Consider the following 43,786-nt stretch of genomic DNA (forward strand, 5'->3'; position numbering starts at 1 on the left):
TCACGGAGGAGAATACTGTATCAACACCACCTAAAGCATCGTTATAGTATTCCGTAACTACATCACCTGCATTATCTACATAGTATGTGTCACTGCCATCACCACCATATAGAGTATCAGCACCTAAGCCACCCGTAAGAATGTTATTGGCACTGTTACCATTGATCACATTATTATTGCCATTACCTGTACCATTAATATTACCAAAACCAGTTAATGTCAGGTTTTCTAGTCCAAATCCCAAGGTGAAGTTCACGGAGGAGAATACTGTATCAACACCACCTAAAGCATCGTTATAGTATTCCGTAACTACATCATCTGCATTATCTACATAGTATGTGTCACTGCCATCACCACCATATAGAGTATCAGCACCTAAGCCACCCGTAAGAATGTTATTGGCACTGTTACCATTGATCACATTATTATTGCTATTCCCTGTACCATTAATATTACCAAAACCAGTTAATGTCAGGTTTTCTAGTCCAAATCCCAAGGTGAAGTTCACGGAGGAGAATACTGTATCAACACCACCTAAAGCATCGTTATAGTATTCCGTAACTACATCACCTGCATTATCTACATAGTATGTGTCACTGCCATCACCACCATATAGAGTATCAGCACCTAAACCACCATCAAGAATGTCATTGCCATCACCACCATCAAGAATGTCATTGCCATCACCACCATCAAGAATGTCATTGCCATTACCACCAATGAGGGTATCGTTGCCATTGTAGCCGTAGATGAGGTTATTTGCAGGTGTTCCCACTAAATAGTCATTTCCATTTGTGCCATGTATGGTAGTCATATATTTGACCTTGATTCTGTTGAAAAGGTATTTATACAACTCATCAATTGCACAACTTAAGGTGATATGTCAACCGTGGGACTGACCAATTCTTTTTCCATCATCCCCCAAAAGCCTCTCCTCTTGACAAAATTCTTTCAGGCTTAACTTGTCACCAATGTACTCACCCTGAAATTTCAGACTTTTGAAAAAACTCAAATTATGACCTTGTAAAGTATAGTCAAGAAAAATGAACAATTATTAGAGATAATAACTGTACATAAAACAGCGGATAGATGCACCATGTCACAATTAGAAAAATTCTTGAAAATGGCAGAAGATGAACTAACCGAGTACAGCACTGATGCCAGGAAGATAGAAAAACTACGCAGGAAGATAAGTTTATCCTTATCACTAGTACAACAACGGCAAATGAAATCGGAATTATTAGCTACAATGCAATCTAGTAAAATTGCAGAAATAGTAGAGGAACAAAGACAAGCCGCAGCCTTACCATTTTGGGGTATTGCTGGCTTGGGTTTATTATTAGGAATTTCTCTGAATCAACCTATCGGTTTATTAGCAGCCATAGTGGGGACTGTAGCAGCTTTTAGAATCCAAAAATGGGGTTGGCAGTTACAGGCAAAACGTCTATTGTTACGCACCTTGGAAGATATAGAGGAACGTATTACTCAACCGAGTAAATAAGGTTACATAGGTTTGTGTATGAATGAAACTCAAAAATCAGAGTCAGAAACCTGATCTATACGGAAAAAACAGTAATCAGGAAAAGTGGCGACTGGTTTTTGGTATCCTTTACTGATTACATAGATTACCAAAAAACTAGATAAAATCTAGACAAGGCTTATGTCCTTGCTAAACTAACAATTGTTACTCTGAGACATCGGTTATTACTAAAAGACCATTGATGGAGCTATTATGACCAAGTATGATAAAATATTTCAGTCAAAAAAAATCTCACAAGAATCATTGAGTCCAGAAGAAGCGGTAGCAGCTATAGGTGTAATTACCGGAATAGTTGATTCTTCCATTGAAGACTTAGATGCAGAAAGTTTAGCAGGTATTCTCTGGGAATTTGAGGTTTTTAATGAATACTCAGCCGAGGAAATGCTAGAAATAGTTGATAGACTGGTAGCGATCGCCCAAGATGAAGGACTAGGGGCATTATTTAACACCGCCAACGCCAGCCTCGTAGATGAAATAGTATTAGATGCCTTTGCTGCTGGGGTGGTAATGCTTTTAGACGACGAAACCCTAACTATTCCCACACCAAAACAGGCGTACATCAAACAACTACAACAAGCCTTAGAACTAGAAGATATAGAAGCAGAAGAAATGATCAAAGAAATCATAGCTGCAATAGAAGAAGCAGAATATCAAGAAGAATATGTAGACATAGAACAGGAAACAATATTATTAGATGAATTTGGGCAAGAAATATATCAATCACCTTTGGGTAATTTTATTGTTCCCATACCAGTTACCCCAGAACAGGGAGGAAAAATTCAAAGTCAAGAAGGAATAGTTGGCTTTTCTGATGATGTTGGAACTTTACTGAGAATTGATTATTATCCTCTTCCAACCGAACATTTAGCAACAATGGAATCTCAGGGACAGGAAACATATCTCCACTCTATTTTAATCGAAAAATATTTACCACAAGCCATTTTTGTTAATGTCCCAGGTGCAGAAATCAAGTATACAGAATATTTACAAGATACCTTAAAAGGTTATTATTATGTATTAGTTGATATGCCCAAAGGTTCAACAATTTCCAAACAAGAAACTAACGGCAATGCCATTAGATTAGATGCTTATCGGGGTTTGTTAGCTTTCATCAATGGTGACTTTTTGTATATAGTTAGCAGTCAGCGGACATTTTTCAATGGTGATAGTCCCGGTCCTATTTTGGATGAAGCGGAGGATATTAAACAGAATATTTTAGAGTTTATCGAGACGATGGAGTTTAGTTAGTAGGTGACAGGTGACAGGTGACAGACATAAAAGTTATGTCTTAACAGACCTGTCCTTAAATCTTGTTTCCATCTACTTAAAACACTTAAAATTTAATCCGCCGATAAATTTCATTCAGAGGAACTTCTATATTTAAACTGTGCAGAAGAACTGACTGATCAATCTGCTCATAAACTTGTAATTGCCAAAGATTATGATTGTGATTTTCCTGTTGATAATAATGATCAATATAAGGTTCTGTTTGACTTACCAGCAGATACTCACAGAAACTAGAAATTGAGCGATATTTTCTGAATTTATCACCCCGATCATAACCTTCCGTAGAAGGTGAAAGCACCTCAATAATTAATAAAGGGTTGAGAATTTCATCAGTGCGATTATTATTATTGAATTGTGGTTCACCATTAATCACCATTACATCAGCATAAGTACCATAATTAAATTCAGGAATCCAAATTCTTAAATCACTACCATAAAAGCGAAAATCAGTATCTCTGAGTAAAAATCCCAAATAAATTAAGATATTACTGGCGATCGCACTATGAACTTCTGAACCTCCAGGCATAACAATAATTTCTCCGTTACAATATTCATGTCTTTCTGTAGCTGTTTCCTCCATTGCGCGATATTCGTCTGGAGTGAAGTCTGTTTTTTTTACCTCTGTCGTGGGGTTTGGTGGGTGGGTTGGAGAAATAACCATGATTACGTATCCTCAATGATTAGACCTGAAATAATTATGACCTCAATTGAAGAGAGGCGATCACTCTTCCAAAAAAGCCTTGCATTGAAAACAGATTATGCTATACTATAGTAAATACGTACTAAATATTCATTCCTAGCTAAAAATGCTTCCATAAGTGCAGCAATAATGTAATTATATAAATGTTGTGTAGAATTTGGGTCTGGAGTCATTTGATAGTCAGCGGAGGAATGCTATGAATCAAACACTGGAAATGCCAACGCTGTATGATCGTTTATCAAAAATGGGTTTTCCTCAAAACTTTATTCAAGAAAAAGCTTTACCTGAATGGTGGAACAGTGAGCTAGAACAAAATCCTGTTGCTGTAATGGAGGCAGCAGGTTACATTTCCAAGCGTCTAGGTTTGGATATAGCATCAGTTTTTAATCCCAACGTTCCTATTGGATTTAAAAAAGTTAATAGCCCTAAGTTTAAAAAGAGACAAAATACTGATGAACAGCAGCTATTAATCGCTCAAGGTTTAGCGACACGCATTGCTGAAATGGCTGGATATGCTTGTAAATCCTCTTTCCAAGGGGTTTCAGGAGATCCTTCAGAAATCAGGCGAATAATTCTTGAAAATAATTTTTGCGTAGACCTTGATAGTATTATTAACTTTTGCTGGTCTTGCGGTATTCCAGTTATACACTTTTCTGACTTTCCTCGGAACACTCCTAAAATGGATGGGATGGCAGCACATCTAAATGGTCGCCCAATAATTGTAATTAGTTCTGGGTGGAAATTTTCTGCTCGTTTAGTTTTTGTGATTGCTCATGAACTTGGACACATTGCTTGTGGTCATGTTCAGGATGGAGTATTAGTTGATCAAGATATAAACAAAGAAATTCAAGACGACGAAGAAAAGGAAGCTAATCAGTTTGCAGAAAAGCTGCTTTTTGGAGAGACTACATATAGTTGGGAAATTCAGTATAGTGCAATAGACTTAGCAAGTAAAGCAAGCGAACTTGGTCATCAACATAGAATAGATCCTGGCGTAGTAGCTTTAAACTATGCTTGGCAAAAATCTGATTGGCGTATTGGAACTGGTGCTTTAAAAATTATTGAACCTAATGCCGATGCTTCTGCAAGAATTAATTACTTTTTGATTAATAACTTAGATTGGGAAGAGTTGAGTAAAGATAGCCAAGAATACCTTAAACTGGTAACAGGAGTGTAATTTTGTTTAGTTTGTGTGAGGAATCTCTCCTTGTTACTCTATTTTATCGACAATGATATTATCATAGAACTGGCATCGTATAAACTTTTAGGGGAGACGATGGCCAGTTTCAATTTGACATATAAAGATAAAGCTGTTAGGGTTCTGCCAAGTGCTTCCAGCTATATCAACGGTCATCCTGATTTACGTAAAAAATATACACAGAGAACTCTTCAATTAGCGAAGGACAGAGCAGATAGTTACGAAAAAATTGATAAATCTCTAATTGACCAGTCAGAAGGTTCTGAATACCAATCATTGATTGCAATAGAAAACATTGATCCTGGGGAAGCTTTGCTTGTAGCTGCTACAGAATACGAACCTAATTTTTATATATTAACCTGTGATAAGAAATTTTTAAAGGCACTATCAAAGTCTAATTTAATCAATATCAAAAATAGACTTTCTAAAAGGATTATTTGTTTAGAGCAATTAATAATACACTTGATTAATAATGATGATTTTGATAAAGTGTGTCGCAGAATTACTTTATCTGAATTATCTAATTGCGATATAGCTGAAGCATTTAAAAATGGCAGATTAACAACAAAAGAATTAGCCCTAACAACTCTAGAACAACGTGTAAAAAAGCTACGTGATGAAACAGGAGATTTACTAATTGATAGTTTGCCGCCATCTATTGAGATCAAAACTCCAGATTCATAATTGAGATGATTAACTATATGACGATATAAAAAAAATCATGTTAAAATCGCTCCCCCCATTAACCGCGCATACCTATACTGCAACTCATCCCGCATCAGAGTCCAACGCGCTAAACTCGCATCCATATCAATCACCTTCTCTGCTGCTTGTCGCGCTAACAGCAACACATCCTCATCTTCCACCAAACTGGCTAAAGTAAAATCCGCTACTCCAGATTGTCTAGTCCCCATCACTTCCCCAGGACCACGAAAACGCATATCCATTTCCGAAATAAAAAACCCATCCTGAGACTGTACCAGCACCATCAACCGTTGTTGTGCATCAGGACTTCTGGAACTACTCATCAACAAACAATAGGACTGCGCTGCACCCCGACCTACACGCCCCCGTAATTGATGTAACTGAGATAACCCAAATCTCTCCGCGTGTTCAATTAACATCACCGTCGCGTTAGGAACATCTACACCCACCTCTACCACCGTAGTAGAAACTAAAATCTGCGTTTCATTATCCCGGAATTTATTAATAGCTTCCTCTTTTTCTGCGGAAGTCATTCTTCCATGCAATAACCCCACTTGAAACTCAGGAAAAACGCTTTCTTGTAATTTTTGATGTTCATCTATTGCAGAACGCAAATCTAATTTTTCCGACTCTTCTACCAAAGGCAAAACTACATAAATCTGCCTACCTTGGGCAATTTCTCTTCTTATTAAATCATAAGCTTGGGGTCTTTGTTGACCAGTTAACAAAGATGTTTTAATTGCTTGTCTTCCTGGTGGTAATTCATCAATTTGACTCACATCTAAATCACCATGAACTGTTAAAGCTAATGTTCTAGGAATAGGAGTTGCAGTCATGGTTAAAACGTGGGGTTGTTCACCTTTTTGCTGTAATTTTGCTCGTTGTTCTACCCCAAAACGATGCTGTTCATCAATGACAACTAAACCCAAACGTTGAAAATTTACCTTATCTTGAATTAACGCATGAGTTCCCACTAAAAGAGGTAATTCACCTGTTTCTAACTGAGAATGAATTTCTCTTCTTTTTGCTGTTTTTGTTGAACCTGTTAATAATTCAACTGGTAAATGTAACAGGTTAAACCAACTAACTAACTTTCTATAATGTTGTTCTGCTAATACTTCAGTGGGAGCCATCAAAGCTGCTTGATAACCAGATTGAATTGCTGCTAAAATCGCCACCACAGCTACCACAGTTTTACCCGAACCTACATCACCTTGAACTAAACGATTCATGGGTGTAGGTTTTTGTAAATCATTGAGAATATCGTTAATAACTCTTTGTTGAGCATTAGTAAATTTAAAAGGTAAAATCTCGTTAAATTGTTCTAATAATTTGCCTTTTGGTGCTAAAACGGCACTTGTTTGAATTGCCTTGGCTTGTTTCTGACGTTGTAATAAACCCAGTTGTAAATAGAAAAATTCATCAAATACTAAACGCCGACGAGCATATTTTAAAGTATCACTATCTTTAGGAAAATGAATATTAGGAATTGCATCTTTTAATTCCATTAATTCATATTTTTTTCTTAAACCAACTGGTAAGGGATCTTTTAAATTTGCTGCCGCAGGTAAAGCTGCCATTACCGCTTGTCTGACGGTATTTGCAACAACTCCTTCCGTTAAACCATAAATCGGTACAACCCGCCCAATAGTAAAAGATTCTATCGCATCACCAGGATTAGCTAATACTTCTATTTCGGGATTATCTAAGGTTAAACCATATTTACTGGCTTTCACTAAACCACAAGCAGCCACCACACTACCCACAGCATAACGTCGTTTTAAACTTTCTTGCCAACCACGACTACTAAATCTAGCACCGGCATAAAATCTACTAACTTTTATTTGTCCACTTTTATCTTTTAATAATAGTTCTAAAATTGATAACTTTTGATTTTTAGGACTGGTAAAACAATTACAACGCTTAACTTCGGCGATGATAGTTACTGTTTCACCTCCTTGTAATTCTTGAATGTTAACTTGACGAGCATAATCAATATAATCACGAGGATAATAAAACAGTAAATCTCTCACTGTTGATAAATCTAAACGAGATAAATTTTCTGCTCTCTTGATGCCAATTTCTGGTAAATCGCTGAGTTTTTGCTCAATTTTTGGCGCTAGTCTCCGACTGGTTTCAGTCACAATAGGAGTTGTTTTAACTGTTTTTGTTGAATAATTTTTTTCCTGGGTTTTAATTTCCTGAGTTTTAATTTCCTGTTTTTTGATTTCTTGTTTTTTTATGTCTTGATGTTGCTGTTCACCCGATTCTAATTGTTGTTGTAATTGATAAAGATAGGTTTTAACTTCAGCAACTAACTGCTGTCTAATTTCTACTGCTAAATCTGGATATTCAGCAAATTGAAAGGCGATATGATGCCAGCGCGATCGCTCTTTTGCTGGTAAACTTTGAGGAAACTTCCCAAAGGTTAAACTGAGAAATTCACTGAAGCGATATTGTCTACCCATCAAATCTACAAACCCATTTTCAGCCTCTACCGCCAAGGCTTTATCCAATCTTATCCAATCGGGAGTATCATTAGTCATTAGTCATTAGTTGTTAGTCATTAGTTGTTAGTCATTAGTTGTTAGTTGTTAGTTGTTAGTCATTAGTCATTAGTCATTAGTTGTTAGTTAATTCTACCCAATCACCAGTCACCAGTCACCAGTCACCTATAAGTTAGTCCTCAAACCAACTCGCACGCCAAGCCGCTTCCGCTTCCGCAATTTTCAATTCTCTGTGTTTCTTTTGATATTCTTTTCCTAATTTATTTAGTTGCAGTAAAATATTACGAATTTGTTTGCGTGCTGACAAGAGTGTGTTATCAGCAAATTCAATGTCTCCTAGTCGCAAGTTCAGGGTTATCAGCTGTGTCAAGCTAGAATCTTCTGATTCATCGTCACTACTGATTTCAATTACTAAATTTAATAGATTAGGCGGACCCGGTATTACTTCCCCAGAAGCTTCTGAAACTGCTGCTGCAGCTGCTGCTAAAATCGGTTCTGGTAGTTTTTTCGGTAAAATTCCCACTTTTTGAATTAAAGAATTGGCATCCTGGGAAACTTTTCTCAGGGTATTCTGAATTCCTTCCTCTAAATCTTGATGCCATTGTGCCACTTCTATGGGGTTGGAAGGATCTAAATATTTTTGCTTTTCTATTTTCGATTGAGGATCGTTTTTACTGTCTTCAGTTTCTTCAGTTTCCTCAGTTTCCTCAGTTTCCTCAAATTCCTCGGTTTCTTCAGCTTCTTCCGTATCTCCACCTTGAAGATAAACAAGCAACTGTTGTGCGCCTTTTTGTCCTAATTTACGAATGCCTTGTTGCAATTGTTGTCGCTGATTCAGTGACAATTTGAGAAATTTATCAGGATATCCTTGAGTACAAACGTGATAAACTGCCAAAATTAACTGTTTTTGTAAAGCTTCACCCAGGATAGTTAAATAATTGACATAATTGCTGTGGAGTTCTGTGGCGATCGCTCTAATCGCTTGTTTTATGGCTGTGATATCCCCTTCTATTCGCTCAATTGCTCTGGCCATATCTTCCTTTTTTTCTCCACCTGAATTGTATTTTGCAGTGAAAATAATTATCCAGATTATCTAGAGTTTTGAATTACTCCAATTGTAATAATAATTGTCAATAAAATACAGGTCAGCAAAATTTGCCAGACCTGTGATTTTACAAATATCAGTTATCAGTTATCAGTGTCATCAACATTCATTTTACCATAAACTGTCTGACCTGTCTACTGTGTACTGATTTAATCATTAGTCAAAAATCTTTAGTCCAGCAGCTTCAGTTAATAACATACTATTAATAACTAACTACTGACTACTGACTCATAACTAAATTACTTAGCGCCATTACTTAGCGCCATTACTTAGCGCCATTACTTAGTGCCATTACTTAGCGCCCATTTGAGCAGCTACTTCTTCAGCAAAGTTACTTTCTTGTTTTTCAATGCCTTCACCCAGTACATATCGCACAAAGCCATGCACTGTAATGTCTTCACCGACTTTAGACTGAACTTGCTTCACTAAGTCTGCTACAGAAATGCTTTGATCGCGGATATAAGGTTGATCCAACAAAGTTAATTCTTTTAGGCGTTTTTCAATCCGTCCTTGAACAATTTTTTCTCTGATGTTCTCTGGTTTATTCGCCAAGTCTTCCTTACCCATTTCAATGTCCTTTTCTTTTTGGACAGTTTCGGCAGGAATTTGGTCTACACTAACATACTCAACATTGGGGCAAGCGGCAACTTGCATTGCTGCATTTTTAGCAAATTTTTTAAACTCTTCGTTACCAGCAGCATCGTCTGTTTTAGCGATTACTTGCAGTAACACACCTACTCTACCACCAGTGTGAATGTAGCTGTCTACTACTCCTGGTGTGTCACCAAGAGAGAAGTTTACAAAGCGTCGCACCTGGATATTTTCACCCAAGGTAGCAATACTTTCTTTGATAAATTCATCTACAGTTACTTCTGCCTTTTCAATGTAAGGTTGAGCCAGCAAAGACTCAACACTATCCGCAGTCGCAGCTTGTTGTGCTAGATTCTTAACTAAAGTTTTAAAAGCGTCGTTACGGGCAACAAAATCAGTTTGACAGTTAACTTCTATCAGTACACCCACCTTACCATCAGGTTGAATGTAGGTGTCTACTAAACCTTCTGCTGCCACGCGATCGCTCTTTTTACCCGCTGAAGCGATGCCTTTTTTACGTAGCCAGTCTATAGCTGCGTCGATATTGCCATCATTTTCCTTCAGCGCCTTTTTGCAGTCCATCATGCCGGCACCAGTTTTTTGGCGTAGCTCTTGGACGAGTTTTGCAGATATTTCCGCCATGTTGCCTCAATTCCTATCCTAACTTGACCTAGAGTTATAATCGCTCACGGGTGTTGAGTATTTCTATCTTACTCAGGGCTGTTGACATTCCCCACGGCTAGAAGCCGGGGGATTCTTGCTTCAAAGGAATTCCAAGAAATTTACCCTCAGCAAGCATCACCGTCTGCCCGACGGCTGCAAGTCCTCTGATGAGAACTACGTAAAGAAAAGCGATGAATTTTAAATTTAGCCTCTGCCAATTTTAGATTTTCGATTGGCTGCACCACAAACAGATGCAGCTTAGACATTGGAAATGAACAATTTGAGATTTGTTGCACCCAAAACAACGGACTTTTCCCAAAAAATCCAAAATCCAAAATCCAAAATCCAAAATTGTTTAGTCCTTATTCTTCGTCGTCATCGCTCATCATTGAGTCAGTGTACTCACTTTCATCGTAGTCGTACTCTTCCTCAGCGCCTTCGTAATCTTCGTAATCTTCTTCTACTTCCAGCTGACCATGACGGCCTTCATAAATAGCATCTGCTAATTTACCAACAATCAGTTTAATCGATCTGATGGCATCATCATTGGCTGGGATGGGAATATCTACCACATCTGGGTCACAGTTTGTATCTAACATAGACACAATGGGAATACCCAGTTTTTGGCATTCTTGAACAGCGTTATATTCCCGACGTTGGTCAACAATTACCACAATGTCAGGCACTTTCCGCATATTTTTAATGCCGCCCAAGTATTTTTGTAGCTTCGCCATTTCCCGACGCAGCATTGACGCTTCTTTCTTAGGCAATAAGTCTAATGCGCCGTTTTCTTCCCGACGTTCTAAATCTTTTAGACGTTCTGCTCTAGTTTTAATGGTAGCCCAGTTGGTGAGCATTCCACCCAACCAACGCTGGTTAATGTAGTGAGAACCACAACGGTTAGCTTCTTGAGCAATAATTCCCGCTGCTTGGCGCTTTGTACCCACAAACAAGAATTTTTTACCTTGTTCTGCTTGTGTCCGCATATAGTTGTAAGCATCATCCATCAACTGCGCGGTTTGCACCAAGTCGATGATGTGTACACCATTGCGAGCAGTGTAGATGTAAGGAGACATCTTAGGGTTCCAACGTCGGGTTTGATGCCCAAAGTGAACACCTGACTCCATCATCTGAGCCAAAGAAACGACTGGCATATTTTATAGCTCCTATTCGGGTTAAACCTCCATCCAGGCGTATTTCCACAGCGGAAACACCCGAATCCCCGGATGTGCGGAATTTAGACAACTACACTAGGGTAGCACAATTGTGGCAATTTTGCAGAAATGTTTTGAAAGAAGGAGTTCTAGGAGTCAGGAGTTCTAGGAGTTCAGGAGTTCAGGGAGTCAGGAGTTCAGGGAGTCAGAATTTTTAAGAAATTGGTTAATTATCAAATAGCTGTTTTTGGCACAAGTCTAAAAAAGCTGACTAATAACAACAAAAATCAGCAAATAAAAGAAATTATGTGAATAAAATTCAAACAATAAAATTCAAACATCTTCATATTAAGATAAATATTTTTGTTTCTAAATATGGTGAATTTGATTTATAATAAAAATGTCAATTATCTTAAATTAAAGGTAAAAATACATGAGCATAATTAAACCACCCACAGCAATTGATTTTGATCCTGCCATTGTCGCCAAAGATAAAGATGATCAACCTATCTTAATGATAGATGTGAGATTTTCCGCCATGTATGCTTCTCCCGAACTGAATATATTAAAAATGGAAAAATACCAAAATATTCCTTTTTTGATGTTTGCCAACTCCGATGTGATCAGAATCTTTAAAAGTCCTAATTTTGCAGAAGTAGCTAGATTAGATACCAAAAAAGTTTTAGGATTTTATAGTCCAAAAAGTATTGAAGGAATCATCTATCAATTTACTTTAATCACTTTACTTCAATCCTGGTTAAGAGATTTAGATTATCATTGGAAAAGTGAAAATCCTCCTTACATTGAAGAAATGAAAGAAATTGGTTTATTTGCTCTTTTGGATGATATAACTACAGAGGAGCTACAATTATTATGATAATTATTTATTTGGAAACTAATTCCATTATGGCAATTGCCAAAGGAAGAAATAAAGAATTAGAAGATTTTGTTTATCAGTCTTCAGATAAACTCAAGTTTGTGATACCGAGTATTTGCTTGATGGAAACCCTAGTAGCAATAGAAAGAGAAGACAAACGTAGTCAATCTTTTTCTCAAACTCTTCAAATAGAGATGAATGAAGCAAAAAGAAATAAAGAATTATCTAACTCTACCTCTTTTGTCAACTACTTAGAAAGTTCCTTAATTGATTATGATGACATATTAACTGATTTTAGAAACCGATTTTTGAAGATTCTCGAATATCTGAAAAATCATGGTGAGTTGATTGAACCCAGAATTGAAATGTTGGAAAGTACCTTAAATGCTCCTTTAATACCTGGAAAAAATCAAAAGCGAGATGATTTTATTTTACAGGTGATTTTAGTTCATGCTCAGAATAATTTATCAATGTCGAAGGTATTTTTTAGTGAAAATACTAAGGATTTTGATAATACTAATATTCAACAGGTATTAGCTAATGTGGGAATTAATTATTTTAGTAAAGTATCTAATTTACAAAGATGGTTAAATGAACAATAATAAATGTTGTAATTTAGAATGTAGGGTTTTAGCATTGCTCAACCTAGACACCACGAAAATTGATAAGAAATTAGTTTTAATCAATAATTTAATGTGATAAAATATAAGATGATTTACCGGCTTATAAAAATCACAGGTTATGACTACAACTAGGTAAACAATATGAAAGCCTTAGAAGTTACAGGTAAAATTCAACAAGGAAAATTAACTTTAGATTATTCTTTAGGGATTGATGATTTTCAGGAAGTCAAGGTAATTATTCTTTTACCAGAAGCAAGTGATTATGATATTGATGATAATGCCATTGCGGAAATATAAGAGAGTTTAACAAGAGCTTTTCAACAAGTTAAAACAGGGGAAAATAGACCTATTTGTGAGTTATGGGAGAGAATTGATAGTGAATATTGATAGGCAATTAGTTTTAATAAATAATTTAATGCACAAGTGTTGAATCCTGCAATAAAACTTTACAATCTTGGCGTTTTACCCAGGTAAAACCTATTGTCTATTGAGAATAGAGTCATTAATTGCTGAAATTTGGTATCACTGATACCAATGCACAAATTGGACAATATCCTCAAAATCTTAACATTCAACACTTCTGAATTTAATGTTATATAATATAATAGCATATCATTTACTAAAAATAAGATTTGTAATTAATGACTAATTCTAGTACCATTCGCCAAGAAATATTAAAACAAATCAGTCTCATTCCTGATGAACAATTAAGTTATGTATTAGAGTTTCTTCAGAAAATGAATATTGCTGATCAACAAACTCATGACAATGATGAAGATGTAGATGATGAATTGTTAGATATGAGTGCATCTGCATTACAAGATTATCTTACAGGAAAAGATAAAGGAATTTCATCTCAGGAGTTAAAGCGTCAATTACTAGGAGAAGATTTTGCTTGATTATATTATCTTAAAACCTGCCCAAAAATATCTTGAACGATTAAGAGTTGAAGATCAAGTAAGAATTATTCGTGCGTTGGATGGTTTAATCACAGGAACAGAAAATCTTGATATTAAACCATTGAAGGGTAGAGAAGAAAGTCGTTTAAGAGTTGGTAAATATAGGATTTTGTTTATTGAGGATACGGTTAATCAATTATATGTGATCACGGCTATTGGTGCGCGGGGGGATGTTTATAAATAAAGGGTTTTTATGGTTGATAAAAATTATTAGCTATGGAAAGAGGAGGAAGTTGTAATTTATATTTAAGTGTAGTTAGTTGGGTTTCGTTACCTCAACCCAACCTACTTACTAAATTCATGGAAATGGAATACCTTGAATAAGGTGAACTCCAAATTGAATCAAACTTTCAAGAGCAGTTCTCCCCAGTCCTATACCAATACCCTTCGCCAATTCAAGACACAAATCACGGACAAATTTCCTTAAAGATGCCTCTTCTTTATATCTAGTTTTTAGTGTAGCAGTGTCCATAGCTTTAATTGCTGCGTCTACTTTAGCTTTAAGTTTAGCTATTTGTTGGTAATCATCCATATTTATCCGCCTCCTAGTTATAGGGTAAATTAATTATTTTCTTTTTGTTGTAACCAGGCTAAAAATGCTGCTTTATTACCTGCAAATTTAGCAAAATCTTCCTCTGACATACTTTGTACAACATCGGAAATTTTTGATGATTGTACTTGCTGATTAATAACTTTTTGTGGTATTTTATCTGGAGGTAGTAATTGAGGATCGACTAATTCTAAAAAATCTGCTAAAGATTTACGAGAAGCAACTATCCATTGTCTTTCTGTCGGTACAGCATCCATCATTGCATCAAATAATTGAGGTAATTGATATCTTTTAATTGAGGTAATTGATATCTTTTGTTTGCAGAATAACCTACAATTTTTCCTTGCCAATTAGGTAGGACTTCTCGAATTTTATTTTCCACATCCTTAATTCTGCCATTGATGTTTTTTTCTTGTTCGTCACTTGGTAGATTTGCTGAAGGATGCCAATCTCCAGGATGCACTAAATCAACTTTATTTAAAGCAATTACCATTCTTTCTAATAATCTTGGATCAAGAGATTTAAGGTCAGTTTCTAAATACTGTTGTACTGAAGCGATCGCTCGATCTTGTGCGTCCAAAATCCACAAAGCAACATCAACATCTTTTAAAACTTTCTCATAAAGATTAATATGTTCTTTCTGCTTTAAACAACTTTCTCCTAATCCTGGCATATCATAGAAAATTAATGATCCTTGTTTTCCCTGAACTTCACTCAAAGGAATTTCTATTAAATTAGGTGCTTGAGTACAAGCTTCTGTGTGACTGACTTCTACACCAGCATTAAATAAAGCATTTAGCGTAGAAGATTTTCCTACTCCTGTTTCACCAATAAAAGCAAATCTAGGAGGTGGTTCATGATCTACCCTATCCTTGATCATCTGACGTATTTTCTCAAAGTCATCTTCCGTCATCTTCTTCTGATAACCAGGGAGGTGTTTTAGTAAATTCTGATTCTGGAATATGCGTATCAAATCCATATACTTTAATTTGATTAATTGGTAAAACTTTTTGATTACACTATGATGATAAATAACTTAGCTTATAAACACATCAACACAAAACCTCTAAAACCCTTGATTTCCTACCCTCTTTTGTAAAAAAATATTAATCCAAACCCTCAAAAACCCTCAATAATCTCACAACCAAATAAGCTAAAATAGCTAAAACCCTTATCCTTTATTGCATATATGACTGTTACAGAAGTGTTACAAATAGTTGATAATCTCGTCTTTAAACACACGGGAAACCACCTAACCGACTTACAAATAAGTGCGATTAAAGGCATTTGGGATGGTAAACTTTATAGTGAAATTGCTGATGAATTTGATTATGGTGAAAATTATATTGGCAATATCAGCCGTGATTTATATAAAATTTTATCTAAAGAATTAGGTGAAGAAGTTACTAAAACTAACTTTTGTTGGTCTATAGAAAGAATAGCTAATTCATTTAATCCACAACTGGTTGGAATAGGAATAAAAAATAATATTAATTGGTGTCCTAACAATAAAGATACTCAAAAAATAGAAGTTAATAAAGAAGACAAAAGTCAACAAAAAACAACTTACACAAACCTCAACCAATCCCCAAAAATCACCCATTTCTACGGAAGAAATAACGAACTATCAACTCTATCTGCATGGATAGAAAACCCCAGCACTCGCTTAATTTCCATCTTAGGAATTTCCGGTATTGGTAAAACCACACTCATTAAACACTTCATTGATACTCACCCCCTACACTTTGATGCAATAATCTGGAAAAACCTTAAACTATCTAACTCCTTAAACTCTATCCTTACAGAAATTATCACCGAAATAAACGTCAATATTCAAAATATAAATACCAACAAATTATTAAAACAAACCTTAGAATTATTCAATCAAAAACGCTGTTTAATTATTCTCGATAACCTAGAAGAAATATTTACACCTCAACAATATGCAGGAAAATATCAACCTGAACATCAAAATTATCAAACATTCCTACAAATGATCACAGCAATAGAACATCAAAGCTGTGTAATTTTGATTAGTCAAGAAAAATGCCAAGAACTGATATCCTTAGATGATGAACTTTACCCCATTCATTCCTTAGAATTATCAGGTTTAGGTAATGCAGCTACAGAAATATTAAAAAATCAAAGATTGCAAAATCAAGAACATTGGTTAAACCTAATAAACTTATACGAAACTCATCCTCGATATTTACAATATATCAGCATTTTAATAAAAGATGTATTTCAAGGTGAAATTGCAGAATTTATCCAAGAAAACAATTTAATCTTAACAGAAGATATCAAATCAAACATCCTCTTAACCTGGGAGAGATTAACCAATATTGAAAAACAAACACTATTAAAAATCAGTCAAAATGATCAACCTCTATCCAGAGAAGAAATCAAAAAGCTATTATCCCTCTCATCTCTAGAAATAATCAACAGTATACAATCATTAACACGACGATTTTTATTAAGCAAATCAGAAAACGACGAAAGATTATTTCATCTCACCCCCGTATTGAGAGAATATCTAAAAAATGTATGTTAAAATATTAAATATCACAACTCTTAAACAAATAGGTCGGAAAGATGTCTAACACCCTATATGATCAAGACTTACAATTATGGATAGATGCAACAATTCAACAATTACAAAATCATGAATTTGCATCCCTGGATATTGATCATTTGATAGAGGAGTTAACAGAATTGGGTAAATCAGAAAAAAATGCACTAAAAAGCAACCTAAAAATCTTATTAACTCACCTCCTTAAATTAAAAGTTCAACATAATGTACCAGAGACAATGAAAGCAAGTTGGTATAGTTCCGTCGTCGAACATCGTCAACGAGTGATTGATAATTTAACAGATACCCCATCTCTCAAAAATTACTTAACAGAAGCATTAGAAAAATCTTACCCCGATGCGCGTAAACTTGCCATAAAAGAAGGTAAACTGGCTAAATTTGGAATTACCATACCATCAGAAAATAAATATCCTCTAACTTCTCCCTTCTCAGTAGAGCAAATTTTAGATGAGGATTTCTACCCTTAATAGAAAAATATCACACTTCTTCTATTATATCCCTTCTTCTCTTCTTTGCGCCTTTGCGCCTTTGACTCTTTGCGCGAAATAATCATTTATTCATCATCTCACCATAAGCCTGATAAACCCCCTTCACATTATACCAATTCAAAAAAATCCGCGCAATTTCCAAAGCTAACTGCGGCTTACCCAAATTAATCAACCATTGCAATAAAGGGGCGCTAGTTCTTTCATTAAACAAACCATTTAAAGAAAGCATACCCCATAACAAACGATGAAACAGAGTCATTTGAATCATCATTTTCACTTCCCAAGTGGGATGTTTTTGATAAAACAAAACTCCCATCCTACCCCGTTGAATTTCCTTATCAATTAAATTATCAATTTGTTGTAAACTAAAGGGTGGATGCCAATGATAACCCACAGCTTGAGGACATTTAATTAATTGCAAACCTAAATTTTTTAACCTCACACCTAACTCTAAATCTTCCCATCCATAAAGTTGAAAACCAGTATCAAATAAACCAGCTTTTTCTAACCAATGTTTAGGAATAGCGACATTACCCGTAGCAAAAAAAGCCGCAGAAAAATCTGTGATTTTATAAGGTTCAGAAGTGGGATTTTCAAAATTACAAGTATTAATTACCGCACCGTAAGTAAAAAAAGCGTCGTTTCCTAATTTCTCTCTTCCTTGCAATAAAGCATTACTATGAGCTTGCAAGAAATTAGACAAGACCACCAAATCACTATCAATAAAAATAATCGTATCACCCGCAGCTTTTTCTACCCCTAAATTTCGCGCCGCAGCAGGACCAGCATGATCCTGTTGAAAACACCGCAGATGAGGAAACTCATCTTTATTTTCTGCTAACCAGTCTAAAGTCCCATCTGTAGAACCATCATCTACTAAAATAATCTCATACCCTTCTACAAGGGTTGTATCCTTTAAATTCTGCACTTCTAAAGCGCGGAGGCACTTCTGCAAAATTGACAACCGATTATAAGTTGGTATAACAACACTAAAAAACACTTTTTCACCTACATCACTAAACAACTCAAAATTAAATGTTAAATAGAATTAATGTTAAATAGATTTTTGCCCATATTTTAAATATCTAGCATAGGACAAACCTAGAATTTTGAGCTTGGCATACTACATGAGAATTAGAGAAGTATATGATACTTTACAGGGTTATTACAGAAAATTTACCCAAAAACCAACATTGTGGATGTTCAAAATAGCATAAATCGTAAATTCAGGAAGTTTTACAATTTACGCTAACTCAATTAGTATATAATAGGACTTGCGCACTGTACAAATTCACCATGATGTGCATAAACGAAAATCCGTCGTTTCAGGCTTTTGTCGATTAACTTCCGATCAATAGCGAACTGCTTGCAGCAGCGCTTCGCTATCGCTCAAAAATCATTAAAAAATCACGTTAAAATGGACGAAACCCATACCTCATATTTGGTTGATCCTGTCAATGCGTAAGTCCTAGATATGAAAGTTTTTGCCCAGCGCCATGAATTAAATTTTCCCTACCTATGGGACACAACACAAGATGTAACTCGTAGCTTTGGTGCTGTTAGCACACCTACAGCTTTTTAAATTGATTATGAAGAGATTGTGCGCTATGAAGGACAAATTGACGATCACCCTCAAGACCCATTAGCAACCGGGCAAGATTTTTTAAGAAATGCGATCGCCTGTTTATTTCAAGGTCAAGAAATCCAGCCAGCACAAACCCCACAACTGGGAACGCCATTAGTATGGCGAAAATAAACTAGAACTAGACACAGATTGCCACTGTACTGTTATCTTAAATTGGAGGCAATTGCAACTTATTTGATAAAACGTAACTTCATGGGAACGAATTACCGACGGGTTTTACTTAAACTGAGCGGTGAAGCCTTGATGGGCAACATGGGCTATGGCATTGATCCAGAAGTAGTCAAGGGAATAGCCGAAGAGTTGGCAGAGGTGGTAGCCACTGGCGTTCAAGTCGCTATCGTAGTTGGCGGTGGCAACATTTTCAGAGGCGTTAAGGCAGCATCAGCGGGAATGGACAGAGCAACCGCTGACTACATAGGAATGATTGCCACGGTAATGAATGCCATGACGCTACAAGACTCGCTAGAAAGGATAGGAATACAGACGCGGGTACAAACGGCGATCGCTATGCAAGAATTAGCAGAACCGTATATTCGTCGTCGTGCCATCCGTCATTTAGAAAAAGGACGGGTGGTAATTTTTGGTGCTGGTTCAGGAAATCCCTTCTTTACCACAGATACCACTGCGGCATTAAGAGCAGCAGAAATAGAAGCAGAAGTGATTTTTAAAGCCACCAAAGTAGACGGAATCTACGATGCTGACCCCACCATTTATCCTGAAGCCAAACGTTACACAACCCTCACTTACGCCCACGTTTTGGCTGAAGATTTGCGAGTCATGGATAGTACCGCAATTGCCTTGTGTAAAGAAAATAATATTCCCATTCTGGTATTTGACCTAACAACGCGAGGAAATATTCACCGTGCAGTAATGGGAGAATCTATTGGCACTCTTGTGGGAGGTTCTTGTGAAATTAGCTGAAGCTGAAAGTACGATGCAAAAAACCGTTGAGGCTACTCAACGAGCTTTTAACACCATTCGCACTGGCCGCGCCAATGCGAGCTTACTAGATAAAGTACAAGTAGAATATTACGGGAATCCTACCCCCCTCAAATCTCTGGCAAATATCAGTACACCAGATGCCACCACCATTCTCATTCAGCCTTATGACAAGAAGAGTCTGAATATGGTGGAAAAGGCAATCTCCTTGTCAGATGTCGGTTTAACCCCCAGCAATGATGGTTCTGTAATTCGTTTGAACATCCCACCTTTGACATCTGACCGTCGTAAAGAATTTGCTAAACTCGCTGCTAAGTATGCCGAAGAAGGTCGAGTTGGTATTCGCAATATCCGTCGTGATGCTCTTGACTCAATTCGTAAACAGGAAAAAAACGCGGAAATTTCCGAAGACGAATCACGAGATCAGCAAGATAAACTACAAAAACTAACCAACAAATATACAGCGAAAATCGACGACTTGCTGGCAGAGAAGGAAAAAGACATTACAACCGTCTAAATTGGGGACTGGGGACTGGGGACACTTCGACAAGCTCAGTGCATCGCTGGGGACTGGTGATGGGGTTATTAACCTCCCCTGCTCCCTGCTCCCTGCTCCCTGCCTCCTACCTATTCCCTATTCCCTTATTTATGTACGAATGTATCATTGTTGGTGCTGGTCCGGCGGGTGGATCAGCAGCTTATCATTTAGCCAAACAGGGACGCTCAGTATTAGTTTTAGAAAAAGCATCTCTGCCCAGATATAAACCTTGTGGTGGTGGTGTGTCACCAGCGATCGCTCAATGGTTTGATTTTGACTTTAGCCCTGCAATTTCCGTTAAAGTAGACTCCCTGCGCTTTACCTGGAAACTCGAAGATCCTGTAGAAGCCAAAATCGGCATCAAAGAACCAGTCTGGATGGTGCGGCGAGATGTATTCGACCATTTTCTCGTTCAACAAGCTCAAAAACAAGGGGCAGAATTACGAGACAATACAGAAGTTACAGGTATTGAATTTAAAAGTGATTATTGGCAAGTTAACACGGCTAACGGACAAGTCACAGGTCGCTACTTAATTGCTGCGGATGGTGTTAAAGGTTCAATGCCCAAATGGCTAGGTTTCAAAGACCGGAAACGTCGTTTAGCAGGAGCATTAGAAGCAGAAATTCCGGCAAATGTAGAGAATAAATCCACAATTCACTTTGAGTTTGGTTTAGTCAAAAACGGTTATATCTGGAATTTTCCCAAAGCTGACGGTTACTCTCTCGGAGTCGGAACGTTTATTGGTGGCGAACGCCAGGACTTTAAAAAAATTTTGGATGAATATGCCAAATATTTTAATGTAGATATTAAAACCAGCAAACAATATGGTTATCCCATATCCTTATGGGATGGTAATCAAAAACTGCATACCCAAAATGCTGTTTTAGCCGGTGAAGCTGCTTGTGTTGTTGACCCCTTTACCGCAGAAGGTATTCGCCCCTCAATTTTTAGCGGTGTCCTAGCCGCACAATTCATTAATGAGGCGCTTAGTGGTGATATCAACGCCTTGGAAAACTACACTGAGGCTATTCATGAACAATGGGGTTCAGAAATGGCTTGGGCGCAAAAATTAGCTGGCGCATTTTATCGCTTCCCTGGTATTGGCTACAAAGTCGGTGTTAAACGTCCCTCTGGCGCTCAAACTATGGGTAAAATCCTTTGTGGTGAATTGCGATATGGTGATGTGGCTGGTCGCGCCCTCAAGCGTTTAATTCCTGGTTTTGGGGGTTAGGTAATTGGTAATTGGTAATTGGTAATTGGTGATTGGTAATTGGTGATTGGTAATTGGTGATTGGTGATTGGTGATTGGTGATTGGTGATTAGTTTTTTCCTACCCAATGCCTAAATTTCAACAAAACACCAAAGAATTACTCCTGTTACCAGAACACAGAGAACCCCAGCTAACCCCGCTAGGGGTTTTTTGTTTTTACCTGTAACCCATTCAGAGACTTTCCCTGTATAAGTTATTAATCCTGCTGTATCTATGGTAGCGATCGCCCATACCCAACCCGCATGAAGTCCCCAAGCTATCCCCAAACTACCACCATCAGCTAACCTGGCCAATACCAAAACCATTCCCATCAGCCATAACCCAGGTAGTTGCGGTATCGTTTCTTTTTGTTCCCAAACCAAATGCAGCAAGGCAAAAATCAAACTAGAAATAATCGCTGCTAACCAGATCGGGTAGTCTTTCTCCAGGGTTATCAATAAAAAACCCCGAAATAACAACTCTTCTATCCCACCTACAAACAAAGCCACCAAAGAAATTGGTAGCAAAATTCCCGGAATTAATTTAATATTTGATTTTTCTAAATAGCACCAACCTAGCCAAAATTGACAGGTAAACACTATCACCAGTCCCAACACACCTAAACCCAAACCCAGCCACAAAGAACGCAAAATAGAAATATTCCCCACCAAGCCATAATTAGCAAAAGACCCCAGTCCTAACCAATTAATTCCCCAGAGAATGAAAGGTACTAATAGATAGAGAGATACCAATAAAGGAATTTTTTGCTCTGGCTGTAAAGGTTTATTAAGCTGCAAATTAAGTATGAAGGCGGATATCGCTGCTAATGGCAACCAACATACTACCCAAACCATAAAAAAAGCCATGACAAAAAACACTACTGGCGCATTTTTTAGCAACGCCAGTAATGTATTATTGACTGATGGCTCTATTAGTGAAAAGAAAACAGACGAAAAAATCACGATAGATTTCTAGCTCCCAGAGAGTTCTTGCTTATCCTTCAAAACTCTACTAGAATTGGTGACGCATACAAAATGTCAAATCTTATTTTGTTGTATGAACAAACCTTTAAACTACAAATACTATTTATTTGTAGGTGTAGGGAGGTGTAGGGATAAGAAAGCAAAGATTTATTTACAACTTACCCCTACTCTCAGAGAAATTTATTCCTCCTCTTCATTTTCTAAATCAGCTTCATCAGCTTCCACATCGGATGATGTCAATTTTTTATCACTTTCACCAAGTTGAATCAAGTGAATATGCTTGTAACCTAACCGAATTTCAAACTCATCACCAGGTTTTAAACCCATTGCTTTGGTATAGGTAGCACCAATCACGATTTGACGATTTTGATGAACACTAACCCGGTATGTCGGTTCGCGACCACGTCCATCTTTAGGAGATTCTGGACTCAGAGGAATACCTCTAGCTGACAACAAAGCATCATAAAAATCGGTGAGATTTACACGCACCTGATTATTCTTGGTAACGGTGTAATAGCCGCACTGCTTCGCTCTTTCTCGGCGTGGTAAATTAGAAAGCTCTTTTACTTTAGCCAGCAGTGCTTTTCCTGTTAATGGGGCGGTTGCAGTTTCTGTCATTATGTTCAAAATTTCCTTAATCTCTTGAAACAGTTCATCAATGTAGCCTGATTTTTACATTTGGCTTTTTAGCCAATGTCCAGAGCTACTGAAGACTTGAGGGTGAAGTGTGAATTCCTGCTGATATGATCAGCCCAAGTATCTCTATATATGGTTTTCCATATTCAATTAGAGATCATGGTTGTCACAGAATTTTATTCCGTTGATTGTACGGCATTTTTAACCATCATTCGCCATGAGAAAGAAAAATATTTTAATCTTTTGGCGCTAGTGTAGTGGTGTAATTTTAAGCCACCTTTACAAATCAGGTTAGTTCTACTCCTAAAAAGTTGTAGATACAATAAATTGCAGGTTTTTCATTTTCAGTGCTTGCCTTTCTTGCTCTTGAGTTGTAGGTTTGTACCCACTCGTCATTTCCAGCTTAGGACAGCATAGTATTTGCTGATGGTCTTAGAGACATACACCCTTGTGTCCAGCCGATAGAGACACAAATTTTCTTGTCTCTACATTACGAATCAACAAAGCAGTAGCAGCCGGACTTGTACGGACTTTGGTACTGGTTTTGTGACTTCGTAATTTCATATTAAATACTATCATGAACCAATAATAGCAAAATATTTGTTGAATTTAAAAAACAATTTGCAAATTATTTTTTTTTCAAATCACTGGAGTTGGGGAGAGAAAAAGGAGTAAGGATTTTACTCTGGACTGATGGTCTCATGAGTATGGAGTCAAGACTTTTATAAAAGTTTATATAATTAGGCGAGATGTTTTGAGTGAGTGACTTAAATCTAGGTTTTCTTGATGGAGAACAGACAAAAAGCCCCTGGTATTTTTCACCCTGTTTATTAGGAGCAGGGAAAATATCGCCGATTATTCTCCACGTCTGTCTAGGGGAAGAATCAATTTACCACATCTATCCCTTGCTTGATAGCCATAACCAAATAATTGTCCGCCGCTTTAACACTTCTATATATTTAAAAAATTTTTATTTCGCTATTACTGGAAGACTTTTTACAAACAGGACTAAACTAAAGAAGTCTCAAGTGTAGAGGATAAACCAGTGAAGGGTATATCCCTCACCTCTTGTCAGAGAAAAGCAAAAAAATATTTGACAAATTGAACTTCCATGCCTAAGCTGCATTTGCTCAGGTAAACACATCGCTATGTTAAACACCTGCTAATACTGCTCAGTTCACAAAACCAGGAGGTCGCTTTGCTGGAGGCGGTTTTTGTCACGGGGATTTATCACGCCTCCCACAACTTTGAATGAAGTCCGTTTTGAGACTCGATTGTTTCGATAAATTTCACTGACTGCACTTCTACAACTAAAATTTTAATGGTTATCCTTGAACTGGAATCATAAGCGCCTTCAGCATCAGCTTATTAGCCACTGAAGTTAAATAACGGGCTAATTTTTCACAACAACCTGCTTGTACTCATTATTTTGGCAGCAGGTAAGGCAATTTTTAGAATTTGGTTGGTAATATATGGAAGTTGTTTTTAAGATTATTCGCCAGCAGCAAAACTCTCACCCTGTTGTCCAAACTTATCCTTTACAGGTAGAACCAGGTAATACAATACTTGATTGCCTAAATCGGATCAAATGGGAACAGGATGGAACTTTAGCATTTCGCAAAAATTGCCGCAATACTATTTGTGGTAGCTGTGCTATGCGAATTAATGGACGTTCAGCTTTAGCCTGTAAAGAAAATGTTGGCAGCGAACTAGCTAGATTGCAAAAAATTTCATCATCTTCATTATCGACAAACCATAATCATACCATTAATGAAATCACGATCGCTCCTTTGGGAAATATGCCCGTGATTAAGGATTTGGTCGTAGATATGAGTAGTTTTTGGGATAATTTAGAAGCGGTTGCACCTTATGTCAGTACAGCAGCGCGACAAGTACCAGAAAAAGAATTTTTGCAAACACCACAAGAGCGATCGCTTCTCGATCAAACAGGTAATTGTATTATGTGTGGTGCTTGTTATTCAGAATGCAACGCCCGTGAAGTTAATTCCGATTTTGTAGGTCCCCACGCTCTCGCCAAAGCGTACCGCATGGTGGCAGATTCCCGCGATAGTAACCAAGAAAATCGCTTGGAAAATTACAACGAAGGAACTAAAGGTGTTTGGGGTTGTACTCGTTGTTTTTATTGCGACTCTGTTTGTCCAATGGAAGTTGCACCATTAGAACAAATTACCAAAATTAAACAAGAAATTCTTGACCGCAAAAAAGCCAGTGATAGCCGTTCCATTCGTCACCGCAAAGTATTGGTTGAGCTAGTTAAAGCAGGTGGTTGGATTGATGAACGTCAATTTGGTATCCAAGTAGTTGGTAATTATTTCCGTGATTTAAAAGGATTACTTAGTCTTGCACCTCTGGGTTTACGGATGTTAGTCAGGGGTAAATTTCCCCTCTCCTTTGAACCCTCAGAAGGTACTCAACAAGTGCGATCGCTCATTGAATCAGTTAAATCTGGTGATTGGTGATTGGTGATTGGTGATTGGTGATTGGTGATTGGGTAGTAATTTATAATTACGAATTATCAATTATCAATTATCAATTATCAATTACCTTGGGTCTTGGGGGATATTCAATTTTTGTCCAAACCTGTCATACAGTAAAATATCCCATTGCCCATTATTGCTATACTCAAACGCAATTCTACTACCATCAGCACTAATTGTAGGATTGCGGACTTCTGCTTGCAGATTAGCAGTTAAATTTCTGGATTGTCGAGTTTCTCGATCATAAAGAAAAATAAAGGAGCGCCCCTGACGACTCCCAGCAAAAACCACAAAACGACCATCTTGAGTCACAGAAGGATGATCAGCAATAGTATCAAAAGAATTTAAACCTAGTAAATCTACTAGATTTCGTGTAACAGTATCAAACATATAAATATCCTGGCTACCGCGACGATTAGTAGTAAAAACAATATATCTGCCCGAAATTTGCGGATTTAACTCCGAAGCTGAACTGTTTAAACCGCGACCACCGAGATCAAAGGGATAACTTAATATACGCGGATAACCGAAACACCCAGTTAACAAAGTTGAACTTAATAATAAAAATAAAAGTAATTTGTCATTAGTCATTAGTTATTAGTCATTAGTTATTAGTTATTAGTTATTTTTCCCAGTCACCAGTCACCAGTCACCAGTCACCAGTCACCAGTCACCTATCACCAGTCACCGTTGCACCATTAGGAATATCTAATTCTACAGTGGGTCCTCGGTCTAAAACTTCAATATCCCATTGTCCACGACTGGCAGATTCAAACACTATATAACGTCCATCAGGACTGATATGAGGATTTCTGATCCAGCCGCGATAGGTAGGAGTAATGATTTGTGATTGTTTCATAGCGCGATCATAAAGTGCTATCACTGGTCTACCTTGGTCACTCGTGAGGTAACAAATATAACGACCTGTGTAGCTGAGACTGGGACTTTCAGCAACAGTTTCTCGTCGGTTTAAACTGGGAGTGGGAATAAAACTTTGGGTTTCCAAGTCGTACATCAACAATTGCTGATTACCATTACGATTAGAGACAAAGGCCAAAAAGCGTCCGTTGCCACTCAAAGCCGGTTGTTCCTCAGTATAACGACTGTTTAGAGAATAAACCCCAACCGGAATCTCACCAGCACCACAAGACACAAGCAACCCACTGAGGCTAAAAATTAGGCTCCAACGAATACGCTTTTGGAGCCACAATACAGATGTAAATTTTTTCACATCAACCGCTTTCCGTCGCCCTTGAAATTACCATCAGCTAAATGTTTTAAACATCATCAAAGTCATTGGTATTACCTGAATCCTCATTGGGAGTTTCCAGAGGTTTATATGGTACATAATCAGTAGGTATAGCCTCATCTTCATTCCTTTCTCTGCGAGAAGGTGAATCAGCAGATGGACGACGTTTTCTAGGTCTAGGTGTAACATCATCCTCACGGCTTTCTGGGCGTTGAGGTCTGTTATTACTGCGACGTGACGGTTTTCTTACTTCCTCTTGGGGACTTTCCCAGTCATCAACTTCCTTAGAAACAGAACCCCAATTTTCTTGTTCAAAACTATCACTCTTGAGACTTACGGAACGTCCAGAACTCGGACGACGTTTCCTTTCGGCTGTTTCTGGTTTTTCCCTGCTACTGCGGCGTTCTGTTCGTCGTGGGGGTTGTTCCTCATAATAATTATCACGGCTGGAACGATCATCTCGGCTACCACGAATCCTGGGACGTGGGGGACGTTCTTCTTCTTCCTCTTCGTAATAAGGTAGCGGTTCTAAATCGGCATCCATTTCCGCTTGATAATTACGGCGATCAGAGTAAGAATATTTTCTGCTGACTTCTCGCTCATCATCCACAATGGGAGTATTGCGTTTCGCTTGTTGAGTAGCAATACTTCGCAGACGAATACTTTCAACAGCAAAAAATACAGTAGAACCAACTAACAGCAACTGACCAAACTGCAAAATCGGGTCAAGTCGCCATCCTTGGAAGATGAGAATAAAACCACACAGTAAGCCAACCGCCGCAAAAAAGATATCTTGATCTCGTGACAGTTCCGGGCGCACGGTGCGAAGAAAATATAGTGCTGCCCCAGCCACAGCCAGGAAAATTCCTAGAACACTGGCTGAGTTAGCCCCAAAATTTACCTGAGCCAAAACACTGGCTGAGTTCAGCCCAAAATTTATCATTGCTCTTTTCCCAATATCACATCTATGTTAGCGAGTCATCTAATTTTGCATTTTAGATTTTGGATTTTGGATTTACCACACGGACTAATCCGGGGACTTGTAGCATCAATTATTGCTAACAATTAAAATTACTATTTTAACTATTGACAATATATTTAAGCTTCAAAGCATCTAGCAAATAAGCTCTGAAGCTGTTTACAATTTTTGGTGATAGGTGACTGGTGATAGGTGACTGGTGATTGGGGAAAAGGTGATAGTTGATAGTTGATAGTTGATAGTTGATTGGGAAATATCAAATTGATTACCCAGTCCCCAGTCCCCAGTCTCCAGCGATGCACTGAGCTTGTCGAAGTGTCCCCAGTCTCCAGTCACCATTCCCCATTCCCCAGTCCCCAATTGCTTAATTGCGTTGGATTTTATCTTTCTGGCTGATGAAAATTAAACCAACAGTAGCGGGGATGACCACAATAGCAGTACCCCAAAGGAGACTCCAAAGAAAATTTGCTAAAGAGGGTGTCATAGTTCTCAACCTTTTTTTTTACATAATTCATTTTAATTTTAATGGTGTATCAGTTCCTTGAGAAGCCAAGAAAACTTTTCAGCTATTATTTTCTGAGGCCAGAAAATGCCGGCATTTAGTTAAGATGGGAGTGAGAAGGCTTTACAAAGCTTAAAATTTTCTAGATTACACTACCACTTGTTGATTTTTGGAAAGACGGTAACTTAAAGCTATGACAGGTGTTAACTTAACTACTTGGATTCTTGGACCCTTGTTGGGTGTGATGATTTTTTTGTTTATTTTCCGCATTATTCTCACTTGGTATCCTCAAGCAAATCTTAACCGTTTACCTTTTAATCTCATTGCTTGGCCAACTGAACCATTTTTAATGCTGTTAAGAAAGGTAGTACCTCCTATTGGTGGGGTTGATATCACTCCGATTATTTGGGTGGGTATTTTCAGCTTAGTTAGGGAAATTTTATTGGGTCAGCAAGGATTACTAACCATGATGGCGCGTGTTAGTTAGGAGGCAGGAGGCAGGAGGCAGGAGGCAGGAGGTAGGAGGCAGGAGGCAGGAGGCAGGAGGCAGGAGGCAGGAGGCAGGAGGCAGGAGGCAGGAGGCAGGAGGCAGGAGGCAGGAGGCAGGAGGCAGGAGGCAGGAGAAATGAAAATTGTAACTTTTGCATTTTCCTATTCCCTATTCCCTATTCCCTATTCCCTATTCCCTGTTCCCTGTTCCCTGTTCCCTAATCACTGTAATTTCATATCCTGGATAAAGCTGGTATAAACTTGACCTTGTAAAAATTGCGGGTTTTCCATGATTTTTTGATGAAAGGGGATAGTTGTAGGTAGTCCGGTGATGGCACACTCTCTTAATGCCCGTTTCATACGGTTGACTGCTGTAGCGCGGTCGGGTCCCCAAACTATTAACTTACCGATGAGAGAGTCGTAATAAGGGGGAATTTGGTAATCTGTGTATACATGGGAATCAATTCTTACCCCTGGTCCTCCTGGTGGGAGATAACCGCTAATTTTACCGGGTGCTGGACGAAAATCATGATCTGGATCTTCGGCGTTGATACGGCATTCTATGGCATGACCCCTTAAAATTACCTGGTCTTGGGTTAATTTGAGTCTTTCACCTTGGGCAATGCGAATTTGTTCTACTAGCAGGTCTACACCCGTTACCATTTCTGTGACTGGATGCTCAACTTGGATACGGGTGTTCATTTCCATAAAGTAGAAATGACCAGATTTATCGAGGAGAAATTCTATAGTTCCTGCACCAGTGTAGTTGATAAACTGGGCGGCTCTGACGGCTGCTTGTCCCATTTTTTCCCGCAGTTCTTGGTCAAGGGCGGGACTGGGGGCTTCTTCTAACAACTTTTGGTTACGGCGTTGAATTGAACAGTCTCTTTCACCTAAATGAATTACATTACCGTAGTTATCCGCTAATATTTGAAATTCTATATGGCGCGGACGCTCGATAAATTTTTCTATATAAACGCCAGCATTACCAAAAGCTGCTCCTGCTTCTCCTTGGGCTGCATGGAAAAGTTTGACAAATTCATCTTGGGAACGGACAAGCCGCATTCCCCGACCTCCACCGCCAGCGGTGGCTTTAATCATGACAGGGTAGCCGATTTCTTTGGCGATCGCTAATCCTTCGGCTTCTGTCTCTACTAACCCATCACTTCCGGGTACTGTGGGAACTCCGGCTTTTTGCATGGTTTCTTTAGCAGTAGACTTATCCCCCATTAAGCGAATTGCTTCGGGAGTGGGTCCAATAAAGGCAATTTGATGATCTGCACAAATTTCCGCAAATCTGGCATTTTCCGCCAAAAACCCATAACCAGGATGAATCGCAGTAGCACCGCGTGTTAACGCAGCCGCAATAATATTGGGAATATTCAGATAACTTTTACCGCTTGCTGGTTCGCCAATACAAACCGCTTCATCAGCTAGTTGTACGTGCAAAGCATTTCGGTCAACAGTAGAGTGAATAGCAACTGTAGAAATTCCCATTTCTTCACAAGCGCGGAGAATGCGAAGAGCTATTTCTCCCCGATTAGCAATTAAAATTTTGTCAAACTTCATTTTCTAGCTGTGATATTAGTACCAGTAGATTGACATTTTCTCCCATCTCATTCAAATAAAGCTGTCGCATTACTGTAAATTCTCATAAATTTATCAGGTGACTGGTGATTGGTGATTGGTGATAGGTGATTGGTGATAGGTGATTGGTGACTGGGAATATGAATCACCTAATCCCGCATTTCTCACAAACAATGCGATCACAATCTATATAATCCTTATAGGGAAACGGTTTCTGGCATTTTTCACCGGGTTGATTTTTGACGCAGTGTAAAAACCCAGAATCCATATTTTATAAGGGTTTGAGGATTTTGCTGAGAAATCCGGGCTAATTACCCATTACCAATTACCCATTCCCTGATTAAAACATTTGGAAAAAATTTTGGAAAATATCTTTCATTATTAATTTTTTATGCTATAGTGGTTTTCTAGGCAACCGTGCGGATGTGGCGGAATTGGTATACGCGCACGCTTGAGGTGCGTGTGGCTTTGCCTTGCGAGTTCGAGTCTCGCCATCCGCATTAATATTTTTCAAAGTTGAATAAATTGATGACAAGAGTTGAAGCGTAATTTGAGATTTATTTGAGTCTCCCACAGAGGAGGAACAACGAAGCGATCGCAAAAACCACAGGATTATGTGATTACTTGCGCTCGTAATGACAATTTCAGGGGTCTATAACGCCTGAAACCCTTGCAGATACCACTTGTGTGTACACCGTAGGCCTTTAGGCAGGGGATTGTCAATGTCCCTGATTATCGCCTACCGAAACCTTGACCCCTGCTGCCTGGTGACCAAATAATTAATTCACCGTTCTTACCTCCAGATGCTAATTTAGATTCATGAGGATGCCAAGAAAGGCAGGAAAATCCGTTGTTAGCACCATAAAGAACTTGTAGCAATCGTTTACTTTGATTCCACAAACAAACGCTACCATCTTCAGAAGCAGAAGCTAATAAATGGGTATTGGGTTGAAATTGAATTGATAGGATATTACCTTCATGTCTGGGTAATACTCTACTATCCCAGTTATCAGCATTTTTTTCCCAGATTACTATCCCTTCTACACTGGAAGCAGCTAATAAAGGTGCGCCTGATTTTGTCGGTGTATCTGACCATGCTAAATTGCGAACTTTACCAGGAAAACCACGCATTACCCAAGGATTTGGGTCATTCCACTCCAAAACCGTGATCGAGCGATCCATATTCCCAGAAGCAATATATTTACCATCTGTTGACCACAGTATCACCAAACTGGTTGAATCTACTGGTATAACAGAAGGGTCATCATCCCAATTTGCGGACATCCAAAATTTCACACTCTGATAACCCGCAATGGCTAAACTTTCACCATTGGGATGCCAAGTAATATCTTGGACAGAGGAGGTATCAAAATTCAGGGTGGTTTCTATGTTACCTGTGTCTGCGTTCCATACCTGGACATAGCGACCACAGCTAAAAGCTAGTTGATTTTTGGTGGGACTCCAGTCCATGCGGTCTACCCAGGTACGGTTATTTTCTAGAACTGTGATTAGTTCTGCTTCCTCTGACTGTAAACGCCAAATTTTTACTTGTCCATTTTGTCCACCTGCGGCTAAAAATTGTCCATCTGTGGAAAAAACCAGGCTATTTATAGATTCTCCGTCAGAGGTTTGTAAATATTTGACTAAATATTTGACTAAATATTTAACTAATTGCTGTTCTGGACTATGGTATAAAACTACTTCTCCTGCTGCTGAACTCGCTGCCAGAATTTTACCTTGGGATGACCAGGCGATCGCTGTTACATAATCTGACAACATCCCCTCCCAAATCTGCTCAAACTCACCCTGTATCTTTGTTTTTAAGGACATAATTAATACTTAGTTATATTTGTACTATTTTTTGTAATGTTTAATAATTTACTTGTGATTTATTTTTACAGCCTAGCAGCAATAAGAATCATTCTCATAATAGCGCAAATAGTCTCATAACACAAGATTTTCTTATATTGAGTTTTAAAGCGTTAAAAAGATTACTATTTTTATGAATGTTATTTAGGAATCAACATGGAAAGGGTTATTTCGGCACTTGGTATTTTAGTATTTATTGGTATATCCTATGCAATTTCTGTTAACCGTCATGCTGTGCGTTGGCGAACAATTGCTTGGGGTTTGGGTTTAGAATTTATTTTAGCATTGGTAATTCTTAAAACTTCTTGGGGTTTAAAAGTCTTTAAATCTTTGGGGGATATTATCGGTAATTTCTTAGCTTTTTCTGATGTCGGTGCTAAATTTGTCTTTGGTGAAAATTTCAAAGATCATTTTTTTGCTTTTCAAGTTTTACCAACGATCATCTTTTTCTCTTCATTCATTGGTGTTTTATATCACTATGGTATTTTACAGAGGGTAGTCAGTACCTTGGCCTGGGTAATGATGAAAACCATGAAAACATCGGGTTCTGAATCTTTATCCTGCGCTGGTAATATCTTTTTAGGTCCGACAGAAGCGGCGTTAATGGTTAAGCCTTATGTAGCAAACATGACTCAATCAGAACTATTTGCGGTGATGACTGGTGGTTTTGCGACTATCGCCGGTGGCGTATTAGGTGCTTATCTTTCTTTCGGTATTCCCGCAGAACATTTAGTAGCTGCTTTTTTTATGACTGCTCCTACTTCTTTAATGGTATCAAAGTTAATCTATCCAGAAACAGAAGTATCGGAAACTGCTGGTAAAGTCAATGTGGAAACAAAGAGTAATTCTGTCAATGTCATTGACGCAGCAACCACTGGGGCGCTTGATGGTGTTAAGTTAGCGGTGAATGTGGGTGTAATGATTATTGCCTTTTTGGGTTTACTGGCTGCTGTAAATGCCTTGTTAGGATGGTTGGGAACGCTTGTAGGTTTACCGCAATTATCCTTAGAATGGATGTTATCTTTTATTATGTTTCCCGTTGCTTGGTTGATGGGTATACCTTGGGCTGATTGTGGTAAAATCGGGGCTTTATTGGGAAAAAAGACGATTTTAAATGAATTTTTGGCATATTTAGATTTAAGTGAACTGATTAAGCAAGAGCAAATTTCCCAACGTTCTATAATTATTGCTACTTATGCTTTATGTAATTTTGCTAATATTGGCACAATTGGGATTACTATTGGTAGTATGACTGGTATGGCTCCTAAGCGTCAACATGATTTAGCGCGGATGGGTGTTAAATCTATGATTGGGGGATTACTTTCAGGTTTTATTACTGCTGGTATTGCAGGGATGTTGATTTAATTGTCAGCATTTAGCAGTTAGCAAACAGGTGGAAAACTGGAAGCGGAATGAATTTACATCTTTTATCTTTTGGAAGTAAATCCTCCCTAACCGTGTGTAACTCAACTCAGATAAAATGCACTAGATTAATTTTGAAATCCTTTTTTATTCCCATAATAAACAGTTTTAAATTCCACTTTATGAGAACCAGGATGATAAATAGTATAAGTTGCTTGACCAGGAATACGTCCCACATTTCCCACACCAATCACTTGACGGGGTGAAACTGTTACCGTTTGCGGAGAAATTTTACTGTCAAGAGTGGTAATTTCACTCATAACAGAACCCCCTTGTAACTGATATTGAAAAGTTAAACCAGAACGACCACAAAACAAATTATTTGCTTGCATTCTTGAGAGTCTATCTAACATTTGAACCGGGGGAGTTTCTGGAGTCAGTTCATCACTCACACCAAGAGATGAACCATGAATTAATAAACAATCTAATTCAAAAAAACCAAAATCCAAACTTCTCAACCATTGTACAGTTGAACGAGAAACACAGTCCCATAACATCTTGACTGCATCACCCCCATATTTTGCTAATAACTCAGGACTATCCCCAGAGGGTCCTAAACCATGTAAATTTAAACATTGTTCTTCCCACCAACCTTTACAAATCATTGGTTCTAACTCACCACGACGGGGAGATTTTACCCTTTCTACCAGTTGTTCAGATTCTTTAGTTGGTCCAACTAAATCACCCAAAATATATAAAGCATCTACATAACGTTGACGCTTAATATCAGCCATCACAGCTTCATAAGCTGCTAAATTACCTTCAATTCCACTCAAAATAACCCACATAGTTTGATTTTAGATTTTAGATTTTAGATTAGGAGTCAGGAGTCAGGAGTCAGGAGTCAGAAGGCAGAAGGGAAATATTTTTCCCCAGTCACCAGTCCCCAGTCCCCAGTCCCCAGTCCCCAGTCCCCAGTCCCCAGTCCCCAATCACCAATCACCAATCACCAATCACCTTGTACAAACATGAGTAGGATCATCTGCTCTTTCAGCAAATTCTAAACCATTTGCTAAACGCCAAGCAAATATTTTTGGTAATCCTTTTTCAATAATTGCTGCACAGGTTTTTTGATAATCATAAGCAACTTCTCTTAATGTCACTGCTTGAGTTTTTTGATCATAAATGACATAAGTTGCATTCGGTCTACCATGTCGCGGTTCTCCTACTGAACCAACATTAATAATTCTCTTTATAGGAGATGTAAAACTAATTTTTTGTGATTTTTTATGACTATCTATATCAACCCGTACCTGTAAATTACCCGCATCTAAAGTTCTCACATAAGGGACATGAGTATGTCCACAAAACAGCACATCTGCACCTGTAGAAATAACCCTTTCTAAAGCGACAAAAGCATCAAGTTCTGGTAATAAATATTCATGATTACTATGAGGACTACCATGAACAAAAGCTAAATTTCCCCATTGCATACTGTAAGGTAAATTGGCTAAAAATTCGCGGTTTTCTGGGGTAATTTCTTTATTCGTCCATTCATGAGCTTGGATTCCTCTTTTTTCTGCTAATAATGAAGGATAACTACAATCACAAGCATTCAAACCTTCGACTATATCTTCATCCCAACAACCAATACAGGTCGGAATATCTAAAGAGCGAATTTTGTTAACAACTTCATTGGGATAGGGTCCATATCCCACTAAATCACCTACACAAAATATTTTTTCTGCTTTTTGTTGGTCGATATCTAATAATACAGCATTTAAGGCTTCATTATTACCATGAATACATGACATGACTGCTATTTTCATACTGCTTGACCTTCTAATAAAATTTGTTTGACTTGTTGTTGATATTGGGAAATTAAATAATCAGATAAACAGCAATCTGATAATGTTGATTTTAATGCTGGTTCATCTAAATTTGTACCTGATATTTCTAAGCCACTAAAACGCTGTGGTCTACCTTCTAAATATCTGGGTAAATCTAATTCTAAAAACTCTGTTTGGGGAACACCAGCGACAAAATCACAATATATATAACGTCCATCATTGACATCAAAAATACCCTTAGCGCGGACAACTTCACCATAAGCACCATGAGTTATTTCATACCAAAAATCTTCTAAACTATTTTCATCAATAACTTGACCGGTTGTACACACGCGCCAAATATTTTCTATGTGGATTATTTCCACAGGTGCGCCATAGAAAATTTCTTCAGTCCATGTATGATATTCTGAGTTTTGATCATTGGGTGGTAAAATAGCGACTGCACGATAATTGAGATTATCTAATATTTGGGATATTGTTGATAATTCTAGATAAGAACCTAATTCTATATAAATATGATTCGCTTCTGGGATGTGATGAATAAATTCAATTTCTTGATTATCCCCAAAAACTTTAATTCCTGGAAATTCAGATGCTATACAACTATGATCAATTAATACGTTTCCTGTTCCTGGACTGAAATAAATTAATTTCTCAAATTTTTCAGAAGGTTTGATTTCTCTGATTTGTTGACGAATCCAGGTAGTTTTTCCAGTTCCAGATAATCCAGCTACAACGGTAATGCTTGGTATATTCATGAGCAATTAGAATTAGAATTAGAATTATAATTAGAATGATAATTAAAATTATGTTTGAGGAAACAGAATTTCTACAGCATTAAAGAAACAACTTCTTGCACCAGTATGACAGGCAATATCGCCAATTTGCTCAATTTTGATGAGAATTGTATCACCATCACAGTCATAAAAAAGCTCTTTTACCTTTTGAATATGTCCAGATGTTGCCCCTTTATGCCATAATTCAGAACGGGAACGACTCCAATAATGAGCTTCACCTGTGGCTAAGGTTTTTTGAATTGATTCGGCGTTCATCCAAGCCATCATTAATATAGTACCATCACGGTAATCTTGAGCGATCGCAGGAATTAAACCTTGGGAGTTAAATTTTAAGTTTCTAATCATTTCAGATGGGAGAATCATATCTAATAAATCATGAATAAATTAATTACTTAATTACAGCAGGAGTCAGGAGTCAGGAGTCAGGAATGAATATAAAAGAACTTGTTTTATATTTTCTTCACTGTCACCTGTCACCTGTCACCTGTCACCTGTCACCTGTCACCTGTCACCTAACTTTAGTGAAAATTAGCATTGTGTCGAATTAAATTCATAAACTCTTCACGGGTGCGTGCATCTTCTGAAAATACACCACGCATTGCACTGGTGACAGTCCAAGAACCGGGTTTTTGCACACCACGCATTACCATACACATATGAGTTGCTTCTATCACTACTGCAACTCCTTTGGGTTTGAGTAAACCTTGCAGTGCGTCAGCTATTTGTAAAGTCAGACGTTCTTGAACTTGCAAACGTCTTGCATACATTTCACAAATACGGGCAATTTTTGATAAACCAATGACTTTACCATTAGGAATGTAAGCAACATGAGCGCGGCCAATGACTGGTAAAATGTGATGTTCGCAAGAACTGAAAATGTCAATATCTCGCACTAATACCATTTCATCCGCATTTTCTGTAAACACTGCTCCGTTTAACAGTTCATCTAAGGATTCATGATATCCTTTGGTAAGAAATTGTAAGGCTTTGACGACTCTTTTAGGAGTATCTTTCAACCCTTCCCGGTCAGGATTTTCTCCTAGTCCAATCAGCAATGTTCTGACAGCTTGCATCATTTCTGCTTCTGTAACTTGGGGTTGTTGCTGAGTGGATAAAGATGACACAACTTGATCAGCAGAATTGAGAACGGGACTAATTGATAAAGTCATTGTTTGCTTTGGATTTGATAAATTATTTGTTGGTTAATAGAGTGATAAGATCCCCGACTTCTTTTATTGTCGTGTTAATAAATTGTGAATTGATCGCAGAAGTGGGGGATCTGGGTATCATCCTTAGAAATCACTATTAACTGTTTTGGGCAATTTTTTAACACTTATTTATCATAGCAGACAATTGTTAAGTTTTGTATAAATTTCAGTTTTATCCAATTTTCTGCCAATGAAAACTACCTGATTTTTAGGCGCTGTTTTCCAGTCATCAGCATTTAAACTGTAACGAGGTCCACTGAGTTGAAAAATATGGCGCAACTCACTATCACTAAACCATAAAATGCCCTTAGCTCTAAATACATCCTGTGGCATTTTTTCAACTAGGAAGTTCTCAAATTTATTGACATCAAATGGTTTATCTGCTTGAAAGGAGATTGACACAAAACCATCATTTTCTAAATGGTGGGAGTGATGATGATGTTCATGGTGTTCATGGTCATGGTGGTGATGTTCATGATGATGGTCATGATCATGGTGGTGATGTTCGTGAGTATCTTCTACATCATCGGTAATATACTCATCTTTTGGTGTTAAGCCTACACCTAAAATTAATGGTAGAGGAACTTTACCAAATTGAGTATGTAAAATTCTCGCACCTTGCTTGACATCATGGATAAAATCTTCTATTTCTCGCAGTTTATGCAAGTCCACCAAGTCTGTTTTATTCAGCAGAACAATATCACCATAGGTAATTTGTTGTAATGCTGCTTCACTTTCAAAATGTCGTTGATCAAATGTCTCTGCATCTACGACGGTAATAATTGAATCTAGATTAGTTAAATCTCTGAGTTCTGTTCCTAAAAAAGTTAAAATTATGGGTAAAGGATCTGCTACTCCAGTAGTTTCAATTACCAAATAATCAATGCGTTCTTCTCGTTCTAAAACTCTATACACTGCATCAACTAAACCATCATTAATGGTGCAGCATATACAACCATTGCTGAGTTCTACCATATCTTGGTCTACAGAAACTAGCAATTGGCTATCAATATTAATATCACCAAATTCATTGACGAGAACTGCCACTTTTAAATCTTGTTTATTCTGGAGAATTTGATTTAAAAGAGTAGTTTTCCCACTACCTAAAAATCCTGTAATGATAGTGACAGGCATTCCTGTTTTGGGAATAGCTGGAATTGTATTTACAGTTGATTCTGTTACAGTATTCATATTTAAACCTTGTGAATTGAAAATGTTGATGTTTGAAATTAATCAAAAAAATTAACCGCCTGTCAAATTTAAGCTGTTTTGTAAATACTTGACAAGTTCAGCTAAATTCAAAACCCCTAAATCTCCCGATTTTCTACTTCTGACACTCAAAGTTTTGTTTTCTACTTCCTTCTTACCAACTACAGCAACAACAGGAATTTTTTCTAGTTCTGCTGTGCGAATCTGTTTACCTAAACGCTCCCCACTTCTATCTAATTCTACTCTAAATCCGCTTTTTTGTAAATCATTTGCTACGGATGTTGCATATTCTCGACAATCATCACTTACAGGTAAAAGCCGCAGTTGTACAGGTGCTAACCATAGGGGAAAATCACCTGCGTAATTCTCGATTAAAATGCCAAAAAAGCGTTCTAAAGAACCAAAAATAGCCCGATGAATCATGATAGGTTGTTGACGACTACCATCGGATGCTATATATTCCATCTCGAATCTTTGGGGTAAATTAAAATCTACCTGAATTGTGGAACATTGCCATAAACGACCGATCGCATCTTTAATTTTAATGTCTATCTTTGGTCCATAAAAAGCTCCGCCTCCTTCGTCTATACTATAATTCCAACCTTTAGCATTTAAAGCTTGTTCTAGTGCTGTGGTTGCTAATTCCCAAACGTCATCATTACCTACTGATTTATCTGGACGGGTGGAAAGATTAACTTCATATTGTTTAAAGCCAAAGTCTGATAAAATTTTCTCAGTGAGATTTAAAACTCCTAAAATTTCCTCGGCAATTTGTTCGGGTAAACAAAAAATATGAGCATCATCTTGAGTAAAGCCTCTCACTCGCATTAAACCATGTAATGCTCCAGAGCGTTCATAGCGGTATACTGTTCCTAATTCTGCCCATCTTAATGGTAATTCTCGATAGGAATGGAGTTGATGTTTGTAAGTTAGAACATGAAAAGGGCAATTCATGGGCTTAATTTGATAAGCCTGATTTTCCACATCCATCGAGTCAAACATATTCTCTTGATAGAAGTCAAAATGACCCGATGTTTTCCATAAATCGAGATTCGCTACATGAGGAGTATATAATAGTTGATAACCAGATTCTAGATGAGATTTGCGCCAGTAATCTTCAATGATGTAGCGAATAATTGCACCTTTGGGATGCCAAAATACTAAGCCCCCTCCAGCTTCTTCTTGAATACTAAATAGATTAAGTTCTTGACCTAATTTTCGATGATCTCGACGCAGTGCTTCTTCTCTTTGTTGTAGGTAAGTTTCTAGTTCAACTTTTGTTGTCCAAGCTGTACCATAAATTCTTTGTAGTTGCTGTTTGGTTTCATCCCCTTGCCAATAAGCACCAGCAACATTTAATAATTTAAAGGCATTAGCATCAATTTCTCCGGTAAAGTTAATGTGGGGTCCTGCACACAAGTCCCACCAACAATTATTAGTAGGTTTAATATCTGTGACAAACAATGAAGGTTCTGAGTTGGCAATTTCAGGAGTACCAATAAAGTAACGTGTGATAATTTCTGATGCGGGAATGCGTTCTAAGATTTCTAATTTGTAGGGTTCATTTAATTCGGTAATTTCGGCGCGAATTTCTGCTCTTTCTACTTCTTCGCGGATAATAGGTAAATTAGCTTTTATTATCCGTCTCATCTCCACTTCAATTTTTGCCAAGTCATCGCTAGTGATGCTGACTGGACAATCAAAATCGTAGTAAAATCCTGTTTCTGTGACAGGTCCAATTGCTACCTTAGTTCCTAAAAATAGCTTTTGTACCGCCATTGCCATAATATGGGCGCTTGTATGGCGAATGCGTGTAAGTTTGTCGCTATCTTGCTCGTTTAAGCTGTCTTGGGACTGGGTTAATGAACTGACCATAGCAAAAAAATGAGAATCGTTATCAGTTTAGCGCAAAAAGGTCTGAATGTTACTAAGTTTGAAGTTTATTTTTTTGGAACAATACAGCAAGGAGGCAGGAGGCAGGAGGCAGGAGGCAGAATTTTGGATGATATTGAATTTATTCCAATCTAAAATCCAAAATCTAAAATCCAAAATTGTATTAGCTGGCTTTAATTTCTGTAATACTAGGTGAAAAAGCTACACTAGGTTTAACTATTGCCGGAACGATTTTTTCACAGGCCATTCTTGCACCGGATAGGTTTCTAGCTGTGGGTCCTACTTGTAATGCTGCTAAACCACCCATGATAAATAATTCACAACCAGGCCAACGCAGATAAGTATCTAACACAGGTAAACCGTTGACTATTTGGATGGGATAGGTGGCTAAAATGTCCTGTAGTAAGGGTTCGGTGGTGACATCAAATTTAGTACCTGTGGCTAACCAGATATAATCAAAGTTGTAAATATTACCGTTATCACATTCTACTTGCCAGTTATTACTTAACCATTCTGCTTTGACTATTTGACAGTTTTCATCAATGATAATATTACCACGATGCTTCTCTTTACGAAGTTGGGTCGCTATTGCCGGAGTCATTGAACCACCGTTTCTAGCTTGTTGAATGAGTGTCCAGCGTTGTTGCCAATTTTGCTCAAAAAATCCTTTGAGATATTTGGGTCCTAACCAACCTGGTGCAGCGTCAAATAGTTTTTCTGATAATTGTCTTCGCAGCATTAAATGGACTTTTGCACCACGAGAAATAGCCCCTACAGCTAAATGTCCACTTGTCAAACCACCACCGACAATTAAAACTCTTTGACCTGCTAAACTATGATATTTCCGTAAATCTACAGTGTGAGAATGGCTGAGTCTATCTTGAGGATACTCTGTTTTAATTTGATTGACCCAATCAGGGATGTTAATTTTACCGCTACCGGTTGCTAACACTACCCTCCGTGCAGTTACGGTTTTTCCGTCTGACAGCCCTAATTGAAATTGAGGACGCAAATGATCTGAAAGGGGTTTAATGCTGGTTACAGCTAAAGGAATTACCTGATCCTGTAACTGTCGTTCGGCGATGATATCCTGGCAAAAATCCGCAAATAGTTGAGTGCCGGGTAAGTCGTAGGGGGGAAAGAGTTCCAGAGAACGAGATTCAGCAAATTTCCTTAAAGCAAAGGGGTTAGGGTGGGGATGATGCACTGCTGGCGATCGCAAATGGGGAATTTCCAAAGCTGCAAATTGCTGTTTCCAGCGACTCAACCATGAAGCACTAGGATCAAATACAGCGAATTTACCTTTTATAGATTGGCGTTTTTGCAAGAGATGGGCAACTAAAGTCAGTGCATGAGGTCCAGCACCGATAATTGCTAAGTCTATTTTTTCAGTAACTTTAGTCATAATTCATATTTGGTAAATGGTAAATGGTAATTGAGAAAAATAAAATTGATTACCCAGTCCCCAGTCCCCAATTACATCAACATCAAAGCCACTTCTTTGGCGAAGTAAGTTAAAATTAAATCTGCACCAGCCCGTTTCATACTGGTTAAGGTTTCTAAAATTACCTTTTTCTCATCTATCCAACCATTAGCGGCTGCGGCTTTGATCATTGCGTACTCGCCGCTAACGTTGTATGCTGCTACTGGTAAGTTAGTATTGATTTTGACTTGATGGATAATATCTAGATAAGCTAGGGCAGGTTTTACCATGACGATATCTGCACCTTCCGCAATATCTAACTCCACTTCTTTTAAAGCTTCTTTAGCGTTAGCAGCATCCATTTGATAGGTTTTTTTATCGCCAAATTTCGGCGCGGAATCTAAAGCATCTCGGAATGGTCCATAATAGGCTGATGCGTATTTTGCCGAGTATGCCAAAATACCGACATTGATATAACCTTCTGCATCTAAAGCTTGACGAATTGCCCCGACTCTACCATCCATCATGTCAGAAGGAGCGACAAAATCAGCGCCGGCTTGAGCTTGGGAAAGTGCCATTTTTGCCAACACTTCTACGGTGGGGTCATTCAAAATAACACCGTTTTCATCTACTAAACCATCATGACCGTGTGTGGTGAAGGGATCAAGGGCGACATCGGTAATAACGATGATGTCGGGAACGGCTTTTTTGATAGCTTTGACGGTTGTTTGTACTAGACCTTCTGGGTTGTAGCTTTCTGTTCCTGTGTCGTCTTTTTGGTGTTCTGGGATAACTGGAAAAAGAGCGATCGCACCAATTCCCAATTGTGACACTTCGGCAATTTCTTTTAACAGCAGATCCAAAGAATAACGATAACATCCCGGCATGGAAGGAATTTCTACTTTTTGTCCTTCCCCAGTCATCACAAACATGGGATAGATCAAGTCATCTACTGTGAGTGTGGTTTCTCTGACCATGTTCCGTAGGGTTTCGGTCCGTCGCAAACGACGAGGACGCTGAACCAAATTTAATGACTGATCAGTATTTGAATTTGCAGACAGCATACAACCTTAAAATTACTGCTTTTCTAAAATGATAATCATTATTATATAGCTTGCGGGGTGGTATGTGGGATATGGCAAAGCCGGAAAGAATAGTTTAGTTATCAGTTGTAAATTGACTATTAATATCTCTTGAGTGATGCAGTATCCGAACTATCTGCTATATAAAACCTAGACAAAACTAGACTTTACTTTCTACTTCAACGGGAGCATGGGAGCAGTTATCCCTCAGTAGACTTTCACGCCTTAGCCAGACGCGATAAATTAATTGCAGCGTTTAGA

Annotated in this window: 49 protein-coding genes, 1 tRNA gene and 1 pseudogene; 22 read left to right on the forward strand and 29 right to left on the reverse strand. The window is 37.9% G+C overall.

Going from position 1 to position 43,786, the window contains the following annotated elements:
* On the reverse strand, positions 1 to 814 hold an 814-nt coding region (locus H6F45_RS21065), incomplete at its 3' end, for a calcium-binding protein (protein ID WP_277877009.1).
* 282 nt (positions 815 to 1,096) lie between these two features.
* Between H6F45_RS21065 and H6F45_RS21070 the strand changes: the two genes are divergently transcribed.
* Positions 1,097 to 1,501 carry a hypothetical protein gene (locus H6F45_RS21070; protein ID WP_096568262.1) on the forward strand — a complete coding sequence of 135 codons (405 nt, stop codon included), beginning with the start codon at positions 1,097 to 1,099 and terminating at the stop codon, positions 1,499 to 1,501.
* Positions 1,502 to 1,732: 231 nt separating this feature from the next.
* A complete protein-coding gene (locus H6F45_RS21075) occupies positions 1,733 to 2,788 on the forward strand; it encodes a tellurite resistance TerB family protein (protein ID WP_190348305.1) in 1,056 nt (351 codons plus the stop codon).
* 85 nt (positions 2,789 to 2,873) lie between these two features.
* On the opposite strand, the gene H6F45_RS21080 is transcribed toward H6F45_RS21075, so the two are convergent.
* Positions 2,874 to 3,488 (reverse strand): Uma2 family endonuclease, encoded by a 615-nt coding sequence (locus tag H6F45_RS21080; protein WP_190348306.1) that lies wholly within the window; start codon positions 3,486 to 3,488, stop codon positions 2,874 to 2,876.
* Between the two features lie 235 nt (positions 3,489 to 3,723).
* Between H6F45_RS21080 and H6F45_RS21085 the strand changes: the two genes are divergently transcribed.
* Positions 3,724 to 4,704 carry an ImmA/IrrE family metallo-endopeptidase gene (locus tag H6F45_RS21085; RefSeq protein WP_190348307.1) on the forward strand — a complete coding sequence of 327 codons (981 nt, stop codon included), beginning with the start codon at positions 3,724 to 3,726 and terminating at the stop codon, positions 4,702 to 4,704.
* 114 nt (positions 4,705 to 4,818) lie between these two features.
* Entirely contained in the window at positions 4,819 to 5,409 is a 591-nt protein-coding gene (locus H6F45_RS21090) for a hypothetical protein (protein ID WP_190348308.1), read from the forward strand.
* Between the two features lie 35 nt (positions 5,410 to 5,444).
* Here the strand turns inward: H6F45_RS21090 and recG are convergent, their stop codons facing one another.
* The 5 genes from recG to rpsB all read right to left on the reverse strand — a co-directional run bounded on the left by recG (position 5,445) and on the right by rpsB (position 11,450).
* On the reverse strand, positions 5,445 to 7,976 hold the full coding sequence (gene recG / locus H6F45_RS21095; protein ID WP_190348309.1) for an ATP-dependent DNA helicase RecG: 2,532 nt from the start codon (positions 7,974 to 7,976) through the stop codon (positions 5,445 to 5,447).
* A 133-nt stretch (positions 7,977 to 8,109) separates the two neighbouring features.
* On the reverse strand, positions 8,110 to 8,970 hold the full coding sequence (locus H6F45_RS21100) for a hypothetical protein (RefSeq protein ID WP_190348310.1): 861 nt from the start codon (positions 8,968 to 8,970) through the stop codon (positions 8,110 to 8,112).
* A 363-nt stretch (positions 8,971 to 9,333) separates the two neighbouring features.
* The gene (gene tsf / locus H6F45_RS21105; RefSeq protein WP_096568254.1) at positions 9,334 to 10,275 is read right to left on the reverse strand and encodes a translation elongation factor Ts; all 942 of its coding nucleotides are present in this window, start codon (positions 10,273 to 10,275) and stop codon (positions 9,334 to 9,336) included.
* Positions 10,276 to 10,421: 146 nt separating this feature from the next.
* Positions 10,422 to 10,562: a hypothetical protein gene (locus H6F45_RS21110; RefSeq protein WP_190348311.1), complete on the reverse strand. Its 141-nt coding sequence runs from the start codon at positions 10,560 to 10,562 to the stop codon at positions 10,422 to 10,424.
* Between the two features lie 96 nt (positions 10,563 to 10,658).
* A complete protein-coding gene (gene rpsB / locus H6F45_RS21115) occupies positions 10,659 to 11,450 on the reverse strand; it encodes a 30S ribosomal protein S2 (protein WP_096568251.1) in 792 nt (263 codons plus the stop codon).
* A gap of 74 nt (positions 11,451 to 11,524) precedes the next feature.
* Between rpsB and H6F45_RS21120 the strand changes: the two genes are divergently transcribed.
* From H6F45_RS21120 to H6F45_RS21145, 6 genes are all read left to right on the forward strand, one after another.
* The gene (locus H6F45_RS21120) at positions 11,525 to 11,668 is read left to right on the forward strand and encodes a hypothetical protein (protein WP_190348312.1); all 144 of its coding nucleotides are present in this window, start codon (positions 11,525 to 11,527) and stop codon (positions 11,666 to 11,668) included.
* A 215-nt stretch (positions 11,669 to 11,883) separates the two neighbouring features.
* Positions 11,884 to 12,327: a hypothetical protein gene (locus H6F45_RS21125; protein WP_137667917.1), complete on the forward strand. Its 444-nt coding sequence runs from the start codon at positions 11,884 to 11,886 to the stop codon at positions 12,325 to 12,327.
* Positions 12,324 to 12,929 carry a PIN domain-containing protein gene (locus H6F45_RS21130; protein WP_137667916.1) on the forward strand — a complete coding sequence of 202 codons (606 nt, stop codon included), beginning with the start codon at positions 12,324 to 12,326 and terminating at the stop codon, positions 12,927 to 12,929. The genes H6F45_RS21125 and H6F45_RS21130 overlap by 4 nt, the downstream gene beginning before the upstream one ends.
* A 162-nt stretch (positions 12,930 to 13,091) precedes the next feature.
* Positions 13,092 to 13,247 (forward strand): hypothetical protein, encoded by a 156-nt coding sequence (locus tag H6F45_RS26735; protein ID WP_236104075.1) that lies wholly within the window; start codon positions 13,092 to 13,094, stop codon positions 13,245 to 13,247.
* 344 nt (positions 13,248 to 13,591) lie between these two features.
* Positions 13,592 to 13,849 (forward strand): hypothetical protein, encoded by a 258-nt coding sequence (locus H6F45_RS21140; protein WP_190348313.1) that lies wholly within the window; start codon positions 13,592 to 13,594, stop codon positions 13,847 to 13,849.
* Positions 13,842 to 14,093 carry a type II toxin-antitoxin system RelE/ParE family toxin gene (locus H6F45_RS21145; RefSeq protein ID WP_137667914.1) on the forward strand — a complete coding sequence of 84 codons (252 nt, stop codon included), beginning with the start codon at positions 13,842 to 13,844 and terminating at the stop codon, positions 14,091 to 14,093. The genes H6F45_RS21140 and H6F45_RS21145 overlap by 8 nt, the downstream gene beginning before the upstream one ends.
* A gap of 114 nt (positions 14,094 to 14,207) precedes the next feature.
* On the opposite strand, the gene H6F45_RS21150 is transcribed toward H6F45_RS21145, so the two are convergent.
* From H6F45_RS21150 to H6F45_RS21160, 3 genes are read right to left on the reverse strand one after another with little or no spacing between them, the layout of a single operon-like run.
* On the reverse strand, positions 14,208 to 14,441 hold the full coding sequence (locus H6F45_RS21150; RefSeq protein ID WP_190348314.1) for a hypothetical protein: 234 nt from the start codon (positions 14,439 to 14,441) through the stop codon (positions 14,208 to 14,210).
* 29 nt (positions 14,442 to 14,470) lie between these two features.
* Entirely contained in the window at positions 14,471 to 14,719 is a 249-nt protein-coding gene (locus tag H6F45_RS21155; protein WP_190348315.1) for a hypothetical protein, read from the reverse strand.
* A complete protein-coding gene (locus H6F45_RS21160) occupies positions 14,716 to 15,438 on the reverse strand; it encodes a GTPase (protein ID WP_190348316.1) in 723 nt (240 codons plus the stop codon). The genes H6F45_RS21155 and H6F45_RS21160 overlap by 4 nt, the downstream gene beginning before the upstream one ends.
* A gap of 210 nt (positions 15,439 to 15,648) precedes the next feature.
* On the opposite strand from H6F45_RS21160, the gene H6F45_RS21165 reads away from it, so the two are divergent.
* Together H6F45_RS21165 and H6F45_RS21170 are read left to right on the forward strand one after the other, a co-directional pair.
* The gene (locus H6F45_RS21165) at positions 15,649 to 17,010 is read left to right on the forward strand and encodes an NB-ARC domain-containing protein (protein ID WP_190348317.1); all 1,362 of its coding nucleotides are present in this window, start codon (positions 15,649 to 15,651) and stop codon (positions 17,008 to 17,010) included.
* 41 nt (positions 17,011 to 17,051) lie between these two features.
* Positions 17,052 to 17,516: a DUF29 domain-containing protein gene (locus H6F45_RS21170; protein WP_190348318.1), complete on the forward strand. Its 465-nt coding sequence runs from the start codon at positions 17,052 to 17,054 to the stop codon at positions 17,514 to 17,516.
* Positions 17,517 to 17,598: 82 nt separating this feature from the next.
* Here H6F45_RS21170 and H6F45_RS21175 read toward each other — a convergent pair whose 3' ends face one another.
* Entirely contained in the window at positions 17,599 to 18,537 is a 939-nt protein-coding gene (locus tag H6F45_RS21175; RefSeq protein WP_190348319.1) for a glycosyltransferase, read from the reverse strand.
* 474 nt (positions 18,538 to 19,011) lie between these two features.
* Between H6F45_RS21175 and H6F45_RS21180 the strand changes: the two are divergent.
* From H6F45_RS21180 to H6F45_RS21195, 4 genes and pseudogenes are all read left to right on the forward strand, one after another.
* Positions 19,012 to 19,293 (forward strand): annotated as a pseudogene (locus tag H6F45_RS21180) (redoxin domain-containing protein); the annotation flags it as partial.
* A gap of 81 nt (positions 19,294 to 19,374) precedes the next feature.
* A complete protein-coding gene (gene pyrH / locus H6F45_RS21185) occupies positions 19,375 to 20,103 on the forward strand; it encodes a UMP kinase (RefSeq protein ID WP_096568235.1) in 729 nt (242 codons plus the stop codon).
* Positions 20,090 to 20,638 (forward strand): ribosome recycling factor, encoded by a 549-nt coding sequence (gene frr, locus H6F45_RS21190; protein ID WP_190348320.1) that lies wholly within the window; start codon positions 20,090 to 20,092, stop codon positions 20,636 to 20,638. The genes pyrH and frr overlap by 14 nt, the downstream gene beginning before the upstream one ends.
* Positions 20,639 to 20,769: 131 nt before the next feature.
* Positions 20,770 to 21,891 carry a geranylgeranyl reductase family protein gene (locus H6F45_RS21195; RefSeq protein ID WP_190348321.1) on the forward strand — a complete coding sequence of 374 codons (1,122 nt, stop codon included), beginning with the start codon at positions 20,770 to 20,772 and terminating at the stop codon, positions 21,889 to 21,891.
* A gap of 110 nt (positions 21,892 to 22,001) precedes the next feature.
* On the opposite strand, the gene H6F45_RS21200 is transcribed toward H6F45_RS21195, so the two are convergent.
* Both H6F45_RS21200 and H6F45_RS21205 read right to left on the reverse strand, forming a co-directional pair.
* Positions 22,002 to 22,871 (reverse strand): CPBP family glutamic-type intramembrane protease, encoded by an 870-nt coding sequence (locus H6F45_RS21200; protein ID WP_190348322.1) that lies wholly within the window; start codon positions 22,869 to 22,871, stop codon positions 22,002 to 22,004.
* 201 nt (positions 22,872 to 23,072) lie between these two features.
* Positions 23,073 to 23,510: an AbrB family transcriptional regulator gene (locus tag H6F45_RS21205; protein ID WP_096568227.1), complete on the reverse strand. Its 438-nt coding sequence runs from the start codon at positions 23,508 to 23,510 to the stop codon at positions 23,073 to 23,075.
* A 1,490-nt stretch (positions 23,511 to 25,000) separates the two neighbouring features.
* On the opposite strand from H6F45_RS21205, the gene H6F45_RS21210 reads away from it, so the two are divergent.
* Positions 25,001 to 26,008, forward strand: coding sequence for a succinate dehydrogenase/fumarate reductase iron-sulfur subunit (locus H6F45_RS21210; protein WP_096568225.1), 1,008 nt, complete (start codon positions 25,001 to 25,003; stop codon positions 26,006 to 26,008).
* An 81-nt stretch (positions 26,009 to 26,089) separates the two neighbouring features.
* Here H6F45_RS21210 and H6F45_RS21215 read toward each other — a convergent pair whose 3' ends face one another.
* The 5 genes from H6F45_RS21215 to H6F45_RS21235 all read right to left on the reverse strand — a co-directional run bounded on the left by H6F45_RS21215 (position 26,090) and on the right by H6F45_RS21235 (position 28,738).
* Entirely contained in the window at positions 26,090 to 26,617 is a 528-nt protein-coding gene (locus tag H6F45_RS21215) for a TolB family protein (protein WP_137669201.1), read from the reverse strand.
* Between the two features lie 79 nt (positions 26,618 to 26,696).
* Complete coding sequence (locus H6F45_RS21220) at positions 26,697 to 27,257, reverse strand: TolB family protein (RefSeq protein WP_096568222.1); 561 nt, start codon at positions 27,255 to 27,257, stop codon at positions 26,697 to 26,699.
* A 46-nt stretch (positions 27,258 to 27,303) separates the two neighbouring features.
* Complete coding sequence (locus tag H6F45_RS21225) at positions 27,304 to 28,218, reverse strand: Ycf66 family protein (RefSeq protein ID WP_137669202.1); 915 nt, start codon at positions 28,216 to 28,218, stop codon at positions 27,304 to 27,306.
* Positions 28,219 to 28,413: 195 nt separating this feature from the next.
* Positions 28,414 to 28,593, reverse strand: coding sequence for a hypothetical protein (locus H6F45_RS21230; protein ID WP_190348323.1), 180 nt, complete (start codon positions 28,591 to 28,593; stop codon positions 28,414 to 28,416).
* Between the two features lie 25 nt (positions 28,594 to 28,618).
* Positions 28,619 to 28,738, reverse strand: coding sequence for a photosystem II reaction center X protein (locus H6F45_RS21235; protein WP_096568218.1), 120 nt, complete (start codon positions 28,736 to 28,738; stop codon positions 28,619 to 28,621).
* Positions 28,739 to 28,949: 211 nt separating this feature from the next.
* Here H6F45_RS21235 and H6F45_RS21240 point away from each other — a divergent pair, with 211 nt between their 5' ends.
* A complete protein-coding gene (locus H6F45_RS21240; protein ID WP_096568216.1) occupies positions 28,950 to 29,243 on the forward strand; it encodes a YggT family protein in 294 nt (97 codons plus the stop codon).
* Positions 29,233 to 29,385: a hypothetical protein gene (locus H6F45_RS21245; protein WP_190348324.1), complete on the forward strand. Its 153-nt coding sequence runs from the start codon at positions 29,233 to 29,235 to the stop codon at positions 29,383 to 29,385. Before H6F45_RS21240 ends, H6F45_RS21245 begins: the two co-directional genes overlap by 11 nt.
* 82 nt (positions 29,386 to 29,467) lie before the next feature.
* Here the strand turns inward: H6F45_RS21245 and accC are convergent, their stop codons facing one another.
* On the reverse strand, positions 29,468 to 30,814 hold the full coding sequence (gene accC, locus H6F45_RS21250; RefSeq protein WP_096568214.1) for an acetyl-CoA carboxylase biotin carboxylase subunit: 1,347 nt from the start codon (positions 30,812 to 30,814) through the stop codon (positions 29,468 to 29,470).
* A gap of 437 nt (positions 30,815 to 31,251) precedes the next feature.
* On the opposite strand from accC, the gene H6F45_RS21255 reads away from it, so the two are divergent.
* Positions 31,252 to 31,332: transfer RNA gene (locus H6F45_RS21255), tRNA-Leu, on the forward strand.
* Positions 31,333 to 31,564: 232 nt separating this feature from the next.
* On the opposite strand, the gene H6F45_RS21260 is transcribed toward H6F45_RS21255, so the two are convergent.
* Positions 31,565 to 32,662 carry a hypothetical protein gene (locus tag H6F45_RS21260; protein ID WP_190348325.1) on the reverse strand — a complete coding sequence of 366 codons (1,098 nt, stop codon included), beginning with the start codon at positions 32,660 to 32,662 and terminating at the stop codon, positions 31,565 to 31,567.
* 195 nt (positions 32,663 to 32,857) lie between these two features.
* Between H6F45_RS21260 and H6F45_RS21265 the strand changes: the two genes are divergently transcribed.
* A complete protein-coding gene (locus tag H6F45_RS21265; protein ID WP_096568210.1) occupies positions 32,858 to 34,066 on the forward strand; it encodes a NupC/NupG family nucleoside CNT transporter in 1,209 nt (402 codons plus the stop codon).
* A 125-nt stretch (positions 34,067 to 34,191) separates the two neighbouring features.
* Here H6F45_RS21265 and H6F45_RS21270 read toward each other — a convergent pair whose 3' ends face one another.
* The 7 genes from H6F45_RS21270 to thrS all read right to left on the reverse strand — a co-directional run bounded on the left by H6F45_RS21270 (position 34,192) and on the right by thrS (position 41,002).
* The gene (locus H6F45_RS21270) at positions 34,192 to 34,911 is read right to left on the reverse strand and encodes a metallophosphatase (protein ID WP_096568208.1); all 720 of its coding nucleotides are present in this window, start codon (positions 34,909 to 34,911) and stop codon (positions 34,192 to 34,194) included.
* A 165-nt stretch (positions 34,912 to 35,076) separates the two neighbouring features.
* On the reverse strand, positions 35,077 to 35,892 hold the full coding sequence (locus H6F45_RS21275) for a metallophosphoesterase family protein (RefSeq protein WP_190348326.1): 816 nt from the start codon (positions 35,890 to 35,892) through the stop codon (positions 35,077 to 35,079).
* On the reverse strand, positions 35,889 to 36,671 hold the full coding sequence (locus H6F45_RS21280; protein ID WP_096568205.1) for a GTP-binding protein: 783 nt from the start codon (positions 36,669 to 36,671) through the stop codon (positions 35,889 to 35,891). The genes H6F45_RS21275 and H6F45_RS21280 overlap by 4 nt, the downstream gene beginning before the upstream one ends.
* 48 nt (positions 36,672 to 36,719) lie before the next feature.
* The gene (hisI, locus tag H6F45_RS21285) at positions 36,720 to 37,073 is read right to left on the reverse strand and encodes a phosphoribosyl-AMP cyclohydrolase (protein ID WP_096568203.1); all 354 of its coding nucleotides are present in this window, start codon (positions 37,071 to 37,073) and stop codon (positions 36,720 to 36,722) included.
* A gap of 155 nt (positions 37,074 to 37,228) precedes the next feature.
* Complete coding sequence (gene folE, locus H6F45_RS21290) at positions 37,229 to 37,879, reverse strand: GTP cyclohydrolase I FolE (protein ID WP_190348327.1); 651 nt, start codon at positions 37,877 to 37,879, stop codon at positions 37,229 to 37,231.
* Positions 37,880 to 38,050: 171 nt separating this feature from the next.
* Positions 38,051 to 39,109, reverse strand: a complete 1,059-nt coding sequence (locus tag H6F45_RS21295; RefSeq protein WP_096568199.1) for a GTP-binding protein — start codon at positions 39,107 to 39,109, stop codon at positions 38,051 to 38,053.
* Positions 39,110 to 39,160: 51 nt separating this feature from the next.
* Entirely contained in the window at positions 39,161 to 41,002 is a 1,842-nt protein-coding gene (gene thrS / locus H6F45_RS21300) for a threonine--tRNA ligase (RefSeq protein WP_190348328.1), read from the reverse strand.
* Between the two features lie 9 nt (positions 41,003 to 41,011).
* Between thrS and H6F45_RS21305 the strand changes: the two genes are divergently transcribed.
* Complete coding sequence (locus H6F45_RS21305) at positions 41,012 to 41,155, forward strand: hypothetical protein (RefSeq protein ID WP_190348329.1); 144 nt, start codon at positions 41,012 to 41,014, stop codon at positions 41,153 to 41,155.
* Between the two features lie 28 nt (positions 41,156 to 41,183).
* On the opposite strand, the gene H6F45_RS21310 is transcribed toward H6F45_RS21305, so the two are convergent.
* Complete coding sequence (locus tag H6F45_RS21310) at positions 41,184 to 42,425, reverse strand: FAD/NAD(P)-binding protein (protein WP_190348330.1); 1,242 nt, start codon at positions 42,423 to 42,425, stop codon at positions 41,184 to 41,186.
* Between the two features lie 71 nt (positions 42,426 to 42,496).
* The gene (gene hemB / locus H6F45_RS21315; protein ID WP_190348331.1) at positions 42,497 to 43,507 is read right to left on the reverse strand and encodes a porphobilinogen synthase; all 1,011 of its coding nucleotides are present in this window, start codon (positions 43,505 to 43,507) and stop codon (positions 42,497 to 42,499) included.
* Positions 43,508 to 43,786 lie beyond the last annotated feature (279 nt).

The sequence above is a fragment of the Sphaerospermopsis sp. FACHB-1194 genome, assembly GCF_014696235.1.
Taxonomy (GTDB): domain Bacteria; phylum Cyanobacteriota; class Cyanobacteriia; order Cyanobacteriales; family Nostocaceae; genus Sphaerospermopsis; species Sphaerospermopsis kisseleviana.

Bases quoted from the DNA above. Each gene is read 5' to 3' on its own strand.
- H6F45_RS21270 (WP_096568208.1), bottom strand. From the start codon at position 34,911: ATGTGGGTTATTTTGAGTGGAATTGAAGGTAATTTAGCAGCTTATGAA.
- recG (WP_190348309.1), bottom strand. From the start codon at position 7,976: ATGACTAATGATACTCCCGATTGGATAAGATTGGATAAAGCCTTGGCG.
- H6F45_RS21235 (WP_096568218.1), bottom strand. From the start codon at position 28,738: ATGACACCCTCTTTAGCAAATTTTCTTTGGAGTCTCCTTTGGGGTACT.
- accC (WP_096568214.1), bottom strand. From the start codon at position 30,814: ATGAAGTTTGACAAAATTTTAATTGCTAATCGGGGAGAAATAGCTCTT.
- H6F45_RS21080 (WP_190348306.1), bottom strand. From the start codon at position 3,488: ATGGTTATTTCTCCAACCCACCCACCAAACCCCACGACAGAGGTAAAA.
- hemB (WP_190348331.1), bottom strand. From the start codon at position 43,507: ATGCTGTCTGCAAATTCAAATACTGATCAGTCATTAAATTTGGTTCAG.
- hisI (WP_096568203.1), bottom strand. From the start codon at position 37,073: ATGATTCTCCCATCTGAAATGATTAGAAACTTAAAATTTAACTCCCAA.
- H6F45_RS21195 (WP_190348321.1), top strand. From the start codon at position 20,770: ATGTACGAATGTATCATTGTTGGTGCTGGTCCGGCGGGTGGATCAGCA.
- H6F45_RS21215 (WP_137669201.1), bottom strand. From the start codon at position 26,617: ATGACTAATGACAAATTACTTTTATTTTTATTATTAAGTTCAACTTTG.
- H6F45_RS21170 (WP_190348318.1), top strand. From the start codon at position 17,052: ATGTCTAACACCCTATATGATCAAGACTTACAATTATGGATAGATGCA.
- folE (WP_190348327.1), bottom strand. From the start codon at position 37,879: ATGACTTTATCAATTAGTCCCGTTCTCAATTCTGCTGATCAAGTTGTG.
- H6F45_RS21205 (WP_096568227.1), bottom strand. From the start codon at position 23,510: ATGACAGAAACTGCAACCGCCCCATTAACAGGAAAAGCACTGCTGGCT.
- H6F45_RS21265 (WP_096568210.1), top strand. From the start codon at position 32,858: ATGGAAAGGGTTATTTCGGCACTTGGTATTTTAGTATTTATTGGTATA.
- H6F45_RS21100 (WP_190348310.1), bottom strand. From the start codon at position 8,970: ATGGCCAGAGCAATTGAGCGAATAGAAGGGGATATCACAGCCATAAAA.
- H6F45_RS21260 (WP_190348325.1), bottom strand. From the start codon at position 32,662: ATGTCCTTAAAAACAAAGATACAGGGTGAGTTTGAGCAGATTTGGGAG.
- H6F45_RS21085 (WP_190348307.1), top strand. From the start codon at position 3,724: ATGAATCAAACACTGGAAATGCCAACGCTGTATGATCGTTTATCAAAA.
- tsf (WP_096568254.1), bottom strand. From the start codon at position 10,275: ATGGCGGAAATATCTGCAAAACTCGTCCAAGAGCTACGCCAAAAAACT.
- H6F45_RS21240 (WP_096568216.1), top strand. From the start codon at position 28,950: ATGACAGGTGTTAACTTAACTACTTGGATTCTTGGACCCTTGTTGGGT.
- H6F45_RS21160 (WP_190348316.1), bottom strand. From the start codon at position 15,438: ATGGATTTGATACGCATATTCCAGAATCAGAATTTACTAAAACACCTC.
- H6F45_RS21130 (WP_137667916.1), top strand. From the start codon at position 12,324: ATGATAATTATTTATTTGGAAACTAATTCCATTATGGCAATTGCCAAA.
- H6F45_RS21305 (WP_190348329.1), top strand. From the start codon at position 41,012: ATGAGAATCGTTATCAGTTTAGCGCAAAAAGGTCTGAATGTTACTAAG.
- H6F45_RS21125 (WP_137667917.1), top strand. From the start codon at position 11,884: ATGAGCATAATTAAACCACCCACAGCAATTGATTTTGATCCTGCCATT.
- H6F45_RS21110 (WP_190348311.1), bottom strand. From the start codon at position 10,562: ATGTCTAAGCTGCATCTGTTTGTGGTGCAGCCAATCGAAAATCTAAAA.
- pyrH (WP_096568235.1), top strand. From the start codon at position 19,375: ATGGGAACGAATTACCGACGGGTTTTACTTAAACTGAGCGGTGAAGCC.
- H6F45_RS21295 (WP_096568199.1), bottom strand. From the start codon at position 39,109: ATGAATACTGTAACAGAATCAACTGTAAATACAATTCCAGCTATTCCC.
- thrS (WP_190348328.1), bottom strand. From the start codon at position 41,002: ATGGTCAGTTCATTAACCCAGTCCCAAGACAGCTTAAACGAGCAAGAT.
- H6F45_RS21165 (WP_190348317.1), top strand. From the start codon at position 15,649: ATGACTGTTACAGAAGTGTTACAAATAGTTGATAATCTCGTCTTTAAA.
- rpsB (WP_096568251.1), bottom strand. From the start codon at position 11,450: ATGCCAGTCGTTTCTTTGGCTCAGATGATGGAGTCAGGTGTTCACTTT.
- H6F45_RS21155 (WP_190348315.1), bottom strand. From the start codon at position 14,719: ATGATGGATGCTGTACCGACAGAAAGACAATGGATAGTTGCTTCTCGT.
- H6F45_RS21280 (WP_096568205.1), bottom strand. From the start codon at position 36,671: ATGAATATACCAAGCATTACCGTTGTAGCTGGATTATCTGGAACTGGA.
- H6F45_RS21210 (WP_096568225.1), top strand. From the start codon at position 25,001: ATGGAAGTTGTTTTTAAGATTATTCGCCAGCAGCAAAACTCTCACCCT.
- H6F45_RS21310 (WP_190348330.1), bottom strand. From the start codon at position 42,425: ATGACTAAAGTTACTGAAAAAATAGACTTAGCAATTATCGGTGCTGGA.
- H6F45_RS21075 (WP_190348305.1), top strand. From the start codon at position 1,733: ATGACCAAGTATGATAAAATATTTCAGTCAAAAAAAATCTCACAAGAA.
- H6F45_RS21230 (WP_190348323.1), bottom strand. From the start codon at position 28,593: ATGGTGACTGGAGACTGGGGACACTTCGACAAGCTCAGTGCATCGCTG.
- H6F45_RS26735 (WP_236104075.1), top strand. From the start codon at position 13,092: ATGAAAGCCTTAGAAGTTACAGGTAAAATTCAACAAGGAAAATTAACT.
- H6F45_RS21070 (WP_096568262.1), top strand. From the start codon at position 1,097: ATGTCACAATTAGAAAAATTCTTGAAAATGGCAGAAGATGAACTAACC.
- H6F45_RS21275 (WP_190348326.1), bottom strand. From the start codon at position 35,892: ATGAAAATAGCAGTCATGTCATGTATTCATGGTAATAATGAAGCCTTA.
- H6F45_RS21150 (WP_190348314.1), bottom strand. From the start codon at position 14,441: ATGGATGATTACCAACAAATAGCTAAACTTAAAGCTAAAGTAGACGCA.
- H6F45_RS21140 (WP_190348313.1), top strand. From the start codon at position 13,592: ATGACTAATTCTAGTACCATTCGCCAAGAAATATTAAAACAAATCAGT.
- H6F45_RS21225 (WP_137669202.1), bottom strand. From the start codon at position 28,218: ATGATAAATTTTGGGCTGAACTCAGCCAGTGTTTTGGCTCAGGTAAAT.